This window comes from Chitinophaga sp. (assembly GCF_017745275.1).
GTDB lineage: Bacteria > Bacteroidota > Bacteroidia > Chitinophagales > Chitinophagaceae > Chitinophaga.
Genome location: NZ_JAGHZS010000013.1, coordinates 1 through 57,671 on the forward strand (window position 1 = coordinate 1; position 57,671 = coordinate 57,671).

The following is a 57,671-nucleotide window of genomic DNA, read 5'->3' on the forward strand; positions in this document are numbered from 1 at the left end:
ATGTGTCAACTTATTTCAGGACGACTCATAAAGCTGAAAGCATAAAGCAAAAAGCTATAAAAGAGAATGGCCAGAGCGGATATTATTCCTTTGCTCTGGCCATTCTCTTTTATAGCTTTTTGCTTTATGCTTTCAGCTTTATGCTCTTAGTACTGATCATCCAGTGCAAAGATCGGTGTTCTGTTCATCCAGCGACCACGGGTGAAGTCAGGGATGAATTGTACGCTGCCGCTTTCTGCTACGGATTGTTCGCTGAGTGGTGTGATAGCATACCAGGTAGCCATGTCGTATACGTCCAGTGGATATGGTGCACCGCGTTTTACGCACTCCAGGAAGGAGTTGAGTACAAACCAGTCCATACCGCCGTGACCAGCGCCTGCAGCGTCGTTGGCATATTTCTTCCACAGTGGGTGGTCGTATTTGCCAAAGTAGCTGTTAGCATCTTTAGGATCGCCGGTTGGTTCCCATTCGTCGTATTTACTTTTCTTTTCTACGTAAATAGATTTCTGATCATCCATCCAGAGGCCATTGGTACCTTGAACGCGGAAGTTCAGGGAATAAGGGCGTGGAGAGTTGGTATCGTGCGACAGCATAATGGTTTCGCCATTGTTGGTTCTGATCAGGGTAGAAACAATATCACCCAGTTTGAATTCTACTTTGGCATTTGGATGGCTTTCGCCGCCGTTGTCAACGATGTATTTGTGCAGCCCGCGGGATTTGGTCGCCACTGAGGTGAGCGACAGCAAACGGTTACCACGGTTGATGTTGATCATGTTGTTGATAGGACCCAGACCATGAGAAGGGTAGAGGTCAGCGTTGCGGTGAACAGAGTGGGCAGTTCTCCATTTAGCTTCGGACAATGCTTTCTCTCCAAATTCCACACCACCACCATAGTATTGTTTACCGTTGTTGAATTTAACACCGCGTAAGTCGTGCTGGTAGCCGCCCTGTAGGTGTGTCAACTCACCGAATAAACCCTGACGCACCATATTTAACACGGCCATCACGTCTCTGCGGTAGCATACGTTTTCCATACCAAATACGGGGATACCGGTTTGTTCGCTGGTGTTTACCAGTTCCCAGCATTCCTGGATATCAGAGGCGCCGCATACTTCTACCGCAGGTGTTTTACCAGCTTTCATGGCAGCAACGGCCATAATGGTATGCCATTCCCATGGCGTAGCAATTACCACCGCATCAATATCATCGCGTTTCAGCAGGTTACGGAAATCTTCCGGACCATTGGTATATTCCGCTACTTTCTTTTTGGTGCCATAAGCTTTTTCAATCATTGCTTTTGCTTTAGGAACAGTGAAAGCTGTATCCGGATCAGCGAAAGCGATCACTTCAGCATCTTCGCGGTGAAGGAAGAAATTCAGGTGGCCCAGTCCGCGGGCACCTACGCCAATAACACCAATTCTAACTTTCGGCTTCTTCTCATTGGCAAATAACTTGGCAGAAGAGCCCAGCATAGAAATACCTACGCCAGCCGCTACTGTGTTTTTCAGAAAACTTCTGCGATGCAGTGGTTGTTTATTCATTGTTCAAAGTTTGTTAGCGTATACTTTTATACGGTAAAGGAGGCACTAAATTTATAAAAATTGGTTTATCTAAACCAACCCTAAGTAGAATATTCTTACATTTTTGTGATAAACGGTGAAGAAACTGCCCACTTGTGCTTCTAAAGTGTCCACTGCGGTTTCCGGCAAGGTCAATTTAGAATTAATAATAGCGAATTTGAGATTGATTCCTTATCATTATCTGCTCTATCTTCGCTAGCATCTGTAATTCATAAAACTTTTATTTCCGGCAATGAAGAAAAGCACATTACTCCTGGCAGGGCTGCTGGGTTTTAATATGGCGATGGCACAGGATATTAAACCCTATGGCGCGTTACCATCAAAAGCACAGGTAGCCTGGAATGACCTGGAATATTATATGTTCATTCACTTTGGTCCCAATACTTTCACCAACAAGGAATGGGGACATGGAGATGAAGACCCGAAAGTGTTTAATCCTACACACCTGGATGCCCGGCAGTGGGCACGTACAGCTAAGTTAGCCGGTATGAAAGGTATTGTGATCACCGCCAAACACCATGATGGTTTTTGTTTGTGGCCCAGTAAATACAGCACCCATACCGTACGGGAAAGTGCCTGGAAAAATGGTAAAGGAGATGTGCTGAAAGAATTATCGGCCGCCTGTAAAGAATATGGTCTGAAGTTCGGCGTGTATTTGTCGCCCTGGGACCGTAATCATCCGGAGTATGGCACAGCCACCTACAACCAGGTGTTTGCCAATACGCTCACAGAAGTATTATCCAGCTACGGGCCGGTGTTTGAACAGTGGTTTGATGGCGCCAATGGTGGTAATATCAAGCAACCGTACGACTGGAACCTGTTTCACAGCGTAGTATACAAGCATCAACCCAATGCAGTTATTTTCAGTGACGTAGGTCCTGGCTGCCGTTGGGTAGGGAATGAAAATGGTATTGCCGGTACTACTAACTGGAGTACGTTAAATGTAAAAGGATTTTCCCCCGGTGCCGGAGGCCCGTCTACGAAATCACTCAATGAGGGTAATGAGGATGGCGAACAATGGATTCCTGCAGAATGTGATGTATCTATCCGTCCGGGATGGTTTTATAGCCCGGAAACGAATGATAAAGTAAAATCTGTATCTACGCTGCTGGATATTTATTATGGTTCCGTAGGACGCAATGGTAACCTGATCCTGAATGTGCCGGTAGACAGAGACGGGTTGATTCATCCGAATGATTCCACCCGTTTGATGGAGTTAAGAAAGGTGCTGGATGCGTCTTTCAAAGATAATCTGGCTAAAAAAGCGGTGGTAACGGCAACGAATACACGTAGTGGTAATGCTGCTGTGAAAATAGCGAACCTGACAGATGGCACCAATGCTACTTATTGGGCCACTGCGGATGATGCGAAAACGACTGCCATTACGCTGACTTATCAGAAGCCGGTAACCTTTAACCGTGTGGTGTTACAGGAGTACATTGCGCTTGGGCAGCGGGTACAAAATTTCTCCGTAGAGATCCTGGAAAACGGGCAGTGGAAGGAAATAGCGAAAGAAACAACGATAGGGCACAAACGCATTTTACGTTTACCGGATTATACCACTACGCAGGTGCGGATCAATATCCTGGATGCCAAAGCGGCACCGGTGATCAGTGAGGTGCAGTTGTATAAAGCGCCCGGGTTGTTGGCTACACCACAGATAGCGCGAGGTAAAGATGGAAATGTAACCATTACTTGTGCTTCTGCAGATGTGGATATTCGCTATACGTTGGATGGTACGGCACCTACACAGCAGTCGCCTAAATATCCGGTGGCAAAGAAAGAACAGGTGGTGGCTGTGGTGCTGCCCCGTGGCGGTGTGGTGAAAGCCAAAGCCTTCAGCAAAGATGGCAGCAGCAGTGAAACGGTGAAAGCATCCTTTGATGTAGCGCCCGCCAAATGGAGCGTGTTGCCTGCTGATGCCAGTGCTGCAATAGACGGCGATGCAGGTACAATATATAATACAGACGCCACGAAATATCCGCACGAATTGCAGGTGGACCTGGGCGAGCTCCTGTCTCTCAAAGGATTTACTTATTTACCCCCAGCGGGAGATGGCGCTAAGGGAGTGGTATACGGTTATGCGTTCTATGTAAGTGCCGACGGCAAGAACTGGGGCAACCCGGTAGCCAGCGGCCAGTTTGCCAATATTAAGAATAACCCGGTACTGCAGTCCGTTCCTTTCAAGGCTACCAAAGCCCGGTATATCCGGTTTGTGGCGGTAAGTCCGGCGAGTGAGTCGGATACGCAGGCAGGAATAGCCGAGCTGGGTGTCATCACCCGGTAAGAAAAAACGACCCGATGAGCGGAGATAAGTGTCGATTTGACGGTACTTGTCTCCGCTAATCTTTTTATAATCAATGTAAAAATTAATAATATATAACCCCTCTGAGCAGATCAACAGGCCTTATCCCGGTCAACCCAATGTCAGCCTTTGTTAAAATTGTGTCCCCACGAAAAAAAATTCGACTATTTAAAAAGATATTGTTATAACTTTGCGGATATTCTAAACTAAAGACAATATTTATAACAATTTAACGCTGAACTGAAGTTGGAAAAAACCGCAACTCATACCAACATCTCTGCATATCATCCCGCTTTAAACAAAGGGGTATATTCTGTTGGGTTCAATGTCTTTAGATTCCTTTCCCGACGACCTAGAATTTGATAGCGCTTACCCACATAACCGCTATCGCACCGTGATTCCCCAATCCTCCGGTGAGCCTTTTCCATTAATGGAATTTCAAGTTAGTTTATTGATTCACGATTTCAATTTTTAAAAAGTTGGAAAATCAACATATCATCGTTAGGGTAGCCACTCCTGACGATATCCACTATTCAAATACCATCACCGATGAGATGGAATCGTCTGCAAAAGCGCGTGGAACCGGTATTGCCAAGCGTTCCCCTGCCTATGTAGAGCTGAAAATGCAGGAAGGTAAAGCCGTGATTGCCGTGACAGACAAAGGTGATTGGGTAGGCTTTTGCTATATAGAAGCCTGGGGCCACGATAAATTTGTTGCCAATTCCGGACTCATCGTTAATCCCGCCTTCAGAGGTCATGGCGTCGCTAAATCGATTAAGAAAAGAATATTCGAGCTTTCCCGGGAGAAATATCCTGATTCCAAAATTTTTGGTTTAACCACTGGTTTGGCGGTGATGAAAATCAACTCTGAACTGGGCTATGAACCAGTGACCTATTCCGAGCTCACGGATGACGACGAGTTCTGGAAAGGCTGCAGAAGTTGCGTCAACTTCGACATTCTTACGGCTAAAAACAGGAAAAACTGTTTATGTACTGCGATGCTGTACAACCCGGAGGAGAAACTGAAGGAAGCCGAAGAGAAAGCTATGGCTGAAAAAGCAGCAGCTGCTGTAAAACAGCCCCAGCTGCATGTGACCGCCAGCGGCGATATACACCACGAAAGACGCCGCCGCAGATTTAAAGGAAACATAAAGTTGTACGAGCGTTGGTTGCGTTTTAAAAGATTTGTTTTGCTGAAGAGCAAAAAAGAAGGCGGCGCCACCGGATCTAAAAAGAAATTCTTCCTGTTCTGATAACAGGATCTCTCAATATTGTTACTGGAATTATAAAAAAAGATGTCATAATGAAAAAAGTTGTACTGGGATTTAGCGGAGGACTTGATACTTCCTATTGCGTTAAATATCTGACTGAAGAAAAAGGATATGAAGTGCATTCAGTGATCGTGAACACTGGTGGTTTTTCTGAAGAAGAACTGCAGGAAATTGAAAAGCGCGCTTACAACCTGGGCGTTAAAAGTCATAGAACTGTTAATGCAATACGTTCTTATTATGATGGCGTTATCAAATATCTCATCTTCGGTAATGTACTGAAAAATAATACCTACCCGCTGAGCGTGAGTGCAGAGCGTATGAGCCAGGCACTGGCCATCGCAGAATATGTGAAAGAAGTAGGCGCAGACGCAGTAGCACATGGTAGCACCGGTGCCGGTAACGACCAGGTGCGCTTCGACATGGTATTTCATATCATGATTCCAGGTGTGGAAATCATTACCCCTATCCGCGATATGAAACTGAGCCGTGAAGAAGAAATTTCCTACCTGAAATCAAAAGGTGTGGAAGTGAATTTCGAAAAAGCCATGTACTCTATTAATAAAGGTATGTGGGGAACTTCTGTAGGTGGTAAAGAAACCCTTACTTCCAATGGCATGTTGCCAGAAGCCGCCTGGCCTACCCAGCTGACAAAGCAAGGCGAGGAACAGGTGAAATTAACTTTTGAAAAAGGTGAGCTGACAGGAGTAAACGATAAAAAATTCGGTCATCCTTCTGAAGCTATACAATATCTGCAAACTATTGCCGGTCCATTCGCTATTGGCCGCGATATCCACGTAGGCGATACCATCATCGGTATCAAAGGCCGCGTAGGCTTTGAAGCAGCGGCACCGATGGTGATCATTAAAGCTCACCACGCGCTGGAAAAACACGTATTAACCAAATGGCAGTTGAGCTGGAAAGACCAACTGGCACAGTTCTACGGTAACTACATGCACGAAGGTCAGATCATGGACCCGGTAATGCGCGACATCGAAGCCTTCCTGCAAAATACCCAGGAAAATGTTTCCGGTGAAGTATTTGTAACCCTCATGCCTTATCGCTTCCAGGTAACTGGTATCAGCTCTCCTTACGACCTGATGAGCAGCAAATTTGGCAAGTATGGCGAAATGAACAGCGGCTGGAGCGGCGAAGACGTAAGAGGCTTCAGCAAAATATTCGGTAACCAGACCATGATCTGGCATCAGGTGAAAGAGAGCATAAAGCAGAAAGCATAAAGCAGAAAGCTATTGTGTAGAAGATTGAGTGGGAGATTGTGGTTTTAGTATAGTCCGGTTTTAAGGCATTTTATAATGTTTCAAGAAGGACTATATATGAGAGATTACAAGAAGTTGGAGGTTTGGAGAAAGGCACATATGATGACAACGTTTGTTTATAGAGATGTGGTCACACAGTTGCCGAAGCATGAAATGTTTGCGTTGGTAAGCCAGATGAAGAGAGCTGCATATAGTGTGCCGTTGAATATAGTGGAAGGATGTGGCAGAGCAACAGAAAGGGACTTTGCGAGATTTCTGGATCATGCGTTGGGTTCTGTACATGAAGTAGAGTATTGCGCACTCCTGGCTTTTGATTTGAAATTTTTAGATGAGTCAATTTATATTGATCTCAATAAAAAGATAAACGAGGTAAAAGCTATGTTAATAGCCTTTATCAAAACTTTAAGAATATCATGAGTTAGAAAAGTAGAAAAAAGCATAATCATTCGCTACAATAGCTTTTTGCTTTATGCTTTATGCTTTCAGCTTTTTTAGCATAATCAAATCATAAATGAAACCATCAAAAATTAAAGTAGCTATAATAGGTGGTGCCGGTTACACAGGCGGTGAAATGATCCGCCTGCTGTTAAATCACCCGGATGTTACTATTTCGTTTGTGCATAGCCGTAGTAACGCCGGGAACCCGTTGTATGCCGTGCATGCAGATTTGCTGGGAGAAACAGAACAACTGTTTACCGGAGAATTGAGCAACGATATTGATGTAATGTTCCTGTGCCTCGGCCACGGAGAATCCAAAAAATTCCTGGAGGCTACTGAGGTGGCAGCACATGTGAAAGTGATTGACCTGAGCCAGGATTTTCGTTTAGGCGAAACCGTGAAAGACCGCACCTTTGTATATGGCTTACCGGAGATGCAACGCGACCTGATTAAATCAGCGCAGAACATCGCCAACCCGGGCTGCTTTGCCACTGCCATTCAACTCGGATTGCTGCCATTGGCTAAAGCCGGCCTGCTGAAAGAAGTACATACTACCGGCATCACCGGTTCTACCGGTGCTGGCCAAAGCCTGCAGGCCACTTCCCATTTTACCTGGAGAGCCAATAACATTTCCACCTATAAAGTGCTGAATCATCAGCACCTGAAAGAAATACGACGAAGCCTTCAGCTCTTGCAGCCAGGCTTCAGTGAAGACGTGAACTTTGTACCGGTAAGGGGCGACTATCCAAGAGGAATTTGGGTGACGTCCTACCTGCAAACTGACTTATCACTCGAAGAGGCGGTGAAGCTGTATAAAGATTTTTATGCCGGTCATCCGTTTACACACGTCAGCGATAAACAGATAGATCTGAAACAGGTAGTAAACACCAACAAGTGCCTGATTCAATTGGAAAAAAACGGTAGCAAACTGGTGATCCATTCTATCGAAGACAACCTGTTGAAAGGCGCTTCCGGTCAGGCAGTGCAGAACATGAACCTGATGTGCGGACTGGATGAAACGGCAGGACTGAAACTGAAGTCCATCGTGTTCTAATTGTTTTCTCATTTTTCAATTATTGGCCAACATGAAACTGTTCGACGTATATCCCCTTAACGATATCATTATAGAAAAAGCCCTTGGCTCCCACGTTTGGGACAACCACGGCACACAATACCTGGATCTTTATGGCGGGCATGCCGTGATCTCTATCGGTCACACGCATCCGCACTATGTAAAACGCCTGACAGACCAGTTGCATAAAGTAGGTTTTTATTCCAACTCTGTAAAGATGCCTTTGCAGGAAGAATTGGCTGGTTTGCTGGGCAAGGTGTCCGGCAAGGAAGACTATCAACTGTTTTTATGTAACTCTGGTGCAGAAGCCAACGAAAATGCGCTGAAGCTGGCTTCTTTTTACAACGGTAAAAAGAAAGTTATTGCTTTTAAGAAAGCGTTCCACGGCAGAACTTCACTGGCAGTAGCAGCTACTGACAATCCGAAAATTGTTGCACCAGTAAATGAAACCGACAACATCGTATTTTTACCATGGGAAGATGAAGCTGCACTGGAACAGGCTTTCCAGCAATACGAAGTATCTTCTGTGATCATTGAAGGGATACAGGGAGTAGGTGGTATCAATGTTGCCAGCGAATCTTTCCTGCGGAAAATCCGGACGCTGTGCGATACGCATAACGCCGTATTCATTGCAGACTCCGTACAATGTGGTTATGGCAGAAGTGGTAAATTTTACTCGCACGATTTCGCCGGTGTAAATGCCGATATCTATAGCATGGCCAAAGGCATGGGTAATGGTTTCCCGATAGGCGCCATTATCATTGCTCCTAAAATTCAGCCTGTTTATGGCATGCTGGGTACCACGTTTGGTGGGAACCACCTGGCTTGCGCTGCTGCGCTGGCAGTACTGGAAACGATCCAGGCAGAAAACCTGATCAGCAATGCAGCTACTGTAGGTAATTATCTCATGGAACAACTACGGACCTTCGACAAGGTAAAAGAAGTAAGAGGCCGTGGTTTAATGATTGGTATTGAACTGCCGGAAGAGTTGGCGCATGTAAGAAAAGAACTGTTGCATACGCACAAAATCTTTACCGGAGAAGCAAAGCCCAATGTAATCAGGCTGCTGCCTTCCCTGGCATTGACGCAGGAACATGCCAACCAATTCCTCGAAGCATTCGCAAAAGAATTGAAAAAATAAAGCATAACAACCATGATTGGCAGATAGTGTGCCTTTATATCTTTCCACTATCTGTTTAAAGCCTATAAGCGAAATGAAACAATTTATTTCTACAGCAGATGTTCCCAGTGTCCCGCGGTTAGTGGACATTGCGTTGAACTACAAGAAAGATCCTTTCAGGGACCAGGAATTAGGAAAGAATAAAACAGTGGGAATGATATTCCTGAACCCGAGTTTGCGAACACGGTTAAGTACACAGGTAGCTGCTAAGAACCTGGGGATGGAACCTATCGTATTTAACATTGACAAGGAAGGCTGGGCGCTGGAAATGAATGATGGCGTGGTCATGAATGGCAACACCACCGAACACGTGAAAGAGGCGGCGGGTGTAATGGGACAATACTTCGATATCCTCGCCATCCGTACTTTCCCGGGTTTGAAGAATAAAGAAGAAGATTATACAGAGAAATACATCAACCAGTTCATTAAGTATGCCGGTGTACCGGTAGTGAGCCTCGAAAGCGCTACCCTCCACCCTTTGCAGAGTTTAACGGATGTAATTACCATCAAGGAACATTGGCACGAAGCCCGCAAACCTAAGGTGGTAATGACCTGGGCGCCACACGTAAAAGCGTTGCCACAGGCCGTACCTAACTCTTTTGCACAGTGGATGAATGCGTGGGGAGAAGTGGATTTCGTGATCACACATCCCGAAGGATATGAACTGGATGAGCAGTTCTCCGGTAATGCCACCATCGAATACGACCAGGATAAAGCCCTGAAGGATGCAGATTTTGTGTATGTGAAAAACTGGTCTTCTTACAAAGACTATGGTAAAATTACCTGCACAGATCCTTCGTGGACCTTTACCAATGAAAAACTGAAGCTCACCAACTCAGCGAAAGTAATGCACTGCCTGCCGGTGAGAAGGAATGTAGTCATTGCAGATGAAGTACTGGACGGACCACAATCCATCGTGATACAGGAAGCGGGTAACCGCGTATGGGCTGCACAGGCTGTTTTGAGTGAAATACTGAAAGGATAATTATGATCGACTTATTTATCATTAAAGTAGGCGGAAACGTTATAGATAACCCGGTATTGCTGCAAACCTTTATCGAAAAGTTTGCCGCAATACCCAGCAAAAAAATCCTGATACACGGCGGCGGAAAAATCGCTACCCGTATTGGAGATAAGCTGGGTATTGAATCGAAGTATGTAGATGGCAGACGCATCACCGATGCGGATACTATTGATGTGGTGACTATGGTGTACGGCGGGTTGGTGAATAAACAACTGGTTGCCCGGCTGCAGGCCAATGGCTGCAATGCCATTGGTTTAACCGGTGCGGATGCCAACATCATTCCGGCTGTGAAACGACCTGTAAAGGAAATTGACTACGGTTTTGTAGGCGATGTGTATACCGAAAAGCTGCACGTAGCACCGCTGCAATCCTTGCTGGAAGCCGGTATTACGCCTGTGTTTGCACCGCTGACCCATGATGGTAACGGACAGATATTAAATACCAATGCAGATACGATTGCTTCTTCATTAGCCATCGCGTTATCTGCTGCGTATAGCGTGCGACTGATCTACTGCTTTGAGAAGAAGGGCGTATTGCGGGATCCGGCAGATGATAACGCCGTAATTAATTTGATCAACAAAGACATCTACCAGCAACTGCTGGCAGAAAAAATATTGACAGATGGTATTTTGCCTAAATTGCAAAATGCTTTCGGCGCTATTGACAATGGCGTAAAAGAAGTATTGATAGGACATGCAGACGATGTGTTGAGTAATACCACCACCACCGTAGCAGGTACCCTAATATGCTAACCTATGTGGAACGAAAAACTATATGATGTGGCAGTGGCGTTGCTGAAGCAAATGATCGCCACCCCATCGTTAAGCCGCGAGGAAGACGGCACCGCGCAACTGATCAGTGATTTCCTGACGGCCATGGATATTCCGCATGAGCGGCATCTCAACAATATCTGGGCAAAGAATAAACATTACGATCCCTCCAAACGTAATATACTGCTGAATTCCCATCATGATACCGTAAAACCCAATCCACAATACACCCGCGATCCTTTTAGTCCGGATGTGGAAGACGGTAAGCTGTACGGACTGGGAAGCAATGATGCGGGAGGTTGCCTGGTGAGTTTAATCGCTACGTTCCTGCATTTTTACCACCGGGACGACCTGAGCTATAATATTATTTTATCTGCTACCGCAGAAGAAGAAATCAGTGGCTCCAACGGTGTGGAAAGCATTTTACCGCAGTTGCCACCAATTGAATTTGCCATTGTGGGAGAACCAACTTTAACACAGTTGGCCATCGCAGAAAAAGGGCTGATGGTGCTGGATTGCAACAGCGTTGGTAAAGCAGGCCATGCTGCCAGGGAAGAAGGTGAAAACGCCTTATATAAAGCATTGCCTGACCTGAACTGGTTTAAAGACTATCGCTTCCCGAAAGTATCTGACACACTAGGGCCCGTGAAGATGAGCGTCACTGTCATCAATACCACCAACAAAGCACACAACGTAGTACCGGCCGACTGCTCTTTTGTAGTAGACGTACGTGCTACCGATCAATATACACTGGAAGAACTGCTGGAAATCATCCGCGCAAATGTATCCTGTGAAGTGAAGCCAAGGTCTATGCGTATGCGGCCTTCCTTTATTCCAATGGATCATCCGTTTGTACAGGCTGGTATAAGTGTAGGTAAAACCTGCTATGGTTCACCTACAACGTCCGATCAGGCGTTGATTCCGGCTACTTCTGTAAAAATGGGACCAGGCGATTCGGCCCGCTCTCATACCGCAGATGAATATATTCACCTGCATGAAATCAAAGAAGGTATCAACAGCTATATTCAGTTACTCGAAATGATACAGTAATATGAACTTTCAACCTGTTTTAGAAAACAAGCGCGTATTGCTACAGCCTTTACAGCTGGAACACCTGGACGAATTGTGGCCCATTGCAGCCGACGCCTCTTTGTGGGCTATTCAGTTGTACCAGATGGAAACGAAACAGGACCTCGAAAAGTACATTCAAAGGGCATTGAGAGAAAGGGCAGCAGAAGAGTCTATCCCGTTTGTGATCATCGATAAAAAGGACAACCGTATTGCAGGATCTACCCGCTATATGGGCGTATCGTTGCCGAATAAACGTACGGAGATTGGCGCTACCTGGCTGGCACCTGCGCTGCATGGTTCCGGGCTGAATAAGGCCATGAAATATGCGATGCTGCAATATGCTTTTGAGGTGATGGACCTGAATAGGGTAGAGTTTAAAACAGACGAGTTGAATACGCAGTCACGCAACGCGATCCTGAGCCTGGGTTGTACGCAGGAAGGAATTTTCCGGCGTCATATGATCACCAGCACAGGCAGGGTGCGAAATACGGTTTACTTCAGCATGTTAAAAGAAGAATGGCCGGAAGCAAAACAGCGTGTTTTTGGTAAATACGATTTTTAAGATCACGCAAAGCTGCTAAGAAGCAAAGGAACAAAAGTAATTGTCTTTGCTGCTTTGCGTGAAAAAAATATAGCATTATGAAATTGTGGCAAAAAGATAAAGTATCTCTGGCAGCGGTAGAACAATTTACTGTTGGAAAGGATAGGGAGATGGACGCTTTCCTGGCTCCATTTGATGTGTTAGGCTCTATGGCGCACATCACCATGCTGCAAAGTATTGGGCTGTTGGAAGCAGAAGAGCTGACTGTGCTGAAAAGTGAATTGAAAAATATCTATGCAGAAATACAGGCGGGCGACTTTAAGCTGGAGGAAGGAGTGGAGGATATTCATTCACAGGTAGAGTTGTTGCTGACCCGTCGTTTGGGCGAGGTAGGCAAGAAGATTCATAGTGGCCGTTCCCGTAATGACCAGGTGTTAGTAGACCTGAAGCTATTCCTGCGTCACGAATTACAAACACTGGTAGAAGAAGTACTCGCGCTGTTTCACCTGTTACAACAGCAGAGTGAGCAATATAAAAATCACCTGATCCCTGGTTATACCCACCTGCAGATTGCGATGCCATCGTCTTTCGGGCTGTGGTTTGGCGCTTATGCAGAGAGCCTGGTGGATGATCTGACCATGTTGCAGGGAGCGTACAAAGTGGTGAATAAAAACCCACTTGGTTCTGCCGCTGGCTATGGTTCTTCGTTTCCGCTTGACCGTGAGTTAACCACGTCATTGTTAGGGTTTGATACGTTGAACTATAACGTAGTATACGCACAAATGGGCCGTGGTAAGACGGAAAAAATAGTCTCTTTTGCTTTGGCAGGCATTGCGTCTACTGTTGCTAAAATGGCCATGGATGCGTGTTTGTTCATGAATCAGAACTTTGGCTTCATCAGCTTCCCTGATGAGTTAACTACTGGTTCCAGCATCATGCCACATAAAAAGAACCCGGATGTATGGGAACTGATTCGCTCACATGGCAATAAATTACAGGCATTGCCGAATGAAATTGCGATGATGATCACCAACCTGCCTTCCGGCTACCACCGTGATTTGCAGCTGTTGAAAGAGAATTTATTCCCTGCTTTCCAAACGTTGAAAGACTGTCTCCGTATGAGTCGCCTGATGTTGGAAAATATCCGCATTAAGGAAAATATACTGGACGATGAGAAGTATCAATACCTGTTCAGCGTGGAAGTAGTGAATAACCTGGTATTGCAGGGAATGCCGTTCCGTGAGGCATATAAGAAGGTGGGTATGGATATAGAGGCCGGTACTTTTGCACCGGAGAAAACGGTAGCACATACGCATGAAGGAAGCATTGGTAATCTTTGTACAGCGCAGATAGCAGCGCAGATGGAGCTGGTGGTAAAGGGTTTTCCTTTTGAATCAGTGGATAAAGCGTTGGAGCAGCTGTTGAATAGTTAATAGTATTACTTATATTTTTTTAGAAAGAACCGTTCCTGTTGGGGCGGTTTTTTTTATGCTGGTTATTTCTGTGGAGGGAAGTTTAAAGTACCCGGGTGGTGGGCTTAATAATGTTATCTTCCCGGAGTCTAAGCTAATATTGACAACAATAGCGGTTTGTAGCAGGTAATTCGTTAATTAGATACAGGACAGGCTGTCATGGAAAGTTGAGAGGCGTGCAACCAGCGCCACATACACGGTGAAAAACGAATCAGCAATATACACAGTGAAAAACGAATCAAATAAATAACATCAACAGTTTGAACTAATGAAAAAGCGATTTTTACAAGCCTGCCTTTCCGGCGCCTTGCTATTATCAGCCGCCGCTACCTATGCACAACAAGATGCGGGGCTGCAGGCCAACGCGAATGAACCGGAAGCTATCCGGGATGCCCGTATGCGCTGGTTCCGCGATGCTCACTTTGGGATGTTTGTACACTGGGGACTCTACAGTGCCGCGGCTGGTGAATGGAATGGAAAAGCATATGATGGCGCCGTAGAGTGGATACAAAGCGCTGCCAATGTACCGGCTGCAGAATATGCCGCTAAGTTGACCCCACTCTTCAAACCTAAAAAGGACTTCGCAAGGGAATGGGCCAAAGCCGCGAAAGACGCCGGTTGCCGCTATGTGGTTTTTACCAGCAGACACCACGAAGGCTTTGCTTTGCACGACAGTAAAACCACCACCTTTGATGGTATGGACGTTACCGGCAGGGATCTGTTCCGTGAAATCGTGAATGCCCTGCATGAACAAGGCCTGAGGGTAGGCGTTTATTTTTCATTGCTCGACTGGCACCATCCCGATGCTTATGTGGAGCATGGTTTGCCGGCGCCGGGAAATGTAAAAAATGAAGGCCGCGATAATGCCAGATATGTAGACTACATGTATGAGCAGGCAAAGGAAATGTTTTCCAATTACGGCCCTATCGATGTAGTTTGGTGGGATTACAGCTCTAAAGAGATTCAAGGTGAAAAATGGGGCGCTAATAAGCTCGTAGCGATGGTGAAACAACATCATCCCAACATCATTATGAACAATCGCCTGTATGCCTTTGACCACAACAGCGAATATACCCGCGCCAATGGCGACCTGGTAACACCAGAGCAGTTTATTCCTGAAACAGGCTTTAAAGGCATGGACTGGGAATCCTGCATGACCATGAATGGTACCTGGGGATATAGTAAGTTTAACCACAACTGGCGCACCAAAGAAGAGCTGGTACATAACATGATCGACATCGTTTCCAAAGGGGGTAACTACCTGTTGAACGTAGGCCCGATGGGCGATGGTACTATACCTGACAAAAGTGTGGAACTCATGCATAACATCGGCGACTGGATGCGCGTAAATGGAGAATCCATTTATGGTTCCAGGGCCAATAGCATTGGCCGTGTTAACTGGGGACGCATCACTACCAAACCCGGTAAATACTTCCTGCATATTTTCAACTGGCCGGCAGATAACCGTTTGCATGTGCCACTGGCGCCAGACGCAGGTGTAACACCACAAGCTTTCTTCCTGGCGGATGCTGCACATACGCCGTTGAAAATAGATACCGATGAACGTGGTTTGTTTATTGACGTAAGTAACAAAGCATTCAAAAACAGCGAAGCTACCGTGATAGAGCTGGATGTAACCGGTACATCGCTGCTGGCACAGGGCGTGTTCCCTGAAACAGATGGCACGTATAATTTAGTAGCTGGTGATGCAATTCTCACAGAGGGAGTAGTATTGTCAGTAGGAGATCCAACAGTGCTGTACAACTGGATGAAAGTAGAAGGTACTGCTACCTGGAATATCCAGGTGAAGCAACCCGGTAAGTATAAATTGGTGTTAAGCACGGCTTGTACTAATGAATCTGCCGGCGCAAAGATTGCGGTGACAGCAGGTAACACCACGTTGACCGGTGTAGTAAAAGGTACCAACAACAGCTGGGGCGATTACCAGGATTGGGATTTAGGTACGGTAGTGTTATCTAAAAAAGGGGTAAACACTGTGGTGGTGAAGCCACTTACCAAACCTGGATTAGGCGTAATGAACCTGCGGAATATTCGCCTGGTACCAGTGAAGAAATAGAATAAAAGCCGAAAGCAAAAAGCAGAAAGCATAAAGCTATTAAAGCGAATGATAAATGCGAGTACCTAAATTACTCATCTGCACTTATCATTCGCTTTAATAGCTTTATGCTTTCTGCTTTTTGCTTTCGGCTTTCTGCTTTCGGCTCTACTACAATCCGATGGTCACTCCTGCAAAGAAATTAATTCCTGCCATTGGATAGTAGTAAGTATCATATATAACGCGGCTGCTTGCCAGGTCGTAGCTGCTATAGGTGCTGCCGTTAGGCTCATATTTGGTATTGAATATATTATTCAGCATAAACTGTAATCCCAGTTCGCGGAATAACGGTTGTGGCACTACGTAGTTAATGCGCAGGTTGCTCACAAAGTATGGATCAAGGCTGCCGGCGGTATTGGAGGTGTTGTCCATATATTGACGGCTTACATATTTACCCAGCAGGTCGAGGTTCAGGTTTTTCACTGGTTTTACGGATAATGTTAATCCACTTACCACAGCCGGGGAGAATGAAATGTTGGTTTTGCTGAATACCTGTGTATGTGAGGCTTCCTGTTCATCGTAGGTAACGGCGTGATAGTCGAGTACTTTATTCTGACTCAGCGCAGCGTTGGCGGCGATGCTCACCATGTTACCCAGTTTTACGTTACCATTCACTTCAATACCCATGCGGTAGCTTTTAGGAATATTGGTGCGCATATAGGCGCCTACGTTAGTGAGCATGCCGGTTTGTACCAACTGGTTTTTGTAGTTCATGTAGTATACATTGGCTTGTATGGCAGCAATGTTGTTGTTCCAGGAGTAGCCGGCTTCTACGTCGCGGAGTATTTCCGGTTGTGGAACGTTTACGCCGTAGTTGTTTTCAAAGTCGCCGCGGTTAGGCTCTTTGTGCGCAATGGCGATAGAAGCAAATACGCGGTTAGTAGCGTTGATGTTGTAAGAGATACCAGCTTTGGGATTGAAGAAGTTGTAATTAGCATGTGCAAAATAAGCAGGCGCTGCTTCAAACCCATCCATGTTGTAGTGGACGTTGCGGTATTGCATGTCGGCAAAAAGACTGAGTGCTGTTGTGATTTTATATTCTCCTTTCCAGTAGATATTAAAATCATTTTTTGCTGCCGGGTAGCGGTAGTATTCGTGATCTTTTTCGAAGGGGGCATCAGCCCAGATTACTTTACCGAAGTGATCGCCGGTGTACCTGTTCCAGCCGCCGCCGAGGCTCCAGTTGAATTTATCACCTGTGCGGTTAATGGAAAATACGCTGCCATAAAAGTAGTTATCTAACCATAACTGGTTAATAACATCGGCGGTATCTCTCTTTACACCATTGATAATGGAACCAGGAATACCAAAGTCGGCGAGTGGCTTGAATCCATTATAGTTTTCATAATAGCCGCGTCCGCGGGTGAGGTGGAAGGCTACGTTGAAATTCAGGTGTGAGTTCACTTCCTGGTTGAGGAATAACTGGTAGTGATCTTGTTGATAATTATCTGTCTGGTTGTCGTAGGGAGTACCTGGTTTTTCTGTACCAGCTGCATTGTAGGTCCGGTCTGTATCCAGCATTGCCTTTGGTACGCCATACCATGCCTGGTAGGTTTTTTCTTTCCCGGAGAAAACATTCAGGCGGATGGCTGTTTTTTTAGAGATGTAAGCGGCAGAAGTATAGAAGGAGCGCAGGTCCGAAGTGGCGCGGTCTATATATCCATCGGAAGAGATTTTAGAGAGACGGGCATCAATGGTGAAGTGATCATTGATGAGGCCGGAACCTGCTTTCACGGTGTGTTTCCAGCTATTGAAGGAACCGTAGCTATTGCTGATTTCGCCGTATGCTTTTTCGTTGAATTCGTTGGTGCTGAGGTTGAGTGTGGCGCCAAATGCAGCAGCGCCGTTGGTGGAGGTACCTACACCACGTTGCAGTTGGATGCTGCTTACGGAAGAAGCAAAGTCGGGCATGTTCACAAAAAAGGTGCCTTGTGATTCCGCATCATTTACGGGAATACCATTCACTGTAACGTTGATGCGGGTAATATCAGAGCCACGTACGCGCATGCCGGTGTAGCCGATGCCGGTACCGGCGTCTGAATTGGTAACTACGCCAGGCTGCTGATCCAGCAGAATAGGCAGGTCTTGTCCGAGATTGTTTTTCTTGATGTCTGCCGCAGAGATAGTGGTGTTCACAAAAGGTGCATTTTTCCCGGCACGCAAACTGCTGATCTCTACCGGCTTTACAAAGAGGGGCGATACTTCCAGGGCAATGTCTGCCTGTTGTATTTGATTATTGCTAAGGATGTTGGTGCTGAAAGATTTGAAGCCAATGAAGCTGGCGGTTAAGGTATAGCTTCCTTTTTTGGGAAGATGAATGCTGTAATGACCTTTGCTATCGGTTAATACACCAGTTTGGTTGATAGCGATAGTGACGCCTTCTAAAGGTTGGCCGCTGGTTTTATTGGTAACGGTACCGGTAACCAGGGATTGTGCATGCAAAGTGCCTGCTATAGATAGCAGCACTAATAACATTAGCTGTTTCATGTAAAATATGTCTGTTTTCTGTTAGCTCATTCCTAACCAGCATTACCTGGTCCAGGTTCATTGGGTGTGATCTCAGCCTGAAAGTAAGGCACCCCATGTGGTTCAAGCGTATGTTCCTGTTTCATTGCGGGAACATTTGCAGTAACAAAGGTATAATGGATTGTAATAAAAAACGGGAATTATTTTTTGGAAGAAGGAAAATTGCGTAATTTCCATACCTACTTCTCTCAATCATCTTTTATAAATTTTTAACCATTTAAATCTTTATTTCTGATGATCAAGCTTCAGTTAATCGGGCATTTAGGCCGCGATGTATTGAAAAAAGAAGTCAACGGGACCGTTGTTTTTAATTTCCCCGTAGCCGTTAATGAGCGTTTCAAGAATGCACAGGGCGTATTGGAGGAAAGAACCACCTGGGTAGATTGCTCTTTGTGGGACAAAACAAACGTGGCGCCTTATTTAACACAGGGTACTATGGTGTATGTAGAAGGTACTCCCAAAGTGGAAGCCTACATCAGCAACAGTACTGGTGTTTTATCCGGCGCATTGAGATTAAGGGTTTTTTCGTTGCAGTTACTCAGCCGTAGGGAAGAGGAAAAACGAAAAGCAACGTCAACAGAAACCCCTGTTCCCGAGGCCGAACCGGTACAGGAACAGCCCGCTGACGATCTTCCATTCTAAAAGTGTATGAAGCATTCCAATATGAAAGCCAACCAGTTACGGTTGGCTTTTTGTATTTTTTCTAAAAATATTTGGTGTGAATTAAAATAATCCTATCTTTGCACCCTCATTGCGAGGTAGAGCAGAGGTAGCTCGTCGGGCTCATAACCCGAAGGTCAGTGGTTCGAATCCGCTCCTCGCTACAAAAACAGCGCTAAAGAGCGTATAAAGATTTAAGAGCCGAAGAAATTCGGCTTTTTTTATTTCCGTAAGTTTGAGTTGTGAAAGCAGCGTTTAATTGTCATCATGCACAAAGCAGGTTTTGTAAACATTTTCGGTAAGCCCAATGCGGGGAAAAGTACATTGCTGAACGCCATCATCGGCGAAAAGCTGGCGATCATTTCTCCCAAAGTGCAAACCACCCGGCACCGTATTACAGGGGTATTAACAGACCCTGGGTACCAGATCGTATTTTCTGATACCCCCGGTATTATTGATCCCAAGTATAAGCTGCACGAGAAAATGATGGGTGCGGTAAAATCTGCCCTCGAAGATGCCGATGTAGCACTACTGATTATGGACGCCAAAGACTCCATGGAAGAAAACCTGGAGCTGTTCGACTCACTGAAACTGAAAGTTCCCGTTATCCTTATCATCAATAAAATGGATAACATCCTCAAAGAGGAAATGGCCGTTTTAATAGAACGGGCAAAGGCCTGGGGAAAAGCAGCAGCTGTAGTACCGGTATCTGCCATGCAGAAAAAAGGTATTAAAGAACTGCTCACTGAAATAGTTGCACTCTTACCGGAAGCCAACGCTTTCTATCCTGATGACACACTAACGGATAAGTCTACACGCTTTTTCGTGGCAGAAATGATCCGTGAAAAAATATTCCAGTTATTCGAAGAAGAAATTCCTTATCACACCACCGTTATTGTAACACAATACCAGGAAAAGGATACCCTCACGAAGATAACCGCGGAAATCATTGTTACCCGCGACACCCAGAAAGGTATTATCCTGGGAGAAAGAGGTAAATCTATTCGTGAATTAGGTACCCTGGCCCGCCAGGAAATCGAAAAATTCATCGAAAGAAAAGTATTCCTGGAACTGTTTGTGAAAGTGCGTGGTAAATGGCGTGATAACGATACCTTCCTGAAGGAATACGGATATTAATAATGAAAAATTCCTGGATATATTTCCAGGTTAGTACGACAAAATATAAATAAAAATGGCAGGATTTACAGTAGCTATAGTGGGTCGCCCGAACGTAGGCAAGTCAACGTTGTTCAATCGTTTACTGGAACAACGTAAAGCCATCGTAGATGACCAGAGCGGTGTAACCCGTGATAGACAATATGGTATTGCCGACTGGAATGGCAAAACTTTCAACGTAGTTGATACCGGCGGATTTGTAAGCGGCAGCGACGATGTATTTGAGCGGGAAATCCGCAAACAGGCGAAAGTAGCTATGGAAGAGGCTAACCTCATCATCTTTATGTGTGATGTTACTACTGGTATTACCGACCTGGATGCAGATGTAGCAGATGTGCTGCGCCGTACTTCCAAACCGGTATATTTAGTAGTAAACAAAGTAGATAACAACCAACGCCAACTGGAAGCTACCGAGTTTTACAGCATGGGCTTTGAACATATTTATTTCCTCTCCTCCATGAGCGGCAGTGGTACCGGTGAATTACTGGACGACGTAGTAGCTAATATTACACCGGAAATGGGTGAGGCTACGCTGGAAACCAACCTGCCTAAAATAGCCATCATTGGCCAGCCTAACGTAGGTAAATCTTCTTTGCTGAATGCACTGGTAGGTGCAGAGCGTAATATCGTTTCTGATATTGCCGGTACTACCCGTGATACCATTCACACACACTATAACATGTTCCAGAAAGATTTTATGCTGATTGATACCGCAGGTATCCGGCGTAAAACCAAGGTGCATGAGGACCTGGAATTTTATTCCGTGATCCGCGCTATTAAAGCAGTAGATGAATCAGATGTGGTGATGCTGTTGCTGGATGCTGAAAAAGGCATTACTGCGCAGGATCTGAGCATCTTTAGCCTGGCTACCCGTAAGGGGAAAGGTATTGTAATTCTGGTTAACAAATGGGACCTGGTAACCAAAGGCACCAACACGGCCAGGGATTATGAGAAAGAGCTGAAGAAACGCCTGGCGCCATTTTCCGATGTACCTGTAATCTTCACTTCTGTAACGGAGAAGCAACGTATTTTTAAAGCGATAGAAACCGCGCTGGAGGTGTATGAGAACCGTCAACGCCGCATACAAACATCTGTGCTGAATGAAGTGCTGTTGAAAGCTATTGAGGCTTATCACCCACCGGTAGTAAGAGGTATTCCTATCCGTATTAAGTATGTAACGCAGATACCTACGCATACACCGGCCTTTGCCTTTTTCTGTAACCTGCCGGATGATGTAAAAACGCCTTATCGTAACTACCTGGAAAACCAGATTCGTACGAACTTCAACTTCAACGGGGTGCCGCTGAAAATATTTTTCCGGAAAAAATAAGCTGTTGCGCAAAAAAAGAGATGGTAGGATTTTGTAATTTATAAAATTTACATACCTTTGCGCCGGTTTTAAAAAATAAAACAAACACAAAATGAAAAAATTATTCGTATTCGCTGTAGCTGCTGGTATGTTCTTCGTAGCTTGTAATGGTGGTGCTTCTAACACTGCTGATTCTACTGCAACTGCTCCAGTTGACACTATGAACGCTGCTCCAGTAGCACAACCAGTTGATTCTGCTGCTCACGTTGATTCTGCTGCTGCTGCAACTGCTCCAGTTGATTCAGCTGCTGCTGCAACTCCAGCTAAGTAAGAGAATATTATTTCACATAATATATCTTTCTTGCAAGAAATTAAAAAGCCCATCGCTTAGCGGTGGGCTTTTTAATTGAGCGGAAAGCTAAAAGCAGAAAGCATAAAGCTATTGAGGCGAATGATCATTGCGAATATTAGTACGCTTTGATCATTCGCCTCAATAGCTTTATGCTTTCTGCTTTTAGCTTTCCGCTAATCTTCCAGGATACTGGAAAGATTCATTAACTCATCCTGCTTATACGCATCTTTATCGTCCTGGAAACACTTGGCCAGTTCTTCCAGCAGGAATTGTATGAGTCGTTTGTTAGATTGTGGTTTAAAGTAAGAAGGAACAGAAGGGACCTGTACTCTTTTCAGGTAAGTATCTACATCCTGTTGGGTATAGATTTGCCCCTGGATCGGATCTATGAAAAACAGGATCCGGTGATCACCTGGTTCTATCGGACCGGAAAAATCAACGTAGCTATCGAAATACGCCAGGATGAACTGACGGGGAATATTTACTGCATATACCGGTAAATCCAGCATGGCGCAGAGGCTCTGATAGATGATGCCGTTGGTGATAGGATTTCCTTTTTTGGACTCTATTACCTGGTTAATGAAGAATTGATTTTTACGTTGATAGGAGACCTCTTCCCCTTTAAGCCCGAAATAATTATAGACCATGCTGTTTAATACATTGATCTGTTCCAGCGGGGTGAGGTAATTATTTAGCTCCAGCCAGATATTACGTTTGATGCGGTCTATTTCTGTGATGATCTGGGAATCGATGAGGTCTGGAAACTGGTACCTGGCGGCCAGTATGGCCCCCTGCATCAGGTCAGGTACGTCTGAATGTGCCCATACACGCAGGGCTGCCTGCAAATCCTGGTAATGTACCCGATGAATAAGCAGCTCTATCCTTTCCTGAATAGCTTCGTCAATTGTATTCTCCCACAAATTCTCCAGGTTTGGAATAATATCTTTACCGTACAGTAGTATTTTACTGGCAACAGTATCGAATACCTCCAGATCAGGATCATCCAACAGGTGGAACAAAGCGTTTATTTCTCTGTTTTCGTTCATACCATTATCTATGATCAGTTGGTAATCATCAAATGATGTGATCCTGTTGGCAAATTAAATAATAAGCATATCACTTACACTGCAGTTATTATCATTGCCTCCATTTTCATCATATTCGTACCACTGCGTTATTCAGCCTTCTTCTTCCTGGGTGGCGCCTTTTTCTTAGGTGGATTCGCTTTAGCTTCTTCAATGATGGCTTTAGCTTCTTCTACCGTTAAGTCAGCAGCGGTATCAATTTTCTCTTTTGGTATCTTAAAGTTCTTCAATCCTTGTTTAATGTATGGGCCATAAGGTCCTTTCAGGATCTGTATTTTTTCTTTCTCAAATATTTTGATGGTACGCTCGTCTTTTGCAGTACGTTTTTCTGCAATGAGCGGTGCTACTTCATCCAGTTCTACTGTATACGGGTCCATTTCCTTTTTGAGGGAATAGAATTTTTTATCGTGTTGTGCGTAAGGACCAAAGCGACCGATATTGATAATTACATCAGAATCTTCAAACTGACCCAGGTTGCGGGGCAGCTTAAATAGCTCCATGGCTTCATCCAGCGTAATGGTTTCAATGCTCTGCGTAGCCTTTAATTTCGCGAAGCGTGGCTTTTCCTCATCTTCCACACTACCTATCTGGATCATAGGACCATAGCGGCCCATACGTGCTACAATAGGTTTGCCGGAAGCTGCATCTGTACCCAGCGGACGTTCACCTTTTACACGTTCTGCATTTTCCAGTGTGTTTTCCACATCTTTATGGAAGGGAAAGTAGAAATCGCTGATCATGTTATTCCATTCCTTTTTACCGCTGGCAATTTCATCGAATTCTTCCTCTATTTTGGCGGTAAAGCCATAGTCCATTACGTTATTAAAGTATTGGTTGAGGAAGTCGGTTACGATCATACCCAGATCGGTAGGGAATAGTTTGGCTTTTTCTGCGCCGGTATTTTCAGACTCGGTTTGTTTGCTGATCTTATCTGCTTTCAGTACCAGGATGCGGTAATCTCTCTTAACACCTTCTTTTTCTCTTTTCTCTACATAATTACGCTTCTGAATAGTGGTAATAGTAGGTGCATAAGTAGAGGGGCGGCCGATGCCCAGTTCTTCCAGTTTCTTTACCAGGCTGGCTTCTGTATAGCGTGGCGCCGGGCGGGAGAATCTTTCGGTGGCCTTCATTTCTTTCAGGTCCAGCGATTGTTTTACCGCTAACGGAGGTAAAGAACCTTCCTGTTCTTCCTGTTCTTCTTCGTCATCGTGGCTTTCCATGTATACTTTCAGGAAGCCATCGAATTTCAGTACTTCCCCGCTGGCGGTGAGCTCTTCGTGGTTAGTAGAGATATCGATTTTAGCAATGGTTTTTTCCAGCTCGGCATCTGCCATCTGGCTGGCGATGGTACGTTTCCAGATCAGTTCGTACAGTTTGCGGGTATCCGCATCATCTACCGTGGTATTTTCCATGTAGGTGGGGCGGATGGCTTCGTGCGCTTCCTGTGCGGACTCGTTTTTATTTTTGAATTTGCGGTGTTGGTGGTATTTATTACCAAAACTGCCTTTAATAGCTTTTTCTATTTCAGCTACTGCCGTATCGGACAGGTTCACGGAGTCCGTACGCATATAGGTGATATTACCGCTTTCATACAGCTTTTGAGCCAGCAACATGGTCTTTGAAACACTGTAGCCCAGTTTGCGGCTGGCCTCCTGTTGCAGGGTAGACGTGGTAAATGGCGCCGCAGGCGATTTTTTACCGGGTTTTACCTGTATATCTTTAACGGTATAGGCTGCACCCACGCACTGTTGCAGGAATTTCTCGGCGTCTTCGGCAGTTTTGAATTTACCCGGACCTTCTGCTTTGAAGGAAATGTTTTTGCCATTAATATCTTTACCGGTAAAGTAAGCTTCTACTTTAAAGGTGCTGACAGACTGGAAGTGGTTGATTTCTCTTTCACGCTCCACAATCAGTCGTACCGCTACAGATTGTACACGGCCGGCAGACAGGGAGTTGCGCATACTCATTTTACGCCACAGTACCGGGGAAATTTCAAAGCCCACAATACGATCCAGTATACGCCGCGCCTGTTGCGCATTTACACGGTCCATATCCAGTTTACGCGGATGTTGTACAGCGTTTTCTATAGCAGGTTTGGTGATTTCATGGAAAACAATGCGTTTGGTAGTTTTAGGGTCCAGTTTCAATACCTCACATAAATGCCAGGAAATGGCTTCTCCTTCACGGTCCTCATCCGTTGCCAGCCATACCTCATCGGTATCCTTCGCCAGCTTCTTCAGTTCCTTTACTACCTTTTCTTTATCCTCTGGGATGACATACTTAGGCTTGAAGTTATTATCGATGTCTATCCCCATGTCGTCTTTCTCCAGATCACGAATGTGACCGAAGCAGGACTTGACTTCGAAGTCTTTGCCCAATATTTTTTCTATGGTCTTGGCTTTCGCCGGGGACTCAACTATAACTAAATTTTTTGCCATGTATGCTTCTTTAATATGCTGCTAAATACGCAAAATTCTGTGAAATAATTACTTCAATGAATTTTGCAATGATATAAAATTATATTGATATTGGTCTGTATAGCCCAACCACGGGTAGATATTTTCCGTAGGGACAGGACACACCGGCTTTGCGATTCCAACAACCAGATGTGTTTAGTTATCAAATAATTAACGATGGAGTCTTTCAAAAAGGCCTCCCTGTTTGGTTCAGATAGCAACACTGCCTGATGTGACAGGCAGAATGATAACAAACGTGCCGGTATCAACTGGAATCAAGGCTGTTAAAGATAACAAAACTATTAATATCGCTGTGCTTTTAAAAAAGCGGGGCTGTTTGCCATTTTCACAAGGAAAGATCGTTGACGCACTAAAACGCGTATATTAGAAAACGGAATCATGCAGGCGGGCTCATTTCCGGCGGTTTACTATTAAAAAACAAATTATAATGGATATAGTCATTGTGGGTACGGGCAATGTGGCACATTGTTTCGGACAGCTTTTAAAGATTCATGGTCACCAGGTAAAGCAGGTGATCAGCCGGCAGAAGGCACATGCGCAGGAACTGGGAGAGATGTTGAATGCGGCATATACCGACGATTTACAGGATATTAATATGGAGGCAGACATTTACCTGCTGGCCGTGAGCGATAGCGCCATTGCCGGGTTAAATGATCAGCTGCGCCTGGGAAAGCGTTTCGTGGCACATACCGCAGGAGCGGTGCCGCTAGAGGCCATCTCCAGGATTTCGTCGAATACCGGTGTCGTATATCCGTTGCAGTCTATACGCAAAGAAACTAAAAGTTATCCGCCTATCCCGGTGATGCTGGAGGCCAGCAATGATGATGTGTTGCGGCGGCTGCAGGCCCTGGCCCAGAGTATTTCCAGTAGTGTAACTGTTACTACCTCCGCCCAGCGGTTGAAATATCATCTCACCGCGGTGCTTTGTAATAACTTTACCAACCACCTCATTGCCCAGGCAAAAGCTTATTGTGAAAAAGAGCAACTGGACTTTTCCCTGTTGCAGCCAATTATAAAAGAAACTTTTGACCGCCTGGAGAAATTCCCGCCGGAAGCTGTACAAACAGGGCCGGCGTTGCGCCAGGATGAAAATACGATGAGCCTGCACCGTGAGCTCCTGGCAGGAAACGAATATTTGCAGTTAGTTTACCAGGTGATGTCTGACGCCATCTATCAATTCCATCATAAATAGAGAATTACGAATTACAAATTACGAATTACGGATTTGTGAGGAGATATTCGCGAAGATCATCCGTTATTATCTCCCCACAAATCCGTAATTCGTAATTTGTAATTCGTAATTCTTTACTTTTGGCCCCATGAACGTATTGGCTTTATTTAAATCTATCACCACATTTGTGCTGGATGTAGACGGCGTACTTACTGATGGTACCCTGCAATTGTTGCCGGGTGGAGAAATGTCGCGCAGAATGAATATCAAAGATGGCTACGCCCTGCAATTGGCCGTAAAAAAAGGCTACCGGGTGGTAATCATCTCCGGAGGAAAATCGGAAAGCGTAGTAAGCAGGTTACAGGGACTTGGCATTAAAGATATTTATACCGGCATACATGATAAGCAGGAAAAGCTGCAGGATTATGTATTTGAAAATGACCTGCGCTGGGATGAATTACTTTATATGGGAGATGATATACCCGATTATCTGCCTATGCAACTGGTGGGCTTACCTACCTGCCCTGCCGATGCGGTCCAGGAAATTAAAAGTATTTCAAAATATGTATCCCCATTCCCCGGAGGCCACGGGTGCGTAAGGGAAGTAATGGAGAAAGTGCTGAAACTGAACGGACATTGGCTAATGGATGAAGGCATTGCATCGAAATAATAAAAGAGAAACTTATGAAGCTCTGGGCTGCATTTTTTAAATTGATCAGATACCCTAACCTGATATATATTGGCCTTACCCAATTTTTATTGCAATACTGCGTAGTGGAACCTGTGTTACGCAGCTCCGGCGAAGAACCCTCGCTGCCCGTTCCGCAATTTGTATTACTGAGTTTGTCTACCATCCTGGTAGCGGCGGCCGGCTATATTATTAACGACTATTTCGATATCAACATTGATATCGTGAATAAGCCGGAGAAAATGGTGCTGGACAAAATTATCAGCCGGCGCTGGGCAATGGCCTGGCATACGCTGCTGAATATGGCTGGCGTATCCCTGGGCTTTATGGTAGCCTTTAAAACCGGGCAGTTCTACCTGGGCTTTACCCAGGTCATTTGTTCCCTGCTGCTTTGGTTTTATTCTACTTCTTTTAAAAGACAGGTGCTGATCGGCAACGTCATTATTTCACTGTTGACAGCACTCGCAGTAGTAGTGGTAGGATTTTACGAGAAACAGATCTATCATAGTTTTGAAGCGATCATGTCTGCCACCGGCCGGAAGCTGATACAGATTATCGGCGTATATGCGTTGTTCGCTTTTTTAATTTCCATGGTCAGGGAAATAGTGAAAGACCTGGAGGATATGATGGGCGACAGCAAAGATGGATGCCGCACCCTGCCTATTGCATGGGGCGTACTGGCTGCCAAACGCTTTTGTAATGTATTGTTGCTGGCACTGGTAATTATCATACTGGCAGTGGAAATCAGGGTATGGGTGTTGGGTTGGTATGCAGCTATTGCTTACCTGCTGTTGTTTGTACAGGTACCTTGCGGATATATTTATTTACAATTGAAAAAAGCACATCTGCCGGAACATTATCATAAGGTAAGCACCCTCGTGAAAGTAGTAATGCTGACCGGCATTTTGTCCATGATATTTTTTAAAATTTATTTATAGAGATGTATAAAGGGAAACCCGTTATTCTGGCCTCACAGTCGCCCCGTAGAAAGCAGTTGTTAGAGCAGGCCGGCATTCCTTTCGAGGTGAAAGTGGTAGAAACAGCAGAAACCTTTCCGCCGGAACTGGCTATACCAGACATCCCGGTGCATATAGCCCGGCAAAAAGCGGCTGCTGTGCGTAACCTTTGTGCTCCCACCGATATTATTATTGCCGCAGATACTGTAGTAGTATTGGATGATCATATTATTGGCAAGCCAAAAGACCGCCAGGATGCCATCGACATTCTTGCCCGCCTCAGCGGCCGTGAACATCGTGTAGTCACCGGCGTTATTATACAACAGGACGCCAGGGAAGTGGCTTTTTCCAAAATCACCTCGGTGCATTTTAAGCCGTTGAACCTGGAACAGCTCACGTATTATGTGGATCAATACAAACCATTCGATAAAGCCGGCGCTTATGCCATACAGGAATGGATTGGCGCAGTGGGGATCGACAGCATTAACGGCTGCTTCTACAATGTAATGGGCCTGCCGGTAAGTAAGGTAGTGGAAGAACTGGAAAACTTTTAGAAATTACGAATTACGAATTACGAATTACGGATTTGTGGGGAGATAGTAAACGCGAATTACATCCGCTTAAATCTCCCCACAAATCCGTAATTCGTAATCCGTAATTCGTAATTCAAAAAAGAACGGCGCTGTGATCAGCGCCGTTGTTACGATTGGTTTTTGCTTATTTACATCTCTTTATTCCAATACCAGGATATTAACATCTTTATTTTTCAGCCAGCCGGCTTCTCTCAGCTTCTGTAAGTTAATAGTACCTACCACATAGCGCCATTCGCTGGATTCATATTTTTCAGAGATATTGAAGAACTCTGCCAGATCTACCTGGTCCGGTGTTTTATAGCGCAGGTATACTTTCAGATTTACATCATTAGTAAAGCTGGGCTGATTGTTCTGTTTGATCTTTTTATACTCGTAGCGATAGTTGTATAACAATGCGGAAATATCAGACAGTACAGCGCTACCGGTAGCAGTACCACCGGCACCTTTACCTACAAAGAATTGTTTGTCGGTGAAAGCACTTTCCAGCAGGATACCATTGTATTCATTGTATACATCGTAGAGCAGGTTATGTTCTTTGATCAGGTGTGGCAATACGTAAGAGAATACGTGCCCGTTCTGACGGCGGCATTGTGCAATGAGCTTGATGGTACAGTTGCGTTGTTTGGCGAACTGGATATCAAAGTCATTCAGGTGATGAATACCGAAATTGAATACTTCTTCCGGTTTCACGAATGTGCCAAAGGCATGGAGGAGGAGGATCACGATTTTAAATTTCGGATCATATCCTTCGATATCGAGGGTAGGGTCAGTTTCGGCAAAGCCCAGGTCCTGCGCTTGTTGCAGGGCGGTTTGGAAGCTGAGGTTTTCTTCAAATATTTTGGTAAGAATATAATTCGTAGAGCCGTTACAGATACCTTCCACTGCATTGAGCAGGTCGTTATCATAATATTCTTCCAGGTTGCGGATAATGGGAATACTGGCGCAACTGGACGCTTCATACAGGAACGGTACTTTGTTTTCCGCCTGCAGTTGATACAGGGCAGGCAGATTTTCCGCGATCATTCTTTTGCTGGCGCTTACTACCGCTTTGCCGTTACGCAGGGCGGTGCTCACAATTTCAAAGGCTGCTTCGGTTTCGTTGATCAGTTCTACTACCACGTCAATGGTAGGATCTTCGAGGATTTCATTTTTATCAGTCGTAAAGTAGCTGCTATCGATAGGTCTTGACTTATTAGGGTCTTTAATGCAGATTTTTTTGATGCGGGCATTAATACCTTTTGTTCTGTTCAACACTTCATAGAGTCCTTGTCCTACGACGCCGAATCCGAAAATACCTAAATTGATGATCTTATTTTCCATACATTTTTTGAGCTTGCAGCCTTCAGCAATTAGTCTTCAACGATGCAGAGATGATCAGGTTCTGTAAAGTCGAAGTGGTGGTTAATTACCAAGGGCTTTATTGTAAAACAGTAATTTGCTTGCCAGCCGGATGATTTAGTTTATCCAGCGCTTGTTTCAGGTCGTTAATCAGGTCTTCGGCATCTTCAATACCTACTGATAAACGGATACAGGAATCCTGTAACCCTGTTCTTTTCCGGAATTCTTCCGGGATGTTACGATGCGTCATGGTAGCCGGGTGGGCCAGCATACTTTTCACGCCGCCGAAACTTTCTGCCAGTTTAAATAACTTGGTGGCGTTTACGATGCGGATCGCATTTTTGATATTGTCGCTTTTCAGGGAAAAGCTCACCAGTGCGCCGTAATTTTTCTGTTGTTTACGGGCGATATGATGATTTTTATGGGTAGCCAGTCCGGGATAAAATACTTTATCCACGGCAGGATGTGCGGCCAGCCAGTTAGCGATAGCGCTGGCATTGCTGCATTGTTTTTCCAGTCGCAGGTACAAGGTTTCCACGCCACGGATGGTGAGCCATGCTTCGAACGGACTGAGTATACTACCGGAAATATTCTGGTTGTAGCGGAGCTGGTCTGCCAGTACTTTGCTGTTTACCACTACCAGTCCGGCGATGACATCACTGTGGCCGGAAAGATATTTGGAGGCGCTGTGAATAACAATATCGGCCCCCAGGGGGATAGGTTGTTGTAACAGCGGGGTGCTGAAAGTATTGTCTACTACCAGCAGGATATTATGTTGTTTGGCAATTTTGCTGATAGATTTGATATCAGAAATGCGCAATGTTGGATTGGTAGGGGATTCCAGCCAGATGATTTTGGTATTGGGGGTAATGGCGGCCAATACTTTATCGATGTTGCTGGTATCTACGAAATTAACTTTGATGCCGAAGCGTTCAAACATGTGGTTAAATATCTGGAAGATGCCACCGTAGGTATCTTCTACCGCCATGATCTCATCGCCGGTCTTTAACAGCTTCAGCACCGCATCTATGGCCGACATACCGCTGGCGAACGCAAATCCGGCAAACCCTTCTTCCAGGTTGCAGATGAGGTCTTCCAGCACTTTTCTCGTGGGGTTGTTTGCCCGCGAAAATTCAAAGCCTTTATTGATGCCGGGTGATTCCTGCACAAAGGTGGATGTTTGATAGATAGGCACAGAGATGGCGCCTGTCAGTTCGTCTACCGGAATGCTATGAATCAGTTGTGTAGCTGTTTTCATGTTATAAATTATTTTTAATGATGTTCAATATGCACAATAATCTGCTGCAACTTTATCATTAAAGATCAACTTAAACAACAACAAATCCATGAAAGGGGGGCGGAGTGGGCATAAAAAAAGCTCTTCCGTGTGTTGGAAGAGCTCTCTTAGAAAGTTATATATATCTGTGAAGTATTATCTCTGCCAACTTATCTTTCCCCACGCTAACGCATGGGGCAGGAATTAGCACCTTTTTCCTGATCATATAATCAGGAAAGGTTGCTAAGGCATCGCAGGGCCAAGTCCCTCCGCCTTTCTGGATAAGTGATGTGTAAGAACTGGCGCAAAGGTAATGTGACTTTCATCAGATTTCCAAATTGAAGTTTGAATTTATTTATTAAACGATGTTTTATTACCTTTAGCTGATACTATTTTATACCCCAACCGTATCTTTTATGTTTGTTAACCCGTTGCTCTCAGAAGAGCTATTCCAGTACATCTGGGCCTTCCGGCTGTTTAAGCAGGATCACCTGGCCACTACCGGTGGAGAACCGGTACAGATCTTATATCCCGGACTACATAATCATCATGGCGGCCCTGATTTTTCAGCGGCCAAGATCAGGATTGGCACCACTTTATGGATGGGACAGGTGGAGCTGCACCTCCGTACTTCAGACTGGTTCCGGCATAGGCACCAGCATAATCCACAATACGGGCGGGTGATCCTGCACGTGGTATTTGTGCATGATATGCCGGCGGACCGTATTCCGGGCGTGCCTTGCCTGGAATTGCAGCAACATATTCCCAAACTTTTATTGCAGCGTTATGAGCAATTGCGGCAGCGGGCACCTTTTGTTCCCTGCGCACCTTATGCCGCCAGCGTTCCGCCGCTCACGTGGGTAAGCTGGAAAGAGCGGCTGCTGGCCGAACGTTGGGAGCGCAAGCTGGGCGTATTGCGGGCCTGGCTGCAAAGCAGTCAATCCAATTGGGAAGAAGTATGCTACTGGGCGGTGGCGCAAAGCTATGGGATGCCGGTAAACACGCTGCCTATGCTGGAAGTAGCGCAGTCGCTCTCCTATACCCTGTTGATGCGGTGCCGGCAGGAACGCCTGCAGTTGGAGGCGCTCCTGTTTGGGCAGGCGGGGATGCTGGGCCAGCCTCCCGCAGATGAATATGCTGCACAATTACAGGCCGTATATGCACATCTGCAGCATAAGTATGGGCTTAGCCCTATCCCGGCGCATCACTGGAACTGGCTGCGGATGCGGCCGGCGGCTTTCCCCACCATGCGGCTGGCTACTTTCGCAGCCCTGCTGCAACACAGTCCCCGCCTGTTTCCCCGGATACTGGATGCAAACGATATAACAGCGCTGGAGCAGTTATTTTTCGTACAGCCGTCGGCGTACTGGCGTACCCATTACCGGTTCGGACAGGCAGTAGGGCATACGCAGTTGCCGGGCAAACAGGCGGTACACAGTATCCTCATTAATACAGTACTGCCATTACTGTTCCTGTATGGGCAGCAGAAGCAATTGAAATATTACCAGGAAAAGGCCCTGCATTTTTTAGAGCAGTTGCCACCGGAAAGAAACCGTATCACGGAAGAATGGGAACAGTTGGGCGTAACACAGGAAAGCGCGATGGAGTCGCAGGCGTTACTGCAGTTGAAGCAGTACTACTGTGATGAGAAACGATGCCTGCATTGCGCTGTGGGGATAAAAATTATCGGAGGGATTTAGAGAAGCGGAAAGCAAAAAGCAAAAAGCTATTGTAGCGGGTGACCATAGCAGATATTTACTGCTCTTTAATCATTCGCTACAATAGCTTTTTGCTTTCTGCTTTCCGCTTTCTGCTCCGTATTACCAGTTAAAAGTAACATCCTGTACAATATCAGGATGTACGCTTTGTGCCACCGGGCAGGTATGTGCAGCTCTTTCGAGTATGGTTCTTTCTTTTTCGCCCAGGTTATGACCGGCAGGGAAGTCAAATACGATGGTGACGCCGGTAATACGGCGGGGTTCAGTACCCATGATTTTCTGCACGGTTAATTTGGTTCCTTCAATAGCCCAGTTGTTTTCGCGGGCTTTGATGCCCATGATGGTGAGCATGCAGGATCCCAGCGCTGTGGCTACCAGGTCAGTCGGAGAAAATCTTTCTCCTTTACCTTTATTATCTACTGGTGCGTCTGTTTCAATCACGGTGCCTGACTGGAGGTGGGTAGCTGTGGTGCGTAATTCCCCGTTATAGATGATAGATGCCGTTTGCATATTGATTCTTTTTATGATCTGAGGGTAAAATTAAAGGTATTTTCAGGATATGTACAATATGGAAAGCGGAGGTGCTGTTAAACTAAAAAAAAATTAGCTACGTTTGTAATATATACATAACAATACCTTGGTTCAAGCGTTTACTTATTATAATAATAGCCCACTGTGAAAAAAATATACTTAATCCTGTTTTTGGCGATAATGTCCGGCGGCTTGTTTGCGCAATCTACTACCAATACCACTTCCACGCAAAAAAGCAAGAAAAGCGATAAGGAACAGCGTAAGCTGAAGAAGATCTCTGTTTTCCGTGAGCAGGAAGAAGGAGAGAATGTTTTCCAGCGTGATTTTTCGGTGGGTGGCAGGCTCAATACCGATGGCTGGACAGGTTTCGTGGAAATGGGCTATCGGAAAAGCCGGAAAAAGGTCACTTATTTCCAGTTCGACTTTTCGGAGAAGAAAAGTAATAAGGAAGTGAAGAAAAGCAGTATTTACTTTACCCAGCGTCCTTATATATATGGTAAGCAGAATAATTTTTACCAGGCTAAGCTGGGCGTAGGTCAGCGCTATATGTTAGGAGGAAAAGCCAATAAAAACGGGGTAGAAGTGGACCTGATCTACTATGGTGGCTTATCTGTGGGACTGTTGAAGCCCTATTACCTGAATATGCAGATCAATGGGGATAATAAGGATGTAAAGTATGATCCTGCAGACCCTGAACAATTCCTGACCGCAGAAAATATTAATGGCGCCGGTGGTTTCGGGAAAGGTTGGGATAACCTGACAGTGGTACCGGGTGTGCACGCAAAACTGGGGATGCGCTTTGACTGGGCCCATTTCAACGAGGTGGTAAGTGCCCTGGAAGTGGGGATGAATGCGGAAATGTATACCAAAAAGATCCCTATCATGGTGGTATATAATGGAATAGACTACAATAAACAGTTCTTTTTTGGAGGATATGTAAGCCTTCAATTCGGGAAGCGCTGGAATAAGAGATAAGTGTTAACTTTGCTTTTCTAAAGAAAGGAATAAGCGATGCAAGAACTACCCGTAATAGCCGCCGAACCGGCTACAACAAGAGTAAAAAAGCCTGATTGGCTGCGCGTTAAATTACCGATAGGCGAGAACTATAAGCAGGTGAGGAACCTGGTAGATACCCATAAATTACATACGATCTGTGAAAGCGGTAACTGCCCTAACATGGGTGAGTGCTGGGGAGCCGGTACGGCCACTTTCATGATCCTGGGAAATATCTGTACCCGCAGTTGCGGCTTTTGTGCCGTAGCTACCGGCCGCCCGGAAGCCGTAGATTTTGACGAACCTCAGCGTGTGGCAGAAGCCATTTACCTGATGAAAGTAAAACATGCGGTGATCACGTCCGTCGACAGAGACGAACTGAAAGACGGTGGTTCTATCATCTGGGCAAACACCATCAATGCCGTGAGGGCCTTAAATCCCGAAACAACCATGGAAACCCTGATCCCGGATTTTCGTGGTCAATGGGAAAATCTCCAGCGTATTATTGATGTAGCGCCTGAAATCGTATCACATAACCTGGAAACGGTAGAACGTTTAACCAAACAGGTGAGGATACAAGCCAAGTATCACCGCAGCCTGGAAGTAATCCGCCGGTTGAAAGAAGGTGGTATGCGTACCAAGAGCGGTATTATGCTCGGCCTGGGTGAAACCAAAGAAGAAGTAGTACAAGCCATGCAAGATCTGTACGACAACGGTTGTGACGTAGTTACACTGGGTCAGTACCTGCAGCCTACCCCTAAGCACCTGCCGGTAGCACGCTTTGTACATCCTGATGAATTTGCAGAATTGCGCGAAATAGGATACAACATGGGACTGGACTACGTAGAGTCCGGACCGTTAGTTAGGTCCTCTTATCATGCAGAAAAACATATTGTTAGCGGTCGAAATAAAGGATGACCGGAACAAAATTTCATGTAATTGTTAAAATCCACCTGAAAGGGTGGATTTTTGTTTTCATAACATTATCTTAGCGCCCGAATACTTTTACCTGACAACAAAATGTTTGTTGTTAAACCTACTTCTCTGTTATACGTTGTTTTCAAATACCTGGAATCTAAACCCGGATGCCGTGCAGCTATTGTTTCAGATCCTTTGAATCAGCAACTCACTTATCAACCTACCTGTTTGCTGTAGCGATTGCAGCTTAACATGTTTTGCAGCATAAAAATATTGTTACGCAGCTAATTGCTGTTGAACAACAAGGAAACATTATACCAGCTATTAGCAGTTAGCTAATAGCTAATAGCTAATACCTAACTGCTAATAGCTGATATAATATTTTCTTTCGATTGGTACAATGATGAACTGAATGTCAAAAGCCTTTTATGAAAAGAGCATTTTATTTGTTAGCTGTGTCCTGCGGATTGTTGATAACGCCGCAGTTGTTTGCACAGTCATCGTCGGACTCCCTGTTAACCAGCGCCACCCTGCAGGAATGTATCCGGTATGCTATTTCGCATCAGCCGGTCATCCGCCAGTCGTTGATTGATGAGGCGATTACCGATAGAACAGTGAAGAGTAAACTGGCCGACTGGTATCCACAGATCAACCTGGACTACAACATCCAGCACTACCTGAAAATACCCACGTCTATTTTAGGCGGAAATCCTATTCAGGCAGGTGTGGCCAATTCTTCTGCTGCCCTGTTTGGATTAAACCAAAACATCTTTACCCGCGATCTGTTACTGGCCAGTAATACGGCAAAGGATGTACGAAAACAGAGCCAGCAAACCACTACCCGTAACCAGATAGACCTGGTTGCCAACGTCAGCAAAGCCTATTATGATGTGTTGCTCACCACCGAACAAATTAAAGTATTGAGCGAAGACATCATCCGCCTGGAACGTAGCCTCACAGATGCAAAGAACCAGTATGCCAGTGGCGTGGTAGATAAAACAGATGCTAAACGCGCCACCATTTCCCTGAATAATGCCCGCGCGCAGCAGAAGTCGGCACGTGAACTGCTGACAGCAAAACAGGCATATCTGAAGGATTTAATGGGATATCCCGCAAATGCCGGCGATGTACCTCTGACATCAGACTCTTCTGCCGTAGCATCGCAGGTAACCGGAGATGATACCTTACAGGTAGCGGATTATAAAAGTCGTATTGAATACCAGTTGCTGCAAACACAGGAAAGCTTGTTGCAAGCCAACCTGAAATACAATAAATGGAGCTTTCTGCCTACGGTATCGGCGTTTATCAACTATTCCTTCGCCTGGCAGAATGCAGAATTCAGCAAGTTATACAGCCATGACTATCCCAACTCATTAGCAGGATTGAAATTATCACTGCCTATTTTCCAGGGAGGAAAACGGATACATAATATCCGCATGGCAGAGCTGCAATTACAGCGTACACAATGGGATTACGCCGCATTGAGAAGCCAGATTAATGCGCAGTATGTACAGGCCATGGCCACGTACAAGAGTAACTACAACGATTATCTGACGCTGAAAGAAAATGTGCAGATGGCAAAAGATGTATACGATATGTTGCAGTTACAATATAAAGAGGGTATCAAAACGTATCTCGATGTATTGATATCTGAAACAGAGTTGCGGAGTGCGCAACTGAACTATTACAATTCTATGTACCAGGTATTGTCCAGCAGGATAGATCTGCAAAAAGCATTAGGAACCTTAACAGCTAATTATTAAATGGTAACCGGAACGGATATGAAAAAAATGAACAACATTATCTTAATCAGCGCTGCCAGTATCCTGGGCTTATCGGCCTGCAGTGGTCCTGCTAAAAAAACGGCGCCAGTGATGCCCCCTACACCGGTAAATGTTACGGAAGCAGCTGTATCGCCGGCCGTTTATTACGATAAATATCCCGCTACTGTAGTGGCTATCAACCAGGTGGAACTGCGTTCCCAGGTGGCCGGGTTTATCACAGGTATCTTTTTCAAAGAAGGAGAAATTGTGCAGAAAGGAAAAACATTGTATGAAATAGATCGTCGTAAATATGAAGCAGCGGTGTTGTCGGCACAGGCAAACGTAGCCAGTGCACACGCCAGCTTTGAAAGAGCTAAAAAAGATGACGACCGCTATCAACGACTGGCAGACCAGGATGCGGTAGCCCGTCAGATACTCGATAATGCACGGGCAACGCTGGAAACTTCCCGTAGCCAGCTGGCTGCCGCCGAAGCCAATCTTGCTGCGGTACGTACCGACCTGGATTACTCACTCATCAAAGCACCGTTCACCGGACGCATTGGTATTTCCCAGGTGAAACTGGGCGCACAAGTGAGCCCCGGTACCACGCTGCTGAATACCATCTCCAGTGAAAATCCGATAGCAGTAGATTTTGTGGTAACAGAAAATGATATTCCCCGCTTTGCCGCGATGCAGGGGAAAGGTAACGGTAACGACAGTACGTTCCGACTGCAGTTATCAGATGGCACCGCGTATGTACATGCCGGTAAAATACTGGCCATCGATCGTGGCGTCGACAATCAAACCGGTACTATCCGCGTGCGTATTGAATTCAACAATCCCGATGATAAACTGAAAGATGGTATGAGTTGCGTATTACGTGTACTCAACGACCAGTCCGGCGAAAGATTAGTCATCCCATACAAGGCAGTAACAGAGCAAATGGGCGAATACTTTGTATTTGTTGCCAAAGACTCCGTAGCGGCCCAACAGAAAGTACACCTGGGACCCAGACTCGGTGATAAAATAGTGATCATGGACGGTGTACAGGCAGGTGATAAGGTCATTATTGAAGGCTTCCAGCGCTTACGCGATGGCGGTAAAATACAGATTGGAATACCAGCCGCACCACAAGGCGCGCCTGCCAAGAAATAGTTTTATCAGTAGAATCAACAGCGAAGATCATGATTGCAGATACTTTTATAAAACGACCCGTAACGGCCATAGTAATATCTATTGTGCTGGTGCTGGTGGGAATATTGGCGATGATGAACCTGGCCGTGGGCCAGTATCCGGAGATCTCGCCCCCCACCGTACAGGTGACCGGTACCTACACCGGCGCGGATGCCCAAACGGTAGAACAAACTGTGGCCACTCCTGTGGAAGTGCAGGTGAATGGTACACCGGGTATGACGTATATCAATACCAACAATACCAGCAGCGGACAAATGAGTATGACGGTCAACTTCGAAGTAGGTACCGACATCAATATTGCCGCGCTGGATGTACAGAACCGTGTGGGAATTGCACAACCTACCCTGCCACAGGAAGTGCAGCGTTTAGGCTTGACCGTTAGGAAGCGTAATCCCAGCATTTTGATGCTGGTAGCACTGTACTCACCCAAAGGCACACACGATATTACCTTCCTGGATAACTACACCAACGTATACGTAAAAGATGCGTTGCTGAGAGCAAAAGGAGTAGGGGATATCTTCACCCGCGCTGATGATTTCAGTATGCGTATCTGGCTGAAACCCGATAAGCTGGCTGAAATGGGCGTTACCGCCGATGATATCCGTGCTGCACTGGCAGAACAGAACGCGCAGATTACCGCCGGATCTGTTGGTGCGCCACCACAACAAACCGGTCAAACATTCGAGTATAACATCTTTACCAAAGGACGGTTATCCACACCGGAGGAATTCGGCAACATCGTGGTGAAAACCCGTCCGTCGGATGGATCACTCGTATACCTGAAAGATGTAGCCCGTGTGCAGTTGGGTAAATTCAACTATGCCGGTAATAACTATGTGGATGGTAAACGCGCCGCTTACCTGCTCGTATACCAGGCTCCGGGAAGTAATGCGCTGGAAACAGCGGCCAACGTAACCGCGACCATGGAAGAGCTGAAGAAACAGTTCCCGAAAGATGTGGAATACGTAGTACCGTTTGAGTCGGTATCTGTGGTGAAAGTATCTATCGAAGAAGTGGTGCATACCCTGGTGGAAGCCCTGGTACTGGTGGTAATTGTGGTGTTCCTGTTCCTGCAGAGCTGGCGCGCTACGCTGATTCCTATCCTGGCGATCCCGGTATCTATCATTGCTACTTTCATCTTCTTTATTCCACTTGGTTTTACCATCAATACACTGACGTTGTTCGGTTTTGTACTCGCTATTGGTATTGTGGTGGATGATGCCATTGTGGTAGTGGAAGCTGTACAGCATAATATTGACCATGAGAAGATGACACCCAGGGATGCCACAGCACAGGCCATGAAAGAAATTTCCGGCCCGGTAATCGCCATTGCATTGATTCTGGCAGCGGTGTTTGTACCGGTAGGATTTATACCTGGTATCGTAGGTCGTTTATACCAACAGTTTGCCATCACAATTGCCATTTCCGTAATGATTTCTGCTTTTGTGGCGTTGTCATTAACACCGGCATTGTGTATCCTGTTGTTGAAACCGATGCACCTGGATAAGGATTCCAAAGGGTTGAATAAGTTCTTTTTTAAATTCAACCGCTGGTTCGGACATACTACTTCCCGTTATTCAATAGGCGTGAAGAAAAGTATCCGTTACTTCCGTTTTGCCATAGTAATCCTGATCTGCATTTTCGTAGGTACCCTGATGTTATTCAAGGGGAAACCTACGGGCTTCATTCCTACAGAAGATGAGGGCCGTTTGATCATTACTTTCGACCTGCCGGAATCTTCTTCTACAGAACGTACTGTTGGGGTGATGTCGCAAATGATGAAGGACCTGCAGGCTACACCTGGTATTGCACACTATGCAGCATTGGGTGGTTTAAATGCGGTGAGCTTCGCCTCTAAATCCAACAGTGGTACCATCTTCTGTTCCCTGAAACCATGGGCAGAGCGTAAGGCAGATTCCCTGCAGATTACGGCTTTGGTGGCTACAGTCAAGAAAAAATTGAGTAAGTATAAAGAAGCCAATGTGGTGGTGATACAGCCACCGGCTATCCCGGGTCTGGGTCAAACTGCCGGTTTCTCTTTTGTATTGCAACAAAGAGGTGCTGGTGAAATCAAGGCCTTTGAAGGGGTATTACAGAGCTTCCTGGCGGCGGCTAACCAGCGCCCGGAAATAGCGCAGGCTTTCTCTTTCTTCACCGCGCGTACACCAGGTTATCAACTGGATATAGACCGTGAAAAGGCGAAGAAAATGGGCGTGAAGATCTCTGATATTGCGTCTGCTTTGCAAACGTATATGGGTAGTGCTTATATCAACGACTTCACTATTTACGGACGTAACTTCCGCGTGGTAACGCAGGCCGATTCTACTTATCGCGGAGACATTAAAAACCTGAACCAATTGTTTGTACGCAACAGTGTAGGGTCCATGGTGCCTATCAGTGCATTGACTTCTTACAAAGTCATAGAAACAGCGCCGGTAATATCTCACTATAACCTGTTCCGCTCTGCGGAAATAAACGGTGGGCCGGCGCCTGGCTATAGTAGTGGTGACGCAATCAATGCATTAAAAGAAGTGGCTGCACAGACTTTACCGGATGGATATGGTTATGAGTTCTCTGGTTTGAGCCGGGAGGAAATATTATCAGGATCTAAGACGGTATACATCTTTGCCCTCTCCATCATCTTTGTGTTCCTGTTCCTGGCCGCATTGTATGAAAGCTGGTCTGTACCCTTCTCGGTGCTGCTGGCGGTCCCTATTGGCGCTTTTGGGGCCATCCTGGTGCTGACCTTCCTGCCCAAGCTGAGTAATAACGTATATGCGCAGATTGGTTTGATTACGTTGATTGGGTTGTCGGCGAAGAACGCCATCCTGATTGTGGAATTTGCGAAAGAACGTGTGGACAGGGGAATGGATGTGGTAACCGCAGCTGTAGAAGCGGCCAAGCTCCGTTTACGGCCTATTATCATGACTTCCATGGCATTCCTCTTAGGTATTCTGCCGTTGGTATTTTCTTCTGGCGCCGGTGCGGAAGCGCGTAAAACCATGGGTTGGACGGTACTAGGTGGTATGTTTACTGCTACCTTCCTGGCCATTTTTATTGTGCCGGTATTGTATGTGGTGATTACCCGGCTGGCGTATGGTAAAGAGAAGCTGCGTAAAATGAAAGAGAGCTATCAGTCGGTACCTGAGCACGATATACAGGGAAAACTGTAAGCGTAAAAGATAGGGTTTATAATTATACATAAGCAGGAAGGGCGTTGCGAAAGCGGCGCCTTTTCCTGTTTTATTCGGGTAAGATACGGTTACCGTCTTTATCGAAATGCCGGGTTAATTCCCATTCAGTATCTCCCACCATATACATCGTTCCAGCTACTACGGCGCCAACAGTGAGGTACCAGAACCAATCTGTCTGGCTCTCAAATAGCAATGCGCAGGCGATGCCAAAAACAAACATAATAATGCCTACCCGTTTGGAAATGCCGGCGGCATATTCATTGGCGGAATGCCACATTTCAAGTGTTTTGGTAGATAGCACACTGCGGTAACCATACCATGATTTGGTCGTTTTGGGCGGAAAGCGGTGAATAACATATCCCATCAGGATAAATAATACGCCGGCAAAGATAGCAGCGTTGCAGTACGTGGTATGGAGGAAACGCAACAACATGGTCCGGGGTTTTGGTTACCATAAGTTACGAAAGAATTACGAATTACGGATTACGAATTACGAATTACGAATTACGGATTACGGATTTGTGGGTAGATAGTAAACGCGAGTAATAACCTTCGCTTATATCTACCCACAAATCCGTAATTCGTAATTCGTAATTTTTTTAGTGTTTCGTGGTATCTGTATTGTTAGACTTCTTCTTAAACAATCCATTCAGTGTATTCTTCACCGTTTCTCCGGCTTGTTTGCCCACATTTTCCAATGGTTTGCCAGTGTGAGTGGAATCTTTCTTTCCGCTGAGTTGATTTTTGAGTTCATCTTTCAGGGAATTCACAGCGGTGTTTTTCAGCTGGTTGAGGCTGTCTTTTACCGTGTGTTTTACAGAATCTACTTTATTTTTCACCAGTTGTTCTGCTTGTGCTTTCAGGTTGTTGGCAGATTCACGCAGATCCGTTTTAACGCTTGGTTTCAGGATGTTACCTCCCATCAATACCTGCAAATGCACGCTATCACCCAGGTTTACCGGGATGCCTTTGCTTTGCGCCTGTGATGCCAGGTTGTTCACCAGCGCATTACCTGCCGAGCCCATCAGGCTGCGTGGCAACGTCAGTTGCAGGGTATAATCGAGCGACTGGTCAAAGCCGTGTGAACCGGCAATGTCCATGCGGACGCCAGCTACTGTTACTTTGAAAGGATTCACTTTTACGCGGCCATTTTCAAAAGCAAAGTAGTTTTTAATATCACGCAGGGAAAGGTCTTTCAGTTGCGCTACGTTAAGGCTGTTGGCCAATTGATCTACCGGGGCAAACTGTTTCAGGAAACCCTGTATCAGCAGGAGGTTACCATCACCGGTGAGGGTATTCAGTTCCGGCGACATATCCTTGCCCAGCTTACCATGCATAGTTAACTGCGAAGTAATTTTACCAGAGAGGAATTTACCGATCGGCATTAACTTCTGTACGGTATTGAAGGTATTGAAGGTTTGTTGTACATCGAGGTTTTGCACGTTGTAAGCCAGGTTAATATCCGGGTTTATTTTGCTGGCTTTAGTGCTGTAGCTACCGTTGATTTCCATGGTACCCTGCAGTGCATTGGCTTTCAGTTGTTGCATGGTCACGGTTTCATCTTTTACGAGCAGGTTACCGCTTACGTTGGTGAGGTCGGCTTTGTCGTAGTGAATTTTATTCACATTGGCTACCAGTCCAAGGTTCAGGTTAGCGGGAACAGCAAACGGTATTGCAGCGGCGCTGTCTTTTTTAGCGGTAGCAGGATCCGGAGCGGTAGGGGTGGTTCCCATCCATTTATCCAGGTTAATTTCATCTGCCTTAAAGTTCATTTTGCCATCCAGTGGGGCATTTTTGAACGTATAGGCGAGCAGGTTATTCACTTCTCCGTTTGCTTCGAAGTTAGTACCCATGTATTGTCCGTTCAGGTCTTTTACTGTTACGTTTTTAGGGTTAAACTGAAGGGAGAGGTTATTCACTTTTACGCCATCGGGGTAGTCTTTGCTTTTATAGAGCATGTTACTCAATTGCAGGGTACCGGCGGCGTAGAAGCGATCGTATTGTTGTTTTTCGATGGCGCTCATATTGCCTTTGGCGCTGATGTCTGCATCCAGTAAGCCGGATAAGTTGGTACCGGATTCCAGTTTCACGAACTGGGTGATTTTAGACAGGTCCAGTTTGCCTTTGGCGGCAGCATCTACATACAGATCAGAGATCGGTGTTTTTACCAGCAGGCGCAGGTCCAGCGGGGTGTTATCCATTTCCAGGTGGCCGGTAGGCATATCTACCACGGTATGATCAGGTACGCCATCCGGGTTACTGATTTTCATAGCGATCTGGATATTTTTTACCGGTTTAGGCAGGTCAGGATATTGGAAGAAACCATCTTTCACGGCCAGGTTCAATCCGAACGAAGGCATTTGCACGGGCGAGTAGTTGCCTTTTACGAACCCATCGAAAGCGGCGGTACCGTTGGTTTTTATCTTATCGAAATCCGTTTTATATACAGTAGGTACCAGCGACAACAGGTCTTTAAAATTGGTAGAAGGGGCTTTGAAGCTCATGTCCATACCATAGGTAGAGTCATTTACCAGTTTAAAGAATCCCTGCAGGGCCAGTTCCAGGTTGTTGATGGCAGCTTTACCATCTTTCAGCGTATAGGTGTTACTGTTATTATCTACCTGGATGGCGGCATCCAGTTTGGTTTTTACCTGCGACAAATAAGGAATCAGTCCATAGCGGAAAGTGATACCCTCTGCTACGGTGTTGGTTTGCAGCAGGAATTGATCCTGCGTGAAATCACCTTTACCCTGGTGGGTTAAGCCGGTAATGAGTAAGGCCATATTTCCCTGGCGGTCATCGTAGCTGATCAGGGCGTCCTCAATTTTATATTGTTGCAGGCTGAGGGCAAATTTACTTTTGCCGGTATCAGCCGGTGTAGTGGCGCTGGTATCCGGTTTGGTGATATTCCAGTTGGCGGCGCCGTCTTTATTTACAATAGCGTGTATCCGTGGCTGTATGAGCGCGATATTATAAATATCCATCTTATCGCCTTTCACTACACTCATGAGATTCAGGGCTACATCAATTTGTTTTACTGCCAGCAGGGTGTCTGCAGAAAACTCACCGGTACCAATTACCTGTAAGTCTTCCAGCCCAACGGCCAGTCGTGGGAAGTGTCTGAAAAGACTGATATCCACGTCTTTAAAGTCCACTTTGGCATTGAGCCGGTTATTCAGTTCCGTTTTAACTTTCGCAATGATCTTGTCTTTGAAGAAATAGGGAATGGCGATGGCTGCCAGTATCAAGACCACTATTGTGATGCCCACAATTTTTAGGATCTTTTTGAGCATAGGCTTTTTTTTGCGGTGAAGATAAGGAGAAAGGGACAAAATCTCAATCATCCTGCCTGAAGGCAAAATACATCTGCTTTTGTTACTTTTGCACCATGACACCAGAAAGAAGGGAACGACTATTGTCGGTATTAAAGAAACGGCAGGTCAATTTAACAGTGGTGCTGGAAGATGTACAGGACCCCCACAATGTAGCCGCCGTAATGCGTACATGCGATGCCGTGGGGATGCAGGATGTTTATATTATCACCTCAAAACCACCCCGGGATAAGAACTGGGGACACCGGAGCAGCAGCAGCGCCAAACAATGGCTGACCATCCATGAATTTGATAATGCAGCAGATTGTTTTACGGAGTTGCGTAAGCATTACGATAAGATACTGACCACACATCTGGCAGCAGATGCGGTGAGTTTATATGATATTGACTTTAAAGGATCTGTTGCATTGGTTTTTGGCAATGAACAGAATGGGGTGAGTGAGGCAGCGCGGGCTATGGCTGACGGGAATTTTATTATCCCGCAAATGGGCATTATCCGTTCTCTCAATATCTCGGTTGCATGCGCCGTCAGTATTTATGAAGCCATGCGCCAGAAAACTATCGCCGGACATTATCAGCAACAAAGCCTGCCGGATGATCGCTACAATACCCTATTAACGGAATGGGGCTTTAAGGCGGAAGACCTGGAGTAAATTACGGATTACGGATTTGTGAGAATATAGTAAAAGCGAGGATCATCCTCGCTTTTACTATATTCTCACAAATCCGTAATTCTTTCTATTGCTTCACCACTTTCATCGTTTTGATTTGTGTACCCTGACTGATACGGATATAGTAAATACCCGGTGCCAGGTTTTGTCCTACCTGGTAGTTGGTGCTGCTGCTTATTTTGGTGGTATAAACAACATTACCTGCATTATTAAAAATCGTCAGTAGCGCCGGGGCTTTCGAGGTAGCGGTTACTTTCACATTAAACGCGCTGCTCGAAGGATTGGGATATATGGCGGTGGTAAAATCTATCTTACTTTGCTTGTTTGATTTATTGTCGGCCAGCATCATGGTGTTGGAAGTTTGACTCAAACTTTGCAGCGTATCTCCCGGGGAGGTGTTGCGCACTTCAATGGCCGCAATAGCGCCACTGTAAGGATCATACAGTCCCTTTTTAGGATAGAACCATACCTGTATCAACCCGTTATTATCTGTTTTTGCCCGGATAGTTTTTATAACGACCGTATTTAGTTTGTTACCTGCAGCCTGGTAAATATTAAAGTCTGTCAGGCTGTCCAGTCCATTGGAGGCTTTCACACTGAATGTGCGGTTGTTTTTCTGTGCATCCTGGAATTCCAGGAAGTGCATGCGGATGGAATAAACCGTGTTAGGTGAGAGATTCCGGAGATAATAACGCATTTGGGTAACGTTATCTTTGAACATGCGCAGATACTCGTATACCTGTGGCGGTGCAGGATCTGCCACGTGAGATACATCTACCGGGCCATCTACTTTCAATACCCAGGTATAACCGGCATGCCACAGTTTATCCGTGCCCGTAGGACCTTCCGGAACATACTGTGCAAAAGTAGTATTGGCATATGGACCAGGAGGCGTTAACGTAGTACCCGCATTGATGCCTAAAACAGCCGATTTATTGGTCTTTAATACTTCTATGCAATAATCATCTACCCATACAGTGCCAGGGCCTAATTTAGCAATCCAGTAAGTGAGGCCGGTGGCACTATCCGGTACATTGATAGTATCCCTGATCTGTGCCCAGTTATCGAGGTAGGCAGGTACATTAAATACATCTTTTGAATAAGACGCATTACCGGTGGCGTTACCGAGGCTATCAATAAAACCAACACCATATCCTGCCCACCACGGATAGCCATTGGCGTCTTTTTCTACTTTAATCCATTGCGTAAATACAATGATGCTACCACCTCTGACAGGGATGGCACTTTTCAGGTTGAGGGCAGTCTTGGTATTGGTGTAACCCAATGTGGCGGCCTTATCGCCGGAGTGGCCTTTGCCGTTAACGGTATATACCGCACCTGGTGTAAGCGCTGTATCTTTAAACGACAGCCAGTTAACAAGACCACTTTCAAAGCCATAGTTAGGAATGCCGCCGCAGGAATCAAATGGTACCACCGTTACAGGTATTGCCACGGACACGCCGGAGCTGTCTACCGTATTAGCGGTGATAGTGAGCGAGCCTTGTTTAACTGCTGTTACCAGGCCGCTGCTGTCCACTGTGGCTAACGCAGTATTAGAGCTGCTCCAGGTAACTTTTTTGATAGAAGTATTGGCAGGTATAAAAGAGATCTTTATCCGCACGGTGTCTTTTTCTCCAATGATGAAAGGAGATGGCTGGAATGTTAAACCGGTGGCCAGTACATTCGCCACATGGATATTGGCTTGTGCTGAAATTGCCGGATTATCTGCAGATGTAGCTTTGATCACTACATCGCCTTGCTTAAGGCCGCTGACAAAACCGCTGCCGCTAACAGTTGCCAGTGTTGTATCTGAAGAAGTCCAGATGACACCTTTGTTGCTGGCCTTCGCCGGCTTCACGGTGGCATTCAGTTGTAACGTGTATCCCACAAATACATTGGCAGAAGTGGTATCTAATGTGATACCGGTAACAGGTATATAGATAACGTTGTACGTTTTGGTAGCTATAAAGCCTCTTTCTGCGGATTTCGCTGTAATAATGACTGTGCCTGCTCTTTTCCCGGTTACAATGCCATTCAGGTCTACTGAAGCAATGGAATCATTGGAAGAAGAATATATCAGGTTCCGGTTGGTAGCATTGGCTGGTGTGGTGGTGAGCTTCAACGTGTCTTTGTAGCTAACGTATAAGTTACTGCTGTCTGAAGAAATACTGATGGCCTGCAACGGAATAATATTGGCTTCGAGTGCAGCAATAGAAGCACTGTAAGGACCATTGGTTACGCCATTCGGATAAAAGTATACGGTGATCAGTCCCTGATTATCTGCTTTTGCTTCCAGCGTACGTATTACTACCGTATTTAGCTTGTTACCAGCCGCCTGATATGGGTTGAAGTTAATAAGACTATCTCCGCTGGTTTTTACACTAAATACCCGGTTGGCTTTATCTGCGTCAACAGGTTCAATAAAATGCAATCGCAGTGAATAGTTGGCATTAGGAATCAGGTTGCGGAAATAATAGCGCATGGGCGTTTGATTCACCCTGGAGATGCGCATGTATTCATACACTTGCCGTGGCGCAGGTACAGTCACCTGGCTTAGGTCCACGGTAGCGGTGATTTTTACATTTCCCGTAAATCCTGCGTGCCATAGCTTATCAGTGCCGGCAATGCCCTCCGGTACAAACTGGCCAATAGCGGTATTCTGATACGGTGTTGCCGGGTTGCCCGTGCTACCTGCATTAATAGCTACTACGGTAGTATTGACCACCAGTTGCACAGTTTTGGTAAAGCCTCCGTCTGCTGCGGTAATGGTGAGGGTAGTAGTGCCCGTTTTCAGGCCGGTTATAATGCCGCTGGCATCTACCCGGGCAATGGTGGTATCAGCTACCGACCAGCTAAGGGCTTTATTAGTGGTATTGGCCGGTATAACGGAAACGACTACCTGCTTAGGCGTATTCATACTACCAAATACTACACTGTCTACCGTAATGCCGGTAGATATGGTGGGAAGAATAACGAGCAGTTGTCGTGAACTGGTTTTGCCACCATCCACGGAAGTAAGTGTAATGGTAACTGTACCGGCATTGATGGCGTTTACATTTCCGAATGGATCGACTTTCGCTATCGACGTATCAGAAGACGTCCACGTAACGGATGGATTAGTAGGATAAGTTGGGGTTAACTTTGCATTCAATTTTATAGCATATCCTTTTACAATAGTATCTGAAGAAGGATTGATGATTTCCACGGATTGCACAGGGCCGGCTACTGGCGCACCGAAATACATACCATTGCCATGTGCGGAAATAATCATTCTGCCTTTGTTATCGGCGGCAATACTCGGTGCTACGCCTGCCAGGCGGTCTAAGATGGTGGTCCAGGTGCGGGCGGTATCATCTGAGCGGAAGGCGCCGTAGTACACACCGTTGATGGGAACGGACTGGCTGGTAACAAACAATGTCAGGTGGGCATTAGGTGTGGTGTCGGACATGGTTACGGCTACCCATTTGGGTTTAAAGTTGTCGCCACCCACTTTGACGAATGTTTTGCCGGTATCTGTAGTGTGATAAAGACCGCCGAATTGTGGATAGGCTTCATTATGGTAAGCAATCCAAACATCTCCCGTTTTCCCGGGTGTTGTTTCTATATTGGATGCGGTGGCATAAGCGGAGCCATTGCCAGCGTTATTACCGCCATTGGCAGTAAGACCGGTGGCATCCGTTTTCTGGAATGATTTGCCACCATCGGCGCTCACAAAAAAGGAACCGCGATCCCATACATAGAAGTAATTACCATTTACTTTATCTGAGGCCAGGTGGTTTTCTCCGGGATATACCATCCACTGTCCACCTGCCGGCAAAATGCCAGGAGTAAGGCCGGTGGATTTAGTCCAGCTGCTACCCAGGTCAGACGACCAGTAAACGTTGCCCAGGCTATTGCCGTCCATTTGCGTGAGCCATACAATGTTGCGGCGATCTGCAGATACTGCCATGCGGCCGCGTAAGCCCGGTGATTTTGGAAAAAGGGTATAGGTATCGCCACCATCAGTAGAATAACCTGAGCGGGAGTCGGCGATGTTTGAAGTGCCGGCGCCATCGGAGCCGCAGCGTACTATAAAATCAGGATCGGTATATTGGAAAGCTACACCGTTCATATTGAAGGCACTGAAAACGTTATTATGCAGTGCAGTATTGGACACCGCGCCCTGAAATAATGGCTCCGTCAGGGAACGGTGGGAGCCACCTCCCACGTCTGCAGTAGCGGTGAGTAGTGCATTTTTACCGCTGGGAGGCGCCAGCATAGGACCTGTAACCATCACTTCTTCCAACCCTGTTACACGGATCTTCCAATCATGGGATGCATCGTTGATGTTATCTGTAGAGAGTATATCTGTCAGATCGTTGATCCATACCCTGTTGGGATAAAAGGGATCCCAGGTAAATGCATAGGTGTTATGTCCCGGATCATTATACGACAAGCCATCATTCGCGGAATGCGGCGCTTCTGAATTATCACGGCTATGGATAACTCCGGGAGTATAAGAGCCGAGGGTACCGCCATCTTTTGAAATAAAATATGGATCTTTTTGCCAGGAGCCACGAACGCCTACAATAATATGATTTGAATTAGCCGGATTGATGCCCACTTTGGTGAAATACCGGTCGCCTTTGTTGGGATCGGGGTCTAACGTGATAGGCGTAATTTCTTGCCAGGTGCCATTCTTATACTTGTATACGCCCTTTTTCAGGTCTTCTGCCCCGGCAGTTACATACAGGGTGCCATCGGCGTGAATCGCTGCCCTGACCGGGTATAAGGGAGTATTACTCATTAACGTGAAAGAGCTACCGCCATCGTCGGATACATATATGCCGTTGGAGCGGCCGATATAAATACGTTTGGTTACGTTTACGCCATTGATGGCATAGGTGCCCGCGCTTTTGTCGAACAACAGCAAAGAGCAATTGCCTGGCGTGGTAATAGCGCTGACCTGTGTCCAGGAGGCGCCGGCATCATCAGATTTCCAGGCGCCATTCTGGTCTGTTACTACCCATATGCGGTTGCTGTTGGAGGGATCTACCTGTATACGATTCCCGTAGGTTTGTGAGCCATTGGGATTGACCAAAATGGGGACATGTAAATCTGTCCAGGTGTCGCCCCGGTCTGTGCTCTTCATGATAGTACCGGCACTGGTACCTTTACCCGGACTGGCACCGGCTACGTGTTCCACCGTAGCATACAGGATGTTACCGGTAGCATCGTTGGGATCTACGGCAATGCTGCCGCAACGTTGGCTAAACTCCCAACCCCAGTACTCGACGGGCATCTTCTTATATAACATCAGATGTTCCCACCGCTGCAGGTCTTTATTCCACCGGTAAGGAGTGCCAACATCAGTGGTGATAAAATAAAGGTCCGGCACTTTCGGATGTGCCACAAAATTGGGAAGGGCGCCGGAGCCGCCTAACCGGACCTGGTTCCAGGTATACGTTTGGGCACGTACTCCCTGCGACGCCACCAGGTAAAAAATGGTAAATAGTAGTGTGTAGCAGATTTTCTTCATGTTCATAGTGGAATTTATTGAGAATTGAAATGATCCTGGTTGTTCCTTCCATACCATTGCTGACTCAAACAACGTATAGGCTGTACCGTAGTAAACAATTTCCTGTCGATGTCTTTGATCTGTGGGCTCCATAAGGGACAGGTACTGCTACTGCTACTGCACGTCTGAAATGGAAATCTGGAAGAATGACTATATTTTCATTGCATTTGTTTTATGATCACAGTGCGCGGGAACGGGAATGAACACGATCGGTAATTCTATTTCTCCTGCTAATATGGCTGATAGATAAGTATACGTTTGTGAAAGAAATACTACGTAGTGGGAAAGGAAAAATATTTCAAAATGGGGAAAGTAAGGATAGATAAGGGGAATGGGCGAATACTGCATTTATATAGCAGTTATAATAACAGGTGATGGTTGTTAAAATGGAAGTGGCTGGCTACTACGCACAAAAAAAATGCCCCCCGCTGTTGCGGAGGGCATTCGCATTTATACTTACATAAACCCTTATGCACTACATGTAACACAACCTTCTTCCATGGTGCAAACTGCACCCACAATAATCTCTTCTTCCTGGTTACCACCGCTGCCGGCAGCCACCACTGGTTGCATTTGCTGGCCACCTTGTTTTTCCACCGTAAATTGTACGGCTTGAGCGGCAGCTTGTGTACGCAGATAATACATACCTGTTTTCAAACCTTTCTTCCAGGCGTAAAAGTGCATAGAGGTCAGCTTGGCATTAGTAGGCGTGTCAACAAACAGGTTCAGTGATTGTGACTGGCAGATGAAAGCACCGCGATCGGCTGCCATGTCAATCAGGTTACGTTGTTTGATTTCCCATACTGTTTTGTACAGTTCTTTGATATTAGCTGGTATTTCGGCAATGTTCTGGATAGAGCCATTGTGCGAAATAATCTTTGTCTTCATATCATTGTCCCACAGGCCTAGTTCTACCAGGTCTTTCAGCAGGTGCTTGTTTACAATCACAAACTCACCACTCAATACACGACGGGTGTAGATATTGGAAGTGTATGGTTCAAAGCACTCGTTGTTACCGAGGATCTGGGAAGTAGAAGCGGTAGGCATTGGTGCCAGCAGCAGGGAGTTGCGGATACCGTCTTTTACGATTGATTTTTTCAGTTTTTCCCAGTTCCAGCGTGGAGAAGGTGTTACGCCCCACATATCAAACTGCAGGATACCTTTAGAAGCAGGAGAGCCTGGGAAGGTTTCGTAGGCACCGTCTTTTTTAGCGAGGTCGTTGGAAGCGTTTAAGCTGGCGAAGTAGATGGTTTCAAATATTTCGCTGTTCAGTTTTTTCGCTTCGTCGCTTTCAAACGGATAACGCATGAGGATAAACGCATCGGCGAGACCTTGTACTCCCAGTCCTACGGGGCGGTGGCGCATGTTACTGCGTCTCGCTTCTTCAACAGGGTAGTAGTTGTTGTCGATGATTTTATTCAGGTTCAGCGTAGCCTGGTAAGTAACTTCGTATAATTTATCGTGGTCAAATTTACCGTCGATAACAAAGCGTGGCAGGGCGAGAGAAGCCAGGTTACATACGGCTACTTCGTCTGCATCGGTGTATTCGATGATTTCAGTACACAGGTTGGAACTCTTGATGGTACCCAGGTTTTGCTGGTTGGATTTGCGGTTGGCAGAATCTTTATACAGCAGGTATGGGTTACCGGTTTCAATTTGTGCATCGAGGATGGCGAACCAGAGGTCTTGTGCTTTGATGGTTTTGCGGGCACGGCCTTCTTTCTCGTATTGTTCGTAGAGGGTTTCAAATTCTTCACCCCAGCATTCGTGCAGTCCTGGTGCTTCATGAGGGCAGAACAATGACCATTCACCATTGGCTTCTACACGTTTCATGAACAGGTCTGGCATCCAGAGGGCGTAGAACAGGTCGCGGGCGCGCATCTCTTCTTTACCGTGGTTCTTACGCAGATCCAGGAATTCGTAGATGTCGGCATGCCATGGTTCCAGGTAAATAGCGAAAGCGCCTTTACGTTTACCACCACCCTGGTCTACATAGCGTGCGGTATCATTGAATACACGCAGCATAGGGATGATACCATTGGAAGTACCGTTGGTACCGCTGATATAAGAACCTGTAGCGCGGATGTTGTGAATGCTTAATCCAATACCGCCGGCGCTCTGGGAAATTTTAGCGGTTTGTTTCAGTGTGTCGTAGATACCTTCTATGCTATCATCCTGCATGGTGAGGAGGAAGCAGGAAGACATCTGTGGTTTTGGTGTACCTGCGTTGAAGAGGGTAGGTGTGGCATGTGTAAACCAGCGCTCACTCATCAGGTTGTACGTTTTGATGGCAGACTCAATATCTTCTTTGTGAATGCCTACAGATACGCGCATCAGCATGTGCTGCGGGCGTTCCTGTATTTTACCATCTGTTTTCAGCAGGTAAGAACGCTCCAGGGTTTTGAAACCGAAGTAATCAAAAGCGAAGTCGCGGTCGTAGATAATGCTGGAATCCAGGATGTCTGCATTTTTTTCAATGATCTCCCAGATTTCATCAGACAATAACGCAGCTGATTTACCGGTTTTAGGATCAATGTAATCATACAGTTTCTTCATCGTTTTAGAAAACGACTTAATGGTATTTTTGTGCAGATTGCTTACTGCTATGCGGGAAGCCAGCAGGGCGTAATCCGGGTGTTTGGTCGTGAGGGAAGCGGCTGTTTCGGCAGCCAGGTTGTCGAGTTCGCTGGTGGTTACCCCATCATACAAACCTTGTATTACTTTCTTTGCTACATCAATTGCATCAACATATTCGGTATTGAAACCATAACAAAGTTTTTCAATACGGGCAGTGATTTTGTCGAATTTCACTGCTTCTTTTCTGCCATCTCTTTTAATTACGAACATGGGTTTGTGAATTTAGCTTTTAGCTATTAGCTGTCAGCCATTAGCCAAAGGAGGTTAGTAAATTTTGTTTGTTCGCTGCATTTAACCAGTAGCTAAAAGCTAGCAGCTAAACGCTATTTAAAAATCTTCTTCCAGGGTGAATGTCTGTGATTCTTTAGTGCCACCCATAACACCGGATTTTTGGTAATCGCCCACACGTTTTTCAAAGAAATTGGTCTTACCCTGTAAAGAAATCATTTCCATGAAGTCAAATGGATTAGATGCATTAAATATCTTGGAGTAGCCCAGTTCACCTAACCATCTGTCGGCCACAAATTCAATGTATTGCGACATCAGGTCAGCGTTCATGCCAATCAAACCAACTGGCAGGGCTTCTGTAATAAATTCTTTTTCATAAGATACCGCATCACGGATGATGGTGTGTACCTGTTCCTGGCTCAGCTTATTTTCCAGCATGCTGTAGAGCAGGCAGGCAAATTCGCAATGCAATCCTTCGTCTCTACTGATGAGCTCGTTAGAGAAAGTCAAACCTGGCATCAGGCCTCTTTTCTTTAACCAGAAAATAGAGCAGAAGCTGCCACTGAAGAAAATACCTTCTACTGCGGCGAAGGCTACCAGGCGTTCTGCGAAAGTGCCGTTCTCGATCCAGCGCAAAGCCCATTCAGCTTTCTTTTTCACCGCAGGCACGGTGTCAATAGCGTGGAATAAACGATCTTTCTCTGCCGGATCTTTCACATAAGTGTCGATCAGCAAAGCATATGTTTCAGAGTGGATATTTTCCATCATGATCTGGAAACCGTAAAAACAACGGGCTTCCGGAATCTGTACCTCACTCATAAAGTTTACTGCCAGGTTCTCATTTACAATACCATCACTGGCGGCAAAAAATGCCAGCACATGAGAGATGAAATGACGCTCACCGTCATTCAACCCTGCCCAATCCTTCAGGTCACTGCTTAAGTCTATTTCTTCTGCTGTCCAGAAACTCGCTTCATGCTTTTTATATTGCTCCCAAATTTTAGGGTATTTGATCGGCAATAACACAAAACGATCCTTGTTCTCTTTTAAAAGAATTTCATTCTCGTTACTCATCTGTTAATTATTTTATGGGTACTGTCGAAGGTTTTTGGTTTTTCTGTCTGGGGTCAGCATACTGAAATCTACACTTATCTCCTCACACAAATCATATTTCAACATTCCTGCATCCTAAAATCCATACGCTCAGGATTACAAATGTAAGCATCCAGTTTAGGGCACCACTTTTAAGTTTTCAACAGGTGTGGAAAAAGATATAGAACATTCTCAAATTGTAGTGGCATAGCATGTTTCACGGGTAAATAACGTCTCTATATGTAATATCATTCCCATGTGAAAAAAGAACCGCGGAAACACCCCGATATATGATAATTTTTTTGCTGTCAGGTCTAACCGCATGATGGTCAGCCGAAAAAGGGGCAGGAAAAATTTTTGTTAAAAAGCAGGGCTATTATATCTATATATGCGTTAATTTTTCATATTTACATTTCAAGCTATTATTATGTCATCACCCGTGATCGCACTTCGTGCTGTGAAAAAGAACTACCAGGATGTCCCCATCCTGGATATTGCCCAGCTGGAGCTGCCTGCCGGCATCTACTGGCTGCAGGGGGAAAACGGCGCGGGCAAAACCACCTGTATGAAGGTGATGGCGGGTTTGATCCCTTTTAAGGGAGAAATTGTATTGCAGGGAAATGTGAGCAGCCGGGAACACCCCGTCCGCTTCCGCCGGCTGATCAATTATGCTGAAGCAGAGCCGCTTTACCCCTCTTTCCTCACCGGGCGCGATCTGCTCGACCTCTACCTGCAAACAAAAGGTGGAGATAAAGCCGTCATCCGCGAAATCAGCGAAAGCCTGGGTGTGGATATCTTTGTGAATAACTCTGTAAGCAGCTACTCCAGCGGCATGCTCAAAAAACTGTCACTGCTGCTGGCCTTCATAGGCAATCCGGCCCTCATCCTGCTGGATGAGCCCCTGATCACCATTGATACCCGGACACTGGCCGTATTATATGACCTGATCCGCACCTATAGCGCCAAAGGCGTTTCTTTCTGTATCACTTCCCACCAGCCACTGGATCCGGAAGAATTAACGATAACGGGCACACTGAAAGTAGCTCATAAAAATATTACGCTCAGTTAATATGCGTACCACTTCAGCTATACTTAGTAAGATATTCACACAACGATTTTATATTGAGAACACCGGATTTTTCCTTGTACTCTTTTACGGTCTGTTCGGGGTGGTAAATGGTAGTAACCTGCTGGCTTACCACAAAGGACTCATGCTCGGATTTTTAGGTAACTATAGTTTCCTCATCCTGGTCCTCCTGCTGTGGACCGCCTACGCCCTGAAATGTAGCGGGTTTATCCTCAAAACATTCAACCTGCAGGGATACGATTTCTTATTTCCCACGATGGGCAGTATTGAAAAACCTGCGCGTATCCGCATCTGGCTACTGCTGCACACCGCTATTTATATGCCTGTACTGATATATGCCGGTATTGCACTGCTGGTGGCCATACAACAACATTATTATATATCGGCCCTTTGTATAGTGATATTGAACATCGCGAATTGCATATGGCCGTTAACGTTATATGAAAGAAAATTATCACAGCCGGATGTCATCTTTTTTACCGGTCACCTGCAACGATGGATCAACCGGCATTTTACCAAGCCACCGGTGCTGTTTTTTATTTATGAACTGCTTACTAATTTTCCACGCCGCATTGTCAGTACCAAGTTGTTCTCCGCCGGTGTGCTATGGCTCACTTTCCTCATCATGCGCCAGGGCGGATATTTTGATCTCCGTGGACTGCAGATCGGCGTCATGCTGAGTGTGCTCACACACATGCAACTTATGGTACATCACCGCGCCTTTGATGATACTTATCTCAACTTCATGGAAAATTTGCCCATCTCGTTATTAAGGCATTATTCACGACTTATTGGCGTATATATCATTATGTTTTTACCGGAGATGATCATCATTACCGCTAACGCCTATACGAAAAGCTCCCCGATGGGACTGATCACCGTATTTGCTACTGCTTTGTCGTTGCTCATCTTATTCCGCGTGTTATTATTTTTCCCGAAAATGAACCCGGAAGTACATGTCAGGTACACCCTGCTCACTTCTTTCATCGTATTATTCATGGTGCTCGGAAATTATGAATGGCCGGCTATCCTGTT

Annotated in this window: 41 protein-coding genes, 1 tRNA gene and 2 riboswitches (1 of these 44 running past the window's edge); of the genes, 30 read left to right on the forward strand and 12 right to left on the reverse strand. The window is 45.7% G+C overall.

The genetic code is table 11. The annotated features are described in order from the left end of the window. Positions 1–146: 146 nt before the first annotated feature. Complete coding sequence (locus J7623_RS30615) at positions 147–1,541, reverse strand: Gfo/Idh/MocA family oxidoreductase (protein WP_291928823.1); 1,395 nt, start codon at positions 1,539–1,541, stop codon at positions 147–149. Between the two features lie 271 nt (positions 1,542–1,812). Here J7623_RS30615 and J7623_RS30620 point away from each other — a divergent pair, with 271 nt between their 5' ends. The 12 genes from J7623_RS30620 to J7623_RS30675 all read left to right on the forward strand — a co-directional run bounded on the left by J7623_RS30620 (position 1,813) and on the right by J7623_RS30675 (position 16,075). Continuing rightward, positions 1,813–3,867 carry an alpha-L-fucosidase gene (locus J7623_RS30620; protein ID WP_291928826.1) on the forward strand — a complete coding sequence of 685 codons (2,055 nt, stop codon included), beginning with the start codon at positions 1,813–1,815 and terminating at the stop codon, positions 3,865–3,867. A 497-nt stretch (positions 3,868–4,364) separates the two neighbouring features. Next, entirely contained in the window at positions 4,365–5,138 is a 774-nt protein-coding gene (locus J7623_RS30625) for a GNAT family N-acetyltransferase (RefSeq protein WP_291928830.1), read from the forward strand. 50 nt (positions 5,139–5,188) lie between these two features. Continuing rightward, positions 5,189–6,391, forward strand: a complete 1,203-nt coding sequence (gene argG / locus J7623_RS30630; RefSeq protein ID WP_291928833.1) for an argininosuccinate synthase — start codon at positions 5,189–5,191, stop codon at positions 6,389–6,391. Positions 6,392–6,487: 96 nt separating this feature from the next. Further along, positions 6,488–6,847 (forward strand): four helix bundle protein, encoded by a 360-nt coding sequence (locus J7623_RS30635; RefSeq protein ID WP_291928835.1) that lies wholly within the window; start codon positions 6,488–6,490, stop codon positions 6,845–6,847. A 94-nt stretch (positions 6,848–6,941) separates the two neighbouring features. Beyond that, a complete protein-coding gene (argC, locus tag J7623_RS30640; protein ID WP_291928839.1) occupies positions 6,942–7,922 on the forward strand; it encodes an N-acetyl-gamma-glutamyl-phosphate reductase in 981 nt (326 codons plus the stop codon). Between the two features lie 31 nt (positions 7,923–7,953). Then, on the forward strand, positions 7,954–9,081 hold the full coding sequence (locus J7623_RS30645; protein WP_291928844.1) for an aminotransferase class III-fold pyridoxal phosphate-dependent enzyme: 1,128 nt from the start codon (positions 7,954–7,956) through the stop codon (positions 9,079–9,081). 73 nt (positions 9,082–9,154) lie between these two features. Next, positions 9,155–10,105 (forward strand): N-acetylornithine carbamoyltransferase, encoded by a 951-nt coding sequence (locus tag J7623_RS30650; protein WP_291928846.1) that lies wholly within the window; start codon positions 9,155–9,157, stop codon positions 10,103–10,105. Positions 10,106–10,107: 2 nt separating this feature from the next. Then, positions 10,108–10,896, forward strand: a complete 789-nt coding sequence (argB, locus tag J7623_RS30655) for an acetylglutamate kinase (RefSeq protein ID WP_291928849.1) — start codon at positions 10,108–10,110, stop codon at positions 10,894–10,896. A 3-nt stretch (positions 10,897–10,899) separates the two neighbouring features. After that, positions 10,900–11,964: a M20 family metallo-hydrolase gene (locus J7623_RS30660; RefSeq protein WP_291928851.1), complete on the forward strand. Its 1,065-nt coding sequence runs from the start codon at positions 10,900–10,902 to the stop codon at positions 11,962–11,964. A gap of 1 nt (position 11,965) precedes the next feature. After that, positions 11,966–12,547 (forward strand): GNAT family protein, encoded by a 582-nt coding sequence (locus tag J7623_RS30665; protein WP_291928853.1) that lies wholly within the window; start codon positions 11,966–11,968, stop codon positions 12,545–12,547. A 77-nt stretch (positions 12,548–12,624) separates the two neighbouring features. Continuing rightward, positions 12,625–13,959: an argininosuccinate lyase gene (gene argH / locus J7623_RS30670; protein ID WP_291928856.1), complete on the forward strand. Its 1,335-nt coding sequence runs from the start codon at positions 12,625–12,627 to the stop codon at positions 13,957–13,959. A 307-nt stretch (positions 13,960–14,266) separates the two neighbouring features. Further along, entirely contained in the window at positions 14,267–16,075 is a 1,809-nt protein-coding gene (locus tag J7623_RS30675) for an alpha-L-fucosidase (protein ID WP_291928859.1), read from the forward strand. A gap of 150 nt (positions 16,076–16,225) precedes the next feature. Here J7623_RS30675 and J7623_RS30680 read toward each other — a convergent pair whose 3' ends face one another. Further along, positions 16,226–18,601: a TonB-dependent receptor gene (locus tag J7623_RS30680; protein WP_291928862.1), complete on the reverse strand. Its 2,376-nt coding sequence runs from the start codon at positions 18,599–18,601 to the stop codon at positions 16,226–16,228. A 12-nt stretch (positions 18,602–18,613) separates the two neighbouring features. After that, positions 18,614–18,707: riboswitch (TPP riboswitch) on the reverse strand. 167 nt (positions 18,708–18,874) lie between these two features. On the opposite strand from J7623_RS30680, the gene ssb reads away from it, so the two are divergent. The 5 genes from ssb (at position 18,875) to J7623_RS30705 (ending at position 22,116) form a co-directional block, all read left to right on the forward strand. Then, entirely contained in the window at positions 18,875–19,282 is a 408-nt protein-coding gene (gene ssb / locus J7623_RS30685) for a single-stranded DNA-binding protein (RefSeq protein WP_291928865.1), read from the forward strand. Between the two features lie 110 nt (positions 19,283–19,392). Next, positions 19,393–19,464: transfer RNA gene (locus J7623_RS30690), tRNA-Met, on the forward strand. Positions 19,465–19,567: 103 nt separating this feature from the next. Continuing rightward, positions 19,568–20,437, forward strand: a complete 870-nt coding sequence (era, locus tag J7623_RS30695) for a GTPase Era (protein WP_291928868.1) — start codon at positions 19,568–19,570, stop codon at positions 20,435–20,437. Between the two features lie 55 nt (positions 20,438–20,492). After that, the gene (der, locus tag J7623_RS30700; RefSeq protein WP_291928871.1) at positions 20,493–21,806 is read left to right on the forward strand and encodes a ribosome biogenesis GTPase Der; all 1,314 of its coding nucleotides are present in this window, start codon (positions 20,493–20,495) and stop codon (positions 21,804–21,806) included. A gap of 91 nt (positions 21,807–21,897) precedes the next feature. Further along, entirely contained in the window at positions 21,898–22,116 is a 219-nt protein-coding gene (locus J7623_RS30705) for a hypothetical protein (RefSeq protein ID WP_291928874.1), read from the forward strand. A gap of 194 nt (positions 22,117–22,310) precedes the next feature. Here the strand turns inward: J7623_RS30705 and J7623_RS30710 are convergent, their stop codons facing one another. Continuing rightward, complete coding sequence (locus J7623_RS30710) at positions 22,311–23,183, reverse strand: transglutaminase-like domain-containing protein (RefSeq protein ID WP_291928877.1); 873 nt, start codon at positions 23,181–23,183, stop codon at positions 22,311–22,313. A 128-nt stretch (positions 23,184–23,311) separates the two neighbouring features. Further along, entirely contained in the window at positions 23,312–25,660 is a 2,349-nt protein-coding gene (gene topA, locus J7623_RS30715; RefSeq protein WP_291928880.1) for a type I DNA topoisomerase, read from the reverse strand. A 466-nt stretch (positions 25,661–26,126) separates the two neighbouring features. Between topA and J7623_RS30720 the strand changes: the two genes are divergently transcribed. From J7623_RS30720 to J7623_RS30735, 4 genes are all read left to right on the forward strand, one after another. After that, positions 26,127–26,891, forward strand: a complete 765-nt coding sequence (locus J7623_RS30720; RefSeq protein WP_291928883.1) for a DUF2520 domain-containing protein — start codon at positions 26,127–26,129, stop codon at positions 26,889–26,891. A gap of 127 nt (positions 26,892–27,018) precedes the next feature. Then, positions 27,019–27,540 (forward strand): 3-deoxy-D-manno-octulosonate 8-phosphate phosphatase, encoded by a 522-nt coding sequence (locus tag J7623_RS30725; RefSeq protein WP_291928886.1) that lies wholly within the window; start codon positions 27,019–27,021, stop codon positions 27,538–27,540. 14 nt (positions 27,541–27,554) lie between these two features. After that, positions 27,555–28,496 (forward strand): geranylgeranylglycerol-phosphate geranylgeranyltransferase, encoded by a 942-nt coding sequence (locus J7623_RS30730; protein ID WP_291928888.1) that lies wholly within the window; start codon positions 27,555–27,557, stop codon positions 28,494–28,496. 2 nt (positions 28,497–28,498) lie between these two features. Further along, positions 28,499–29,068, forward strand: a complete 570-nt coding sequence (locus J7623_RS30735) for a Maf family protein (protein WP_291928891.1) — start codon at positions 28,499–28,501, stop codon at positions 29,066–29,068. Positions 29,069–29,245: 177 nt separating this feature from the next. Here J7623_RS30735 and J7623_RS30740 read toward each other — a convergent pair whose 3' ends face one another. Next, complete coding sequence (locus J7623_RS30740; protein ID WP_291928893.1) at positions 29,246–30,427, reverse strand: homoserine dehydrogenase; 1,182 nt, start codon at positions 30,425–30,427, stop codon at positions 29,246–29,248. A 97-nt stretch (positions 30,428–30,524) separates the two neighbouring features. Next, positions 30,525–31,703, reverse strand: a complete 1,179-nt coding sequence (locus tag J7623_RS30745; RefSeq protein ID WP_291928896.1) for a PLP-dependent aspartate aminotransferase family protein — start codon at positions 31,701–31,703, stop codon at positions 30,525–30,527. Between the two features lie 185 nt (positions 31,704–31,888). Next, positions 31,889–32,009, reverse strand: a riboswitch (SAM riboswitch). A 128-nt stretch (positions 32,010–32,137) separates the two neighbouring features. Between J7623_RS30745 and J7623_RS30750 the strand changes: the two genes are divergently transcribed. Beyond that, positions 32,138–33,421 (forward strand): DUF2851 family protein, encoded by a 1,284-nt coding sequence (locus tag J7623_RS30750; RefSeq protein ID WP_291928899.1) that lies wholly within the window; start codon positions 32,138–32,140, stop codon positions 33,419–33,421. A 120-nt stretch (positions 33,422–33,541) separates the two neighbouring features. On the opposite strand, the gene J7623_RS30755 is transcribed toward J7623_RS30750, so the two are convergent. Further along, positions 33,542–33,949, reverse strand: coding sequence for an OsmC family protein (locus J7623_RS30755; protein ID WP_291928902.1), 408 nt, complete (start codon positions 33,947–33,949; stop codon positions 33,542–33,544). Between the two features lie 165 nt (positions 33,950–34,114). Between J7623_RS30755 and J7623_RS30760 the strand changes: the two genes are divergently transcribed. From J7623_RS30760 to J7623_RS30780, 5 genes are all read left to right on the forward strand, one after another. Then, on the forward strand, positions 34,115–34,945 hold the full coding sequence (locus J7623_RS30760) for a hypothetical protein (RefSeq protein WP_291928905.1): 831 nt from the start codon (positions 34,115–34,117) through the stop codon (positions 34,943–34,945). A gap of 36 nt (positions 34,946–34,981) precedes the next feature. Further along, a complete protein-coding gene (gene lipA / locus J7623_RS30765; protein ID WP_079468971.1) occupies positions 34,982–35,881 on the forward strand; it encodes a lipoyl synthase in 900 nt (299 codons plus the stop codon). A 428-nt stretch (positions 35,882–36,309) separates the two neighbouring features. Beyond that, on the forward strand, positions 36,310–37,644 hold the full coding sequence (locus J7623_RS30770) for a TolC family protein (protein ID WP_291928918.1): 1,335 nt from the start codon (positions 36,310–36,312) through the stop codon (positions 37,642–37,644). Positions 37,645–37,662: 18 nt separating this feature from the next. After that, the gene (locus J7623_RS30775; protein ID WP_291928922.1) at positions 37,663–38,799 is read left to right on the forward strand and encodes an efflux RND transporter periplasmic adaptor subunit; all 1,137 of its coding nucleotides are present in this window, start codon (positions 37,663–37,665) and stop codon (positions 38,797–38,799) included. Between the two features lie 29 nt (positions 38,800–38,828). After that, positions 38,829–42,011 (forward strand): multidrug efflux RND transporter permease subunit, encoded by a 3,183-nt coding sequence (locus J7623_RS30780; RefSeq protein WP_291928925.1) that lies wholly within the window; start codon positions 38,829–38,831, stop codon positions 42,009–42,011. Between the two features lie 70 nt (positions 42,012–42,081). On the opposite strand, the gene J7623_RS30785 is transcribed toward J7623_RS30780, so the two are convergent. Further along, a complete protein-coding gene (locus J7623_RS30785; protein WP_291928927.1) occupies positions 42,082–42,465 on the reverse strand; it encodes an SdpI family protein in 384 nt (127 codons plus the stop codon). A 166-nt stretch (positions 42,466–42,631) separates the two neighbouring features. Next, a complete protein-coding gene (locus J7623_RS30790) occupies positions 42,632–45,325 on the reverse strand; it encodes an AsmA-like C-terminal region-containing protein (RefSeq protein WP_291928930.1) in 2,694 nt (897 codons plus the stop codon). 95 nt (positions 45,326–45,420) lie between these two features. On the opposite strand from J7623_RS30790, the gene J7623_RS30795 reads away from it, so the two are divergent. Next, the gene (locus J7623_RS30795; protein WP_291928933.1) at positions 45,421–46,017 is read left to right on the forward strand and encodes an RNA methyltransferase; all 597 of its coding nucleotides are present in this window, start codon (positions 45,421–45,423) and stop codon (positions 46,015–46,017) included. A gap of 85 nt (positions 46,018–46,102) precedes the next feature. Here J7623_RS30795 and J7623_RS30800 read toward each other — a convergent pair whose 3' ends face one another. From J7623_RS30800 to J7623_RS30810, 3 genes are all read right to left on the reverse strand, one after another. Further along, positions 46,103–51,553, reverse strand: coding sequence for an Ig-like domain-containing protein (locus J7623_RS30800; RefSeq protein ID WP_291928936.1), 5,451 nt, complete (start codon positions 51,551–51,553; stop codon positions 46,103–46,105). A 507-nt stretch (positions 51,554–52,060) separates the two neighbouring features. Then, positions 52,061–54,439, reverse strand: a complete 2,379-nt coding sequence (locus J7623_RS30805; RefSeq protein ID WP_291928939.1) for a ribonucleoside-diphosphate reductase subunit alpha — start codon at positions 54,437–54,439, stop codon at positions 52,061–52,063. A gap of 117 nt (positions 54,440–54,556) precedes the next feature. Further along, positions 54,557–55,531, reverse strand: coding sequence for a ribonucleoside-diphosphate reductase small subunit (locus tag J7623_RS30810; protein ID WP_291928942.1), 975 nt, complete (start codon positions 55,529–55,531; stop codon positions 54,557–54,559). 445 nt (positions 55,532–55,976) lie between these two features. Between J7623_RS30810 and J7623_RS30815 the strand changes: the two genes are divergently transcribed. Then, positions 55,977–56,618, forward strand: coding sequence for an ATP-binding cassette domain-containing protein (locus J7623_RS30815; RefSeq protein ID WP_291928946.1), 642 nt, complete (start codon positions 55,977–55,979; stop codon positions 56,616–56,618). 1 nt (position 56,619) lies between these two features. Next, positions 56,620–57,671, forward strand: partial view of a hypothetical protein gene (locus tag J7623_RS30820; protein WP_291928948.1) — the 5' portion only. 76 nt of this gene lie beyond the right edge of the window; 1,052 of the gene's 1,128 nt are visible here — the first part of the coding sequence; the start codon lies at positions 56,620–56,622; its stop codon lies beyond the right edge, outside the window.

Bases quoted from the DNA above. Each gene is read 5' to 3' on its own strand.
- J7623_RS30615 (WP_291928823.1), bottom strand. From the start codon at position 1,541: ATGAATAAACAACCACTGCATCGCAGAAGTTTTCTGAAAAACACAGTA.
- J7623_RS30620 (WP_291928826.1), top strand. From the start codon at position 1,813: ATGAAGAAAAGCACATTACTCCTGGCAGGGCTGCTGGGTTTTAATATG.
- argG (WP_291928833.1), top strand. From the start codon at position 5,189: ATGAAAAAAGTTGTACTGGGATTTAGCGGAGGACTTGATACTTCCTAT.
- J7623_RS30635 (WP_291928835.1), top strand. From the start codon at position 6,488: ATGAGAGATTACAAGAAGTTGGAGGTTTGGAGAAAGGCACATATGATG.
- argC (WP_291928839.1), top strand. From the start codon at position 6,942: ATGAAACCATCAAAAATTAAAGTAGCTATAATAGGTGGTGCCGGTTAC.
- J7623_RS30645 (WP_291928844.1), top strand. From the start codon at position 7,954: ATGAAACTGTTCGACGTATATCCCCTTAACGATATCATTATAGAAAAA.
- J7623_RS30650 (WP_291928846.1), top strand. From the start codon at position 9,155: ATGAAACAATTTATTTCTACAGCAGATGTTCCCAGTGTCCCGCGGTTA.
- argB (WP_291928849.1), top strand. From the start codon at position 10,108: ATGATCGACTTATTTATCATTAAAGTAGGCGGAAACGTTATAGATAAC.
- J7623_RS30660 (WP_291928851.1), top strand. From the start codon at position 10,900: ATGTGGAACGAAAAACTATATGATGTGGCAGTGGCGTTGCTGAAGCAA.
- J7623_RS30665 (WP_291928853.1), top strand. From the start codon at position 11,966: ATGAACTTTCAACCTGTTTTAGAAAACAAGCGCGTATTGCTACAGCCT.
- argH (WP_291928856.1), top strand. From the start codon at position 12,625: ATGAAATTGTGGCAAAAAGATAAAGTATCTCTGGCAGCGGTAGAACAA.
- J7623_RS30675 (WP_291928859.1), top strand. From the start codon at position 14,267: ATGAAAAAGCGATTTTTACAAGCCTGCCTTTCCGGCGCCTTGCTATTA.
- J7623_RS30680 (WP_291928862.1), bottom strand. From the start codon at position 18,601: ATGAAACAGCTAATGTTATTAGTGCTGCTATCTATAGCAGGCACTTTG.
- ssb (WP_291928865.1), top strand. From the start codon at position 18,875: ATGATCAAGCTTCAGTTAATCGGGCATTTAGGCCGCGATGTATTGAAA.
- era (WP_291928868.1), top strand. From the start codon at position 19,568: ATGCACAAAGCAGGTTTTGTAAACATTTTCGGTAAGCCCAATGCGGGG.
- der (WP_291928871.1), top strand. From the start codon at position 20,493: ATGGCAGGATTTACAGTAGCTATAGTGGGTCGCCCGAACGTAGGCAAG.
- J7623_RS30705 (WP_291928874.1), top strand. From the start codon at position 21,898: ATGAAAAAATTATTCGTATTCGCTGTAGCTGCTGGTATGTTCTTCGTA.
- J7623_RS30710 (WP_291928877.1), bottom strand. From the start codon at position 23,183: ATGAACGAAAACAGAGAAATAAACGCTTTGTTCCACCTGTTGGATGAT.
- topA (WP_291928880.1), bottom strand. From the start codon at position 25,660: ATGGCAAAAAATTTAGTTATAGTTGAGTCCCCGGCGAAAGCCAAGACC.
- J7623_RS30720 (WP_291928883.1), top strand. From the start codon at position 26,127: ATGGATATAGTCATTGTGGGTACGGGCAATGTGGCACATTGTTTCGGA.
- J7623_RS30725 (WP_291928886.1), top strand. From the start codon at position 27,019: ATGAACGTATTGGCTTTATTTAAATCTATCACCACATTTGTGCTGGAT.
- J7623_RS30730 (WP_291928888.1), top strand. From the start codon at position 27,555: ATGAAGCTCTGGGCTGCATTTTTTAAATTGATCAGATACCCTAACCTG.
- J7623_RS30735 (WP_291928891.1), top strand. From the start codon at position 28,499: ATGTATAAAGGGAAACCCGTTATTCTGGCCTCACAGTCGCCCCGTAGA.
- J7623_RS30740 (WP_291928893.1), bottom strand. From the start codon at position 30,427: ATGGAAAATAAGATCATCAATTTAGGTATTTTCGGATTCGGCGTCGTA.
- J7623_RS30745 (WP_291928896.1), bottom strand. From the start codon at position 31,703: ATGAAAACAGCTACACAACTGATTCATAGCATTCCGGTAGACGAACTG.
- J7623_RS30750 (WP_291928899.1), top strand. From the start codon at position 32,138: ATGTTTGTTAACCCGTTGCTCTCAGAAGAGCTATTCCAGTACATCTGG.
- J7623_RS30755 (WP_291928902.1), bottom strand. From the start codon at position 33,949: ATGCAAACGGCATCTATCATCTATAACGGGGAATTACGCACCACAGCT.
- lipA (WP_079468971.1), top strand. From the start codon at position 34,982: ATGCAAGAACTACCCGTAATAGCCGCCGAACCGGCTACAACAAGAGTA.
- J7623_RS30770 (WP_291928918.1), top strand. From the start codon at position 36,310: ATGAAAAGAGCATTTTATTTGTTAGCTGTGTCCTGCGGATTGTTGATA.
- J7623_RS30775 (WP_291928922.1), top strand. From the start codon at position 37,663: ATGAAAAAAATGAACAACATTATCTTAATCAGCGCTGCCAGTATCCTG.
- J7623_RS30780 (WP_291928925.1), top strand. From the start codon at position 38,829: ATGATTGCAGATACTTTTATAAAACGACCCGTAACGGCCATAGTAATA.
- J7623_RS30785 (WP_291928927.1), bottom strand. From the start codon at position 42,465: ATGTTGTTGCGTTTCCTCCATACCACGTACTGCAACGCTGCTATCTTT.
- J7623_RS30790 (WP_291928930.1), bottom strand. From the start codon at position 45,325: ATGCTCAAAAAGATCCTAAAAATTGTGGGCATCACAATAGTGGTCTTG.
- J7623_RS30795 (WP_291928933.1), top strand. From the start codon at position 45,421: ATGACACCAGAAAGAAGGGAACGACTATTGTCGGTATTAAAGAAACGG.
- J7623_RS30800 (WP_291928936.1), bottom strand. From the start codon at position 51,553: ATGAAGAAAATCTGCTACACACTACTATTTACCATTTTTTACCTGGTG.
- J7623_RS30805 (WP_291928939.1), bottom strand. From the start codon at position 54,439: ATGTTCGTAATTAAAAGAGATGGCAGAAAAGAAGCAGTGAAATTCGAC.
- J7623_RS30810 (WP_291928942.1), bottom strand. From the start codon at position 55,531: ATGAGTAACGAGAATGAAATTCTTTTAAAAGAGAACAAGGATCGTTTT.
- J7623_RS30815 (WP_291928946.1), top strand. From the start codon at position 55,977: ATGTCATCACCCGTGATCGCACTTCGTGCTGTGAAAAAGAACTACCAG.